Source organism: Acinetobacter sp. 25-47-130 (assembly GCF_056779705.1).
Window position 1 is genome coordinate 115,343 of the sequence record NZ_JBWYII010000006.1, and the last position, 43,042, is coordinate 158,384.

A 43,042-nucleotide genomic window follows, 5' to 3' on the forward strand; every position below is an offset into this window, starting at 1 on the left:
TCATTAATTTTTCGCCCAACACCAACTGTGGCAGACCATTGATCTTTATCATAATCGATAATATTTTGTCGTTGACCTGATAATAATTGGGTAATACTTCCAAATTTATCAATATCTATACCATAGCCACCCCATTCGACCCATCGTACATTCGCAAAAGCAACTGTATTGGCCATAATGCCAGTTTGGAAATCTAAATTAACGGATTGAGGTGTGGAGATTTTAGTTTTTTCTGAATCAGAATTAAGTAGTTTGTTTCGTAAACTATTTGCTGCTAATGCTTGAGCTTTATCTTCTGCAGAAATAGGCAGAGAACTTACCACTTGCTCAAATGTAAGTGTTCCGTTTGCTAATGCCACTAGTCCATCAATTGTTGCAACTTGATTGTTAATTACACCAACGACTAAATTTGAATTTTCAGTAGTGTCAAGCTCATGATCAATTTCAGATCTATAAGTCAAAGACACTTTTAATGCAATTTCTGGTATTTGAAAAGCTGCTCCTGCTAACCAACCGTAGCCTTCATCACGTTTAAAAGTTGAATTATAACCAATACTAGATAGTGTTAAGTTGCCTCTCACATCTTGATACACACCGCCTGCATAAAAGTTCCATTGTTCATTAGGTTGAAAGCCGAAAAGAGCAGTAATGTTATTTGAATTAACTTTTACATTAGTGCCTGCAAGTGGCCGATTACCTAAGGCTCCATCATCAGGAATCATACCATCTGTATAAGTTGCAGATGCCCCAAATGGCTGATCGTATAGAATACCGAAAGAGAAATTTTCGTTAAGTTGTAATTTCAAAGCTGCGCTTGGAAAATAATAATCATCACCCATATCACTAATTGGACCCAATTGATTTTTTCCAGATACATCAGGGTCAATAATGGAGATACCAGCTTCAAAGTAGTTATTGGGTTGTAAAAATGCTCCTATCGATTGACCTGAGCGATCCATTGCGGCTGCATAAGCCCCAGAAATCGGTAATAAAGCAAATAATACAGATGCACTGATGGTTTTTAATTTCATGTTATCTATCCTTAGATAATGTGAATTTTTAATTTAATAGAATTTTTTTAGTTATTTCCTTAAGAGCTGATAGATAAACGATTTATGCTAAAATGTTTATTTTTTACTCTACAAACAACATATCATAAAGGTAATGAGATGCAACAAAAATTTGACTGAAATGACATTATTTTTTTTATTTTGGGTCAATTTGTTGATAAGTGTATTAATCTCAGAAAATGGTGCGCCCTGCGGGACTCGAACCCACGCCGGTCACTTAGGAGGCAACTGCTCTATCCAGTTAAGCTAAGGACGCATACTAATCTGATCAAAAAATTTTTGAAAAAAAGTTATTGCTTAGCAATAACTTTTTTAATGCGTCTTACTATTTTCGGTAAAGTAATTTAAATAATACCAACATCAGGATAATCCAGATCGGAATCATGATCACAGCACCGCTTAAGCCCTGAGTCCACATGATGTAAAGCACGACAATAATAAACCCAAGAACCAAATAGTTACTGGCTGGTGACCATAGAGCAGGAAATTTTGAAGTGGTATTTGACACTTTCATCGCTTGTTTAAATTTCAAGTGAGTCAACGCAATCATCGCCCAGTTAAGTACTAGAGCACCAACAACAATATAAATTAAATTACTTAAAGCATCTTCAGGTGCAAAATAGTTTAATAAAACACATCCGAAAATTAACACTGCTGACAACAATACCGCAGGAACAGGTACACCTTGTTTATTGGTTTTTTCAAAAATTTTAGGGGCATTCCCTTGTTTTGCTAAACCAAAAAGCATACGGCTATTCGCGTACATTCCACTGTTATATACTGATAGCGCAGCAGTCAAAATAATAAAGTTGAGCAGGTGAGCAGCCCAATCAATACCCAGTTGACTGAAGATCATTACGAATGGACTTTTATCTAGACCACCAAGTTGCAGTTGATTCCATGGAACTAAAGAAAGAAGAATTGTAAGCGACCCAACATAGAAAATCAGAATACGGAAAACAACTTGATTAATTGCTTTAGGAATCGTTTTCTCTGGATTTTCAGCCTCAGCTGCCGCCATACCAATCAGTTCAATACCACCAAAGGCGAACATCAGGAATGCCAACATGAAGAATAAACCTTCGAATCCATGAGGGAAGAAACCACCGTGAGTCCAAAGATTACTGAATGATGCAGTAGAGTCAGATCCTGCTGTAAACAACAAGAATAGACCGAAGATAATCATCGACACGACAGCTGCTACTTTAATAATAGACAGCCAAAACTCTGATTCTCCATAAAATTTAACATTACAGAGGTTAACTAAGGTAATGATAATAAAGAAGAAAAGAACTGATGACCAAGCAGGAATGTGAGGCCACCAATAGTTAATATATTTTGCAACAGCTGTTAATTCGGTCATCGCGACCAAAATATAAAGAATCCAATAGTTCCAACCTGCTAGGAATCCAGGAAACTTACCCCAATATTTATTTGCAAAATGACTAAATGATCCTGCAACAGGTTCATGAACAATCATTTCGCCTAATTGGCGCATAATTAAAAAAGCAATTAAACCACCAATTGCATAACCCAAAATAATAGATGGGCCGGCAGATTGGATCACGTGTGCGGAACCTAAAAATAAGCCTGTACCAATTGCACCACCCATAGCGATTAATTGGATATGACGATTCTTTAAGCCACGCTGAAGTTGTGAAGACTTGTTATTCAAAGTATTCAGCCCGACGATTGAAATAAGTTACAAGATTGTAATAGATCAAATTGCATTAGCCTAGTACGTCAGCGTTCATGAATGTTTTTTATGATTTAAATAAAATAAAATTATTATAGAAAAATGATTTAATTATTTTTTAATCAATCATTTAATTTTATTAGAATTTGTTTTTGTGAGAGTGAATTAAATTTAATCTATCGTAATTGATGGAAATTCATACCATAGTGTTAAGTGCTCATGTTCACATAAAAAATCATTTATACTGTATTGAACTAAAAATCACGATTGATAACAAATATTAAAAGAGAAGGAATGAGCTATGAGTTCAACACCACAAATTAAAATTCCAGCCACTTATATGCGTGGAGGAACGAGTAAAGGTGTTTTCTTTAACTTAAATGATTTACCCAAAGAAGCTCAAGTTCCAGGTAAAGCAAGAGATCAGATCTTATTACGTGTGATAGGAAGCCCTGATCCTTATGGCAAACAAATCGATGGAATGGGTGGTGCTTCATCTAGTACCAGTAAGACAGTCATTCTCTCTAAAAGCGCTCAACCTGATCATGATGTAGATTATCTTTTTGGACAGGTTGCAATTGATCGACCATTCGTCGACTGGAGTGGTAATTGTGGCAATCTTACGGCTGCTGTAGGCTCATTTGCGATTTCAAATGGTCTCGTGAGTGCAGAAAAGATTCCAGAGAATGGGATTTGTACGGTAAAGATTTGGCAGGTCAATATTCAGAAAACGATTATTGCGCATGTCCCAATCACAAATGGTCAGGTTCAGGAAACAGGTGATTTCGAGCTTGATGGGGTAACATTTCCAGCTGCTGAGGTGCAAATAGAGTTTTTAGATCCCGCAGATGATGGAGAGGATGGGGCTGCCATGTTTCCCACAGGAAATGTGGTTGATGAGCTGGAAGTCCCAGATATTGGTCGCTTTCAGGTGACGCTGATTAATGCGGGTATTCCAACTATTTTTATGTGTGCTTCAGACTTAGGGTATGAAGGAACTGAACTTCAGGATCATATCAATAATGATGTCGAGGCCTTGGCCAAGTTTGAAAAAATTCGTGCTTATGGTGCTGTAAAGATGGGTATTATTCAGCATATTGATGAAGCGGTTCAACGTCAGCATACACCTAAAATTGCATTTGTATCTGCGCCTAAAAATTACATCTCATCTAGCGGAAAAGCAGTACACGCTGATGAGATCGACTTGACGGTTCGTGCTTTATCTATGGGTAAACTACACCATGCCATGATGGGAACCGCAGCTGTAGCGATTGGAACCGCTGCTGCAATTCCTGGAACATTAGTCAATTTAGCCTCAGGTGGTGGTGAAAAAAAATCAGTCAGATTTGGGCATCCTTCTGGAACACTCAGAGTGGGCGCTGAAGCGGAGAAAATTAATGAGCAATGGACTGTAAAAAAGGCCATTATGAGTCGCAGTGCTCGAGTACTCATGGAAGGATGGGTGCGAATTCCTGGCGATACGTTTTAAAATAAAAAAACCACTTTCGAGTGGTTTTTTTACGCGCATAAAATATGTGATAAGTATACTAAATTAGCCTGAAAGCATTACTAACAGTACGATTCACTCATAAATAATTGAGACTATGACAATTTTGACATGTTATATTAAGGAAATAAGTCAACGTGATTATATTCACCGAATTCATAAAATTAAGTTGCTGAATAGCCTTCGCTCCACGAATAATTAAAATGAGAAAGACCAATGAAGAAGGATAATAATTTTGAGCAGGATACGCCCAAGATTGATCAAGAGTTTCTAAACCAAATTCATGCTACAAATAAATTAGATTTGGTATCTGTGATTGCCAAAATCCCTGTGCCTGTGGCGCTAGTTCAGCATGATGGTGTATTTATTAGTGCAAATCAATTATTTGCTGATATCTATGAGAGTGATGCACTCTATTTACTCGGAAAGAAATTAGGTTTCGTATCAACGACGGTTTACCAATTATTTCAAGATGCGCTGCAATTGTTTCGAAATGATTCACGTTTATACAAAATTGAAAATGAGTTCTATTCAAAAGGGCATTTTTTTCAAATTTATTTTAGTGCTTTAAGAGATAAATCATCCTCTTTGGATTGCGTGTTGATCGTATGTGCAGATATAACAAAATTGAAAAGACGTGAACGTGTCTTGATCCAAAATAATAAAAGGTTGTTTGAAGAGCTATATTTGGACCCTGTGACTGGGATGAGCAATAAGCTGGCATTTGAACAGTTTTTAAAAGATCGCTTCCTTATTCAAGAGCGGAAAAATTATTCTTTTATCAAGTTTGAAGTCGAAAATTTTAAAAAGTTTAATCAGCTCAATAGTTATACCATTGGTGATGAAATTTTGAGTCGTATTGGATCTCTGATTAAAGAGGAGTTGAATCAAGATTTAGCAGAAGTCTATCGTTTGAATTCTGCAAGTTTTATCTTGGTGATTCAAGAATCGACTCCTTGGAAAATTCTCACCATTGCTGAACGCCTAAAACAAACATTGGTCCGTGAAAAAATTTATTTCGATCCTCAAGAGGATGAGGTACTCACGTGTGCGATTGGGATTTTTCATCCTAATTGCCAGAAAATGTACTCAGAAAAGCAAATATTAGAAACCTTAGATCGTGCGGTTGACATTGCACATGTATTGGGTCGAAACTCGATTCATGTGTTGGATGAATAGTCACTCTTCATTTAAATCTATCACTAAATAAAACAAATCAGCATTGTGTTTTGTAGCAATCACAATTGGTTGTAGAATAAGGACAATTTTATATATACCGACTTGAAACGGTATAACTTGAGGTTCAAAGACGGCAGTGACAGTACATATCTCTGTGAATAGTGAAGTATTACAACGTGCTCAACAGCAAATCCAACAGGATCTGAAAATTGCCCTAGATGCATTTTTCATTCCAGAGCCTTTGAAAAGTGCTGTAAATCATGCAGTCATGTTAGGTGGAAAACGGGTTCGTCCAGCTTTAGCGTATGCAACAGCAGAATTAAGTGAAGATCATAAAAATTTTGCTGCTGTGCGACGTGCAGCAGTTGCAGTCGAGTTAATTCATTGCTATTCACTTGCTCATGACGACTTACCATGTATGGATAATGATTTGTTGCGTCGTGGTCAACCAACTTGCCATGTTGCATATGGTGAAGATACAGCACTACTTGCGGGAGATATCTTGCAGTCGATGGCATTTGAGGTTTTAGGAAGTCGACTTTTTGATACACAAGTGACTGTAGATCCTTCTATTGTGTTGAAGCAAATGCAGATATTGGCGACATCATCTTCTAAGATGGTTTGTGGTCAAGTCCTAGATTTGCAAGCGGAAGGCAAGAAAATTGATCAGGAAGCATTGGAAAATATTCATCGTAATAAAACTGGTGCACTGATTCAGGCCGCAATCATGATGTCAGCAGTGACAGTGATGGACGGTGTAGATGCAGGAATACCGAAATTGCGTGAATTTGGTCAAGCATTAGGTTTAGCATTTCAAGTACAAGATGATATTTTAGATATAGTTTCGGATACTGAAACGCTTGGAAAGACCGCTGGAAAAGATGAACTTGTAGAAAAATCAACATACCCAGCTTTATTGGGTTTAGATGCTGCAAAAGAATATGCAAATAAGCTTCATCAGCAAGCCATTAGTGCTTTAGATTATTTTGGTGATTCAGCATCTGAACTTAAACAAATTTCAGCTTTTTTACTTGCTCGAAAGAGTTAAAAAAAGAGGACAGAAAGTCCTCTTTTTCATTTGTTATTTTGTCGCTTTATATAATCGGTCTGCTTCGTCAAATCGGTCTGTAACATCAGAATTTGGTTGCTTACCTAATAAACTCACAACAATGATTGCGATGAGAGAGCAAATAAAGCCAGGAATGATTTCATAGATTCCAGTATCAGCCCAAATATTTTTCCATACAATAACGGTCACTGCACCAATGATCATCCCCGCCAAAGCGCCATTTAATGTCATGCGTTTCCAGAATAAAGACAGAATAATGAGCGGGCCAAATGCTGCCCCAAAGCCTGCCCAAGCGTAGGCAACTAGACCAAGTACTTTAGATTCAGGGTTTGACGCTAAAACAATCGCAAGTAAAGCTATCAGTAGCACCATCAAGCGACCCACCCAAACCAGTTCTTTTTGAGAAGCAGTTTTACGGATGAAAGATTTATAAAAATCTTCGGTTAAAGTGCTTGAACATACAAGAAGTTGACAACTCAATGTACTCATTACCGCAGCCAAAATTGCAGCTAATACAATGCCGGCGATCCATGGGTTAAATAGAACTTTCGTTAACTCCATAAATACAGTTTCAGGGTTAGCATTCACAATATTAGCGAACTGTGGATTTTGCTGAAAATAAGCAATACCGACATATCCAGCAGCCACTGCACCACCAAGGCACAGAATCATCCAAGTCATACCAATACGACGAGCATTAGGAATCGATTTAACTGAATCAGCAGCCATAAAACGTACGAGAATATGAGGTTGTCCGAAATAGCCTAAACCCCAAGCCAGTAATGAAATAATTGCGACGGTACTTAAATTACCCATTAAACTGCTTGCTTCTGGTCGCGCTGCTTCAAGTGCTAAATTCACTTGAGATAAATCTGAAAAAGTCAGTAAAGCCACGATGGGGGTAAGCAATAAGGCAAAAATCATTAATCCCGCTTGGATGGTGTCTGTCCAAGAAACAGCCAAGAACCCACCAATAAAAACGTAACTGATCGTTGCAATTGCACTAATCCAAAGGGCAGTGCTGTAAGAAAGATCAAACATACTTTCAAATAATCGAGCGCCTGCCACCATGCCTGAAGCACAATAAATGGCAAAGAAGATTAAAATGACAAATGCAGAAACGATTCGTAGAATTTTTTTCTGATCATTAAAACGATTGGAAAAGTAATCTGGGAGTGTAAGGGCATTGTGTTGAACTTCAGTATGAACTCTGAGACGTCCTGCCACTAACAGCCAGTTGAGCCATGCACCAATAATTAAACCAATTGCAATCCACATTTCTGATAGACCAGAAAGATAAATAGCACCTGGCAAACCCATAAGTAACCAGCCACTCATGTCAGAAGCACCAGCTGAAAGGGCTGTTACAAAACTTCCCAAGCGTCGTCCACCCAAAATATAATCTGAAAAGTTCGTGGTCGCTCGATACGCGATTAAACCAATCACGACCATGGCGACAATATAGAACAAGAAAGTGATTAAGGTGGGATCAAAGGTGCTCATACAATTTCCATGATGCAGTTAGACGATAGATTGTTTTCATGCAATCTTTCAGGATGCGAAATTTAACCATAAATTTAAAATAAATGCTGAAGAATTGAATCTTGAGTCATATCAATAACAAAGGCAGCCGAAGCTGCCTTTTTAAATTTTGAAGAGTGTTTGAGCGATTTAAGGATTATTACGACCCATTACCCCACGAATCGTATTCATGATGTCAGCAGGCAATACCACAGTTTTAGCATTATTAGATTTAGCCATATCCTGCATTGCTTTTACATATTGTTCACCAAGTAGATAAGCGACAGGAATTTCTTTGTCGCCTACAGCATTGGTAACCATGTTAATGGCTTTTTCTGAAGCTTCAGCGAGTACAACTTGAGCCTCAGCATCACGACGTGATGCTTCAAGACGACCTTCAGCTTCCAGAATCGCAGCTTGTTTCTCACCATCAGCACGTGTCACTGTCGCACGACGCTGACGTTCAGCTGCGGCTTGTGCTTCCATTGCGGATTGCATCGTACCTGATGGTTGAATATCTTGGATTTCAACCGTTTTAAGCGTAATTCCCCAATCTGAAATATCATCAGAAATTGCTGCTTTCAGCTTCGCTTTAATATGATCACGTGAAGATAAAGCATCATCCAAGTCCATTTCACCGACGATTGAACGTAAAGAAGTTTGGACAAGGTTTTGGATCGCCCAAGTATAGTTTTCGATACCGTAGACTGCTTTTTCTGGTGTAGTAATGTTGATATAGGCAACAGCGTTCATTAAAAGAACTGCGTTATCTCTTGTAATTACTTCCTGAGATGGAATATCGAGAACGATATCTTTTGTCGTGACTTTATATGCGACTTCATCAACATAAGGAATCACAAAGTTTAGACCTGGACTTAAGGTTGTATGGTATTTACCCAGACGTTGTACGATCCATTTATAGCCTTGAGGAACAATACGAACCCCTTTAAAAATAGTGATCCCGACGAATGCCAAAAATGCGATGGCAATAATTGAACCAGACATTTCTACTCCTTTAAGAATTATTGTTTATAACGGTGAATTGAGGTTATTGTGCGCTTGAACGACCAGCTCATTACCTAAAATATCTGTAACTCTGACACGATCACCGACCTGAACAGGGCTCAGTGTTCTGCAATTCCATTCGTCAGAGCCGAGAACTGGAAGCTGAAAACGAACTTTGACCAATTCAGGTTCATGACCAATTTGAATCACCATCCCAACTTGTCCGATTGTCGCTTCACGTGAGAGACCCGCTTTAGTCTTATCAACGGAAAGTGGTTTAATAAATTTAAACCAAACCACCGTACATGAAATCGATAGTACAACCCATAAAATAATTTGAGTTGGAAGCCCCATAGAAGGAAATAGCCACACGAGTATGCTAATAATGACTGCAGCTATACCAAACCACAGTGCAGCAAAGGCCGGTAAAATGAGCTCAGACAGGATGAGCAAAATACCTAATACAAACCAATGCCAAGGTTCAATCAATAAGTCCATACATCTACTCTAATCGTTATCTTGTTATAGACGAAAACATCTATATCAAGATAACAGACTAGGGCAGAGAAGCCTATAAAAAATGCTTAAAAGCGAGCTGTTGGTGCAGGTTTGAAAGCAGCAGGAGATTTTTTGAAATTGGCAATTGCGGTATCTATTGATTTAATTTTCAGTTGCGCTGCTTTCTCACCTTCAAGTATTGCCTCATTGCTGGCTTTCAAATCCAAAGTTCCTAAATGGCCAACTTTTGGCTGAATCACGACTGTAGCTGCATTGAGTTCAGTATTGATACTTTGTTGACCCATAATATTAATCGTTTGATCCAACAGTCCCCACATGCTCATCGGCTTATTACCTGTAGGGCGTGCAGAAATATCAACTGCTATCACAATATCTGCACCCATATTTTTGGCAGTTTGAACTGGAATTGGACTCACGAGTCCACCATCAACATATTTGGTTTTGCCAATCGTTGTTGGAACAAAGACGTTAGGGATACTACATGACGCTCTTACGGCTTGACCTGTATTACCTTTGACGAAATCAGCGCGTTTACCATTATCTAAACGTGTGGCAACTGCAGCAAATCGAATCGGGAATAGTTCAATCGGTTTGTTCCCAACCTGTCGATTGACATAATCTTGGAGCTTTTGACCGAGGACCACACCCTGTCGATTTAAAGTTAAATCACGAATATCGGACTCTTTCAGCTGAAGTGCAATTTGCTGTAGTTGATAGGGAGATTTGCCTGAAGCATAAATACTACCGACAAAACTTCCAGCACTTGTACCCGTAACAATTTTGGGTTTTATACCATGAGATTCTAAAACCTTTAATACACCAATATGCGCAAAACCTTTTGCACCACCACCGCCTAGAGCAATGGCGATCACTGGCTCGCGTGCTTGAATTTGAGTGGATTGTGTAGGATTTTTTACAGTAGAGTTACAGCCTGATAGCGCCAATAAACTCAGGCCAATGAAGCTGATTTTGGGAAGATTGAGGAGCAATGACATAGACATTAATCTGCTAAAAAGTGTCAAAATTTTAGGCATATCTCAACAGATTGCTGTCTATTTTTCTAGCATTTTTACAAAAGTTCTTTAAAGGGTAATGCTAAACGATTCATATTTTTAGGAGAAATTTTTCCACGATAATATTCTAATATTTTGTGCAGATCAGATTCATAGTCTCCCGTCATTTCGAGGCTTCCTAAACATCGAATGATTTTATGATCATAATCAAATGCAAACATTACCACTGGTATATTTGCACCTAAGGCAATGTGATAAAAACCGCTGCGAATGTTTTTAGCACTTTTTCGTGTACCTTCAGGTGCCATTGCCACCCAAATTCTATCTCGTTTATGAATAGCTTGAACAATTTGTTGAGTCAAGCCTTGGGGGGTATCGCGTTTTACCGGAATCACCCCGATCCATTTGAGTAAATGTTTGAGTGGAGATTTGAACAGACTATCTTTTCCAAAGATTGTGACTTCAATGCCAATGCCAAGCATCGCGAGAAAGGCATACAGTCCATCATAATTTGATGTATGGGGGGACACAATTGCGACAGCTTTGGGAAAATTTGGAAATTCTCCTTCAAAAGACCAGCCTTGTCGAAGATAAAGCTGTTTGAACGCTGCTCGACTCAACTTTGAACCGCGTTGAGGAACTTGTGATGGTAATTTTGGAAATCTATTGTTCATTGTGCGTTGTATAATTGCTTTTTAAACTTATTATAAAGACCTTGTGTATGAGATACATTGGCAGAATAAGAATCAAGTGACAAGGACATCTCAATACGGATTGATTAAGAAAACATCAGTTGCAGGATACCTCTTTCATGTCACCAAATACCAAAATGTATGTGCTTTTATTTTCACTCTATTGGGCGCAAGGATTGCCAGTAGGATTTATGACACATGCTTTGCCCGTGATTCTGCGTGCTGAAGGTGTTTCCTTAACGCATATTGGTGGATTTGGATTGCTGATGGCTCCGTGGGCACTCAAAGTTTTATGGGCTCCATTGGTTGATCGCCATCATTTGTTCAATCAAGGGCATTACCGCAGTTGGATTATACCCACTCAGTTACTCACAATTATCACATTGATTATCTTATCATTTATCCCCATTCAATCACTGAATCAACCTCAATATCTCTTTGGATTTTTCGTGGCATTGTTGATGATGAATAGTATCGGAGCGACTCAAGATATAGCAACCGATGGCTTAGCTGTGAATATTCTAAAAGGTGAACAACAGCATTTAGGCAATATGTTCCAAGTGATTGGTTCAAGGTTGGGCTTTATTGTGGGAGGCGGTGCGATATTGTGGGTATTAGATGCATTGACTTGGCAAACCACTTTTTTATGCTTGGCTATTTTGGTGGCATTTAATACGCTACCCGTATTATTGTATCCTGAGCCTCAACATACTTCACAAAGCATCAATAATCATCAAGATGATGATTCATCATCTAAAACTCAAAGTTTCGTGAAAGCTTTAAGTCATTACTTAAAATATTTTTTTCAAAATCGAGAACTCAGACTTTGGTTTTTTGTATTGTGTAGCATTAAAGTGACGGATGGATTGTCTGGACCTATTCTTAAACCATTGTTGGTCGATTTAGGACTATCTAAGACGCAAATTGGTGTCAATGTGACCATGCTTGGAGCATTTGCTGCTTTGATCGGAGCAGGTATTGCAGGTTGGCTACTTAGGTTTTATTCGCGTCAAAGTGCTTTAATTACTTTTTCACTGCTTAAATTATTGAGTCTCATTGGATTTGCATGGTTATCGCATTATGAGGCTCGACCTTCTGAATTGAACGTCGTGTGGATCTATATCATCAATGCTTTAGAAGATATGTTCGCTGCGATGTTATTGTTGATTATTCTAACCTTGGTGATGCAATACAGTCGGAAAGAATTTGCAGGAACAGATTTTACTTTCCAAGTCGCATTGATGGCTTCTATTGCGGGAGCACTGTATACCTTGAGTGGCATATTAGGCGATTGGCTTGGTTATACCTCATATCTCATTTTGATCTGTATATTAGGATTATTTTTGTTCATACCAATTTTAGTATGGAGTCGGTATACAGTTCAAAATAAACATCAATGGAATTAGTCTGTAATCTATCTTTTATTCATTTTCATGCTTAGGATGAAATAAAAAGGAATAATCGAGATTGCGGAGAGTTGATAGCATGGGCAAATGAATACACTCCTCTAAGCACTATGAAAATTCAAGCTGTTATTTTTGATTTGGACAATACACTGACACACCGAGATTTAAGTGTTCAAACTTTTAGTCGGGCATTATTTAATACTTATAAACAGCAAATCGATCAATCTGCCTCGTCTGCGCAAGCTGAGATTCTCGAAACGATTCGATATATTGATCATGGTGGCTATCCCATCCGAGAAAGAATGACTGCACCTACCATTGGTGGTTCCGTCGCTCATGCATTACTCAATCAGTTGAAATGGAAAAAAGCACCAGAATTAGATGAATTAAGTGACTATTGGTTTAATCAATTTGGACTAAACGCAGTCATGATGCCAAATGCTATTCAGACGCTTGATCAGCTTAGAAGCGAGGGATTTAAGTTGGCAATCATTTCGAATGGAGGACATTTCACTCGACACAAAATTATCGAAGGTTTAGGAATCGCGCATTATTTTGATGTAATCATGAGTTCTGAGAAGGCAGGTGTGTCAAAGCCTCAAGCAGAAATATTTCATATGACTTGTCAACAATTAGGAATTGCACCTGACCATTGTCTTTATGTTGGTGATCATCCAGTGAATGATTATTGGGCTGCTACTCAGGCTGGATTAGATGGACTATATTTGGCGGGGTTCCACCAATCCTTAGCTGAACATCAACCGCCCTTAAATAAAACAATTCAGACTTTGCCTGAAATTTTAGCGTATATAAAACAAGTCAATGCATGATGTAAATGATGAATTTTTGAGACGATCAGCTTGATGCAGTGTAATATAAAATGATCAGTTCAAAATGCATGCAATAAACTACTGTGGTTGATTGAGCGTATTAGGGCTGAGCGATCTGCACTCGATTAGGCTCATCATTTATGTACAGCATTGTTTTATCCTTAGTGCCGCTGATAGGACTCATATTAATTGGATATTTTCTTAAACAGAAATCATATTTAACAGACGAGTTTTGGGCGGGTGCAGAGAAACTTAACTATTTTGTGTTTTTTCCTGCCATGCTTTTTGGTAATTTGGCTCAAGCTGATATTCATATGGAGATGGTGAGTAAAATTTTAGTCATTTTACTCGTGGTCTTTCCAATTGCTTGTGCGGTTTTATATATTTTAAAAAGAATTTTTCAGACCCCAACACGAAGATTTGGAGTCTATGTTCAAAGTAATGTACGTTTTAATACCTATATTGGTTTAGCAGTTGTTGCTTCGCTTTTTCCAGCAGAAGGTATGACGATTTTTGCATTACTGTTGGCGATCAGTATTCCTGTTGTGAATATCATCTCGGTATTGGCACTGACCGATGATGAAAATATGAATTTTCGCGCAGTGATTATATCGTTACTCAAAAATCCTTTAATTTTAGGTTGTCTGGTTGGGGTGCTCTACAATGTATCCGGGCTGCCATTATGGAAAGGTGCAGAGTCATTAATTTACCAACTTGCGATATGTAGCTTACCTATGGGACTAATGTGTGTCGGTGCTGCATTGCAATTTGTGGCTCTTAAAAAAGAATCATTACCTCTAATGATCAACACGCTATCGCGTTTATGTTTAATGCCGATTTTGGCTTGGCTGGTCTGTAAAATGCTGGGCTTCAATGCTTTAGAGACGCAAATCTTTATTTTATATTTTGCATTACCAACGGCTTCAGCTGCTTATATTCTGACAAAAGTATTGGGTGGTGACAGTCAATTAATGGCTGGCATAATTAGTCTGCAAATTATCGGTGCTGCAATCACACTACCCATCGTTTTGACTTTAATATTGCATTAAAACTCAGAAGTATAATTCCAAATATTTAGAATCATTTGAAAGCTTATCGATTCAATTTGAATTAGATTATGTATTTGTGTTGAATTATGAGAAAATGCAAGATTAAGTTGAATTGAAGTACTCCCATGACACACCACAATGCTGAATCTTTAAGTGATATCGAAATTTTAGATATTTTACAGTCTATGAAATCTGACGAACTTAATGTTGAGGCGAATAAACTGATTCGTAGTGGTGGTAAAGAGGGGCGTCAGGAAGCACATAAAAAAGCCTTGGTTGCATTACATCAATCTTTTGAAGAAAAGTTTGTTGAAGCAGTGACACTTGCTTTAGGTTTAAATGAAGCACAAGCAAAAAAAATTAAATATAAAAAAGACAGAATTCGTATTCTTAAAGCGCGTGGTATTGATTATCTTGAGATTGATGGTGCTGAAACAGCACAAGTTTTATCGCAGGTTGCACAGGCGATTACACGCGAAGAAGCAATCGTAACGCGTGATCTACACAATATTTTTCCGTTTTGGAAAGAAGGCTGGCCAATGGTTCAGTTAGATAATGCGTATGCTATTTTAGCTGAAGATATCGATATTCATTATCAAGCAACTTTAGATAAACTTTTAGAAATCTATGGTCGCTAATACTTTATTATTCAAGTTAAACGAAGAATTGAAAACGTAGTTTAGCGAACCAAGTGACTGAAAACCGATTTAAGCAAAGGCTTAAATCGGTTTTTTTACTTTTATCAGTAGCTTATATTTTGAAAGCAGAATAAAAAATCTTAACAGACTCAAATATGTATGCTGAGATTGTTAGACATTTCAAGAGTTCTATGCATTGTTGGTCTGTTATTATTAAGCAATATTAAAAAATAAGGATAACTATAATGATGGGTCTTTCAATTGGTCATATCGCACTATTTGCCATAATTATTTTGGTCATTTTCGGTACAGCTAAATTAAAGAATTTTGGCAAAGATGTCGGCGGCGCTGTAAAAGATTTTAAAGATGCTGTTCGCGAAGATAAAAAAGACACTCATCAATAATCTTTTTTAAACAATATTCAAAGCAATATTGTGGTGTTTTAACCTATGTTTGATGTTGGGTTTGGAGAACTACTCTTTCTTGGACTGATTGTAATTGTGGTCTTGGGTCCTGATCGTTTACCCGATGCGATTCGTTTTGCGCTTCGAAGCTTGAAAAAAATAAGTGAAATAAAATCCGATATTAAACAGAAAGTAGATCTAGAACTTGAGCTTCATCAACTTCGTGAAGAATTAAAAGACGAAATTCAGAATGTTAAACAGCTTGAAACTCAAATGCAGGAATATTTCGCGCATCTAGATGATCAAATTGATCAGAAACAAAAACAATATTTCCCCAATACAAAAGTTTTATGTTCCAGCACCTTATAAAACAGATTTTCTAATGACTCATTTAGCGCATTGGTCGTGTGTTGATATACATGTAATGGGAGTGAGATATGTCTGAAACTTCCGACCTAAAAAAAACACTGAGTCATTTTTCTGATTATTTTGAAGAATTTAGGCGAAATTTAATTCATGTCGTTATCGGCTTTTTAGTTATTTTTGTTGGATTAGTGCCATTCGCGAACAAAATTTATAACGCGATCGCACTGCCTCTACAAGCTAAATTACCTGCAAATGCGCATATGATTGCGACAGATATTACCAGTACATTTGTAGCACCCATTAAGTTGGTATTTTTTGTCACGCTGATCATCCTTTTTCCTTTTATTTTTTATAAATTATATGTTTTTTTAAAACATGCGCTTTATCTGAAAGAACGTAAAATTTTCTTTTTCTTTTTTCCCTCAAGTATTGTGTTGTTTTACTCGGGCATTGCACTGGGATACTTTTTTATTCTGCCCGCTGTATTGGGATTCTTTATTGGAGTTTCGCCAGATAGTGTGACCCCTATGACAGATATTCAACAATACTTATTGTTTTGTATTAAGTTTTTCTTCGTCTTAGGGCTGATTTTTCAAGTGCCATTGGTCATTATGATCACGGTGTATTTTGGATTAGTAGACATTGAGACCATCCAAAAAAATAGACCTTACATTTTTATCTTTTGTTTTTTTATTGCCATGTTTGTAACGCCGCCAGACATATTATCAATGGCGATTGGGGGCACAATGATCTATCTATTATTTGAAATTGGGCTGTTATTTTCAAGAATATTGAGTCAATCGAATTATTAAAATTAATGTTAAATAAATCACAAAATAATTAAATAGTGTCATACAGTTTTCATTATAGATACACAATTCATTCTGTATATTAAAAAGTGCTTAACAAAAGTTAGGTGTATCTAACATAAATTCTTTATAACGAGGTTTTAATCATGAGCTTAGTAGAATTAAAGCAAGAAGAAATCAATGAAGTATCTGGTGCTGGAACATTGATTGGTGACTCAATCATCCACGGTGTGAACTTATTCAATCAAACACTTAATTCAAAACTGATTTCATCAGTTGGTGTTGTATTTAGTGCAGTAGGTTTAGGGCTAGTACACCAAGCTGCTGATACTACTGGTTTAGTGGCATCAAAAACATTAATTGGTCTTGGTCGTGCACTTGGTGGCGATGTAGCTGAAACTCCAAACCATTACGAAAAAGAAAAGGCAGAAGGTCAATATAAACTTCTTCCGACTTTAAATGGCGTTCGTGCTTGGCTTTCATAAGTTTTAAATAAAGTGTTAAAGGCAGACTGGTCATGAGTACTGGTCTGCTTTCAGTAACAGAAATAATAAAGCTAAACTTTTGGTGGCTATAACAATGCAGAATTCATCAGAACAAATAGATCACGATAAAAGAAACTTTCTAAAAACAATGGGTAGCTTAGCTGCTGTTGGTGCTGTTTCAGCATGGCTTCCAACACAAAAGGCAGAAGCTTGGTTTTTTCCTTTACAAGAAAGATTAGTAAATTTCCCAACTGAAATCTCAATTTTTAAACAGAAATATGAAAATTGGTCTGGGGAATCTCGTTATGAAAATGCATGGACAGCATCACCGAGAAATCAAGAACAAGTTTTAAAAGCCATTAACTGGGCATATCAAAATGGCTATAAAGTCAGACCCAAAGGGATGTCACATAATTGGTCACCTTTATTGTTGGATGATCAAGACAAGATTACTAAAATTTTATTGATTGATATGCCAACGCATATCAACAAAGTCAGTATTGATGCAAAAGGTATTGTGACTGCCGAAGCAGGCATTCAAATGGAAGCATTGTTAACCGCAATGGAATACCGTAATCGTGGATTTGTAGCAGTGCCCGCACCTGGAGATTTAACTTTGGGTGGTGTGTTGGCCATTGATGGTCATGGCACAGGTGTACCTGCCGTAGGGGAAATAAAACAAGAAGGTCAAACTTATGGTTCGATCAGTAATTTAGTGGTATCGATCACTGCTGCTGTTTTCGACCAACGAGAAGGTCGATATGTTGCGAAAACCTTCCTGCGAAATGATCCAGAAATTCGTGCATTTTTAGTTCATATAGGTCGTGCATTTATTTTATCTGCACAATTACAAACGTCAAAAAATCAATATATTCGTTGTGAAAGCTATACCGACATTCATATCAATGAGCTATTCGCTCAAGATAAGCATGCTGGACGTACCTTCTCTCATTTTCTGGATAAATCTGGTCGTGCAGAAGCAATTTGGTTTCCATTCACCGATTATCCTTGGTTAAAAGTTTGGACTGTTACTCCGTATCGTCCTTTGACTGCTCGACAGACAGTCAAACCATTCAATTATTGGTTCTCAGATAATTTGATCAAACCTATTACTGATTTGATTCATAAAATCATCGTCAATAAAAGTACTTATCTCACGCCAACCTTCGGTTTTACTCAGTATGAAATCTCTAAACTAGGTTTAAATGGTACGCCATTATCTGGAATCACGACGATTTTGACTGGTGGTTTGGCTTCCACTCAAACTTATGATTTATGGGGAACGTCAAAAAACGTTTTACTGTATGTCAAACCAACAACTTTGCGTGTTACGGCAAATGGCTATGCTGTCATTACCAGTCGTGCAAACGTTCAACGGGTTATTGCTGATTTTTGTGATTATTTCGGCATTAAGATGAAGCAATATCAAAAAATGGGTCGTTTCCCAATGAATGGACCTGTTGAAATTCGAGTTACGGGCTTGGATCATCCAGAAGATTCAATTGTTCACGGCGCTCAAACAGCAGCATTATCAGCCATTAAACCTTGTCCTGATCATCCTGAATGGGACTGTGCCGTTTGGTTTGATATTTTAACCTTGCCAGGTACGCCATTCTCAGCGCAATTTTACACAGAAGTTGAGGAGTGGATGTCACAACGTTATCAAGGTGATTCTTTGATGCGACCAGAATGGTCTAAAGGGTGGGGCTATACCAATCAAAAAGCTTGGGATAGTTCAACTTATATCGATTACGAAATTCCACGCGTCCATGCTCAGGGTCAATCTAATCATTTAACCATTCAGTCGAGTAGTCATATTTTAAAGCAATATGATCCTCATGCTTTGTTCACAGCACCTTTAGTCAATCGAGTTTTGAAATAAAACAAGATGAACGCTTCGTTTTTAATCTATTGAAATCAGTATCCAACTGAGTTTATTCAAAGCAGATTTAGCTGAGCGAAGTGTGGGATAGAACAGGAGACAACACAGATCATGACTATTTTATTGAAAACTTTTGGTTTGTGTTTGTCTCTTTTAAGCACGCTGTTGAAATGTAGTCAACTTGATGAAAATTCAATATAAAAACCCGTACTTGAAAAATTAATTACAAATATATATGACAAATAAGCTGTTTAGAGACAAAGCGATTGATGCACAAAAGTCAAAGTGGATTGGTGAAGTCATTTTGATTCGACCATTTTCATTTACGGTACTCACGATTGTTGTCGCCATTTTTACTGTTTTATTAGTGAGTTTTATTTTTTTTGGAAGCTATACGAAGAGGACGAGTGTTAAAGGATTATTGATTCCTAATACAGGTTTAATCCGAGTTTATAGTGCTGAAGGGGGTACAGTCAGTGAAAAATTCGTCAAAGAAGGTCAATTAGTGGAGAAAGGGACACCATTAATTACATTAAAAATGACGCGTTATAATAGTACAGGTAACTATAATGAGTCTGTACAAAAACAAATTGAGTTAAAAAAACAAAGTTTAGATACTGAAAAAAATAAACTAAAAGACTTACATTTAAATAATGTTCAACAATTAAATGCAGAAATTCAATCTATACGTTTAGATTTAATAAAATTAGATGGCTTAATTGCCGAGCAACGCCAACGTCTAGCACTTGCACAAGAAAATGCACATCGTTATCGAGATTTAAAAGATAAAGAATATATTTCGATTGAAGAATATCAACTGAAGCAAGATAACTATATCAGCCTAAAAGTTGCATTACAGAGTTATGAGCGTGAAAAAAATACTAAACAAGCTGAATTAGAAAATAAATTATTGGCTCAGCAAGGACTAGCATCGAAGTTGGAAAGTGAGCTGACTTTGGTCGATCGTCAATTAGCTTCGAATCAGCAAGAATTTTTAGAAAATAAAGCGCGGGATAGTTTGCTATTACAAGCCAATGCGACAGGAAAAATAGCATCGATTAATGCAGAGGTTGGTCAGTTTATTTCTCCTAATATTCCTGTTATGAATATTGTTCCGACGCCTTCTTATTTAGAAGCACATCTTTTTGTACCCAGTTCAGCAATTGGATTTATAAGGACTGGTCAAACCGTAAAACTTCGTTTTCAAGCCTATCCTTACCAAAAATTTGGTCAAGGTGAAGGTGTGATTCATTCAATCTCAGCGACGACGATGAACCCACAAGAACTGACCAATTTAGGCGAGTTAAGTCAGGGTGTAACATTTAACCAAAGTGAACCTGTGTATTTAGTCAAAGTCAAATTAGAACAACAGTTTGTAAAAGCCTATGGTGAAAGTAAGCCTCTTAAAGTGGGCATGGCCTTTGATGCAGATATCATGCAAGAAAAAAGAAAACTATATGAATGGGTACTCGAACCGTTATATAGCATCACGGGCAAGATATAAGAAGAAATAACATGCAGATATTAGACAAAATTTCTCTTGGATTTGGACGGAAAATTCCAACCATTTTACAGACGGAAGCGACAGAATGTGGATTAGCCTGTATTGCGATGATTGCGCATTATTATGGCTATGAGTCTGATTTATTAACGTTAAGACGTCGTTTTTCAGTTTCTCAAAAGGGTTCAAATCTCAATCAGCTGATCAAAATTAGTAATCAGTTGAAAATGGTAACACGCCCATTAAAGCTGGATTTAGAAGATTTAGATCAGCTTAAAACCCCATGTATTTTACATTGGGATTTCAACCACTTTGTGGTGTTGCAAGAAGTCAGTGCCAATAAAGTCACGATTTTAGATCCAGCATTTGGTAAACGTGTACTGACACTCAATGAGGTATCTGAACATTTTACGGGTGTTGCATTAGAGCTTTGGCCAGATACTGAATTTGAAAAAAAAGAAGATAAAAATCAGATTCAGCTTAAAGGTCTAATTGGTCATGTTCGTGGTTTATGGAAATCTCTCGGGCAAATTTTGATCTTGGCTTTAGCCTTAGAAGTTTTTTCATTAATTAGCCCATTCTTTATGCAATGGGTGATCGACCATGTGATCGTATCTGCAGATCGGGATCTCTTAACGATACTGGCTATTGGCTTTGGCATGTTAATGTTACTTCAGCAGTTTATCGGGCTACTTCGTTCTTGGATCATGATGTATATGAGCACACATTTAAGTGTGCAGTGGCAAGCCAACGTCTTTAATCACATGATTAATGTTCCTGTCTCTTATTTTGAAAGACGATCACTCGGTGACATTGTTTCACGATTTGGATCAATTGGAAACATTCAAACCACGCTCACCACAACGTTCTTAGCTGCGATTCTTGATGGATTAATGACTGTATTTACGTTGATTTTAATGTTTGTATACAGTCCGAAGTTAGCTTGGATTGCAATTTTTACTATGGGCTTATACGCCTTAATCCGATGGATTTGGTATGCACCTTTGAAACGAGCGACTGAAGCGCAGATTATTCATGCAGCGAAGCAAAGCAGCCATTTTATGGAAACTGTGCGTGGAGCTAAAACCATAAAACTGTTCCAACGACAAGATGTTCGCCGTTCGACTTGGTTAAATCTTATGGTCAATCAAGTCAATGCTGGATTAACGACCCAAAAGCTGGGGTTGGGATTCTCATTGGCAAATGGAGTGCTATTTGGGATTCAGAACATTCTAATTATTTGGTTAGGTGCCACATTGGTATTGGAGGGTAATTTTACAGTTGGTGTGCTGATGGCATTTATGGCGTATAAAGGCCAATTTGATAGTCGGGTTGCAGGACTAATCGATAAGTTTATCGAAGTTAAAATGCTTCAAATTGATGTAGAGCGTTTATCCGATATTGTGTTAACAGAACAAGAAAAATTATACGGTGATGCTGAAATCACAAATGTAGATCAGGTTGATAATGCAATTGAAGTCGAAAATCTGCACTTTAAATATTCAGAAAATGACCCTTATGTACTCAAGGGGATTAGTTTTAAGATTCCCCAAAATCAATCTGTCGCCATTGTCGGGGAAACAGGTTGCGGTAAGACCACATTGCTACATGTTCTGTTAGGCGTATTTAAGCAGAATGAAGGTGAAGTCAAAATCATGGGGCGTGACTTTGAACAATTAGGATTAAACGCTGTGCGAGATCAAGTCGCGACAGTGTTACAAGATGACATTCTATTTGCTGGTTCAATCGCAGAAAACATTTGCTTTTTTGATTCAAATCCAGATATGCAATGGGTACAACAATGTGCAGCCTATGCCGCAATTCATGATGACATTAGCCGTATGCCAATGGGATATCAAACCTTAGTGGGGGATATTGGTAATATGTTGTCAGGAGGACAAAAACAACGAATTTTATTGGCTCGTGCTATCTATAAAAAACCAAAGATTTTATTTATGGATGAGGCGACCAGTAGTTTAGACGTATTAAAAGAACAAGAGGTCAATGCAAATCTCAAGCATTTGAATATTACCAAATTGATTATTGCACATCGTCCAGAAACGATTTCATCCGCTGAGCGGATTATCGCTTTACAAGATGGCGTGATTGTCCGTGATATGTTGACCAAGGATTTGCAACCTAAATGAAAATTACATACATCGCTTTCATTGTTGTTGCAGGGTCTCTATTCGGACATAGTTCGTTGGCTTATGCAGAGAGTTGGTTGTCAAAACTGACTCCAAATCTAAAAAAACAGCGCGAGACTTTATGGTTTGATGAGCTCACAGCTCAGCGTAATGCCCGCGAGAATGAGACAAAACGTAAGCAAATAGAACAACAACTCAATCAAAGTGTGTCACTTGATCTTCAAAATCATAAAAAGTTAAGTCAACCTCAACATTGTTTATCTCAAAATAGTCTCAAGAATGAACAGCAAATAGAGCTCCTTGATGCCATTGAACGTGCAGTTTGTCGTAATCCTGAGACAAAAAGTGCTTGGGTACAAATGCGTATTCAAGCTGCTCAGCTTAAAATCTCTAAAGCAAATTATTATCCTCAAGTGAATAGCACCTTGAATTACGATTGGTCACGTGATGATAATCAAGTAAAAGATCGTCCTGTTTTGAGTTATGACACTGACTTACGCCGTTACGGACTTGGAATAAGAGCCAATTGGCTACTTTATGATTTTGGTAGTCGATTTTATCAAGCAGAAGAAGCCGAAAAATTATTAGCGATGTCTTTGGCACAGCATGATGTTGCTTTGCAAAATATGATCATCAAAACGATTTCGACTTATTATCAAATTATTCAGGCTGAGTTAAAGTTAAATAATATTAATGAGTTGGTTGTACTTGCAGAAAAAAACTATGAAATTGCAAATGCTCGATATCGTGCGGGTGTTGGTATCAAATCAGATGCATTACAAATGTCCGCAAATTTGGCGAAAGTAAAGTCAGATCAAACTAAATTTTCAGGTGATTTAAAAATAGCAAAAGGACTTTTAGCATCATTAATGGGTGAGCCTGCATACCAAAATTTCAAAATTAATAATCAATTAAAAATTCCAAAAGAGCTAGATCTTAAACCGATTGAAATCCTCATTCAGGATGCTGAAAAAATGCATCCAAAGTTTAAAGCTGCACAATATGATTCACTCGCAGCTGAAAATAAAATTAAGGCAATACAGCGGTCTAGATATCCATCTGTTAGTTTTAACGGCATTTATGATCAGCAAAAACAAACGAGTGACAGTTATGGCAGTGATCGCCAATCTCTACAAGCAGGTGTGCAAGTCAATTTCCCATTGTTTGATGGTTATAATCGAAAAAATCAAATTGTCGTTGCTCAAGAAAACTTAAAATTAAAGCAATTAGAGCAAGAAAGATTGAAGCTTGAAATTAATGCTGAAATCTGGAAAAGCTATAATGAGCTAAATGCAATCCATGACAATATTAAGGCGCTAACGATATTGAATCAAAGTGCTTCAGAAGCCTATGAAGTCGCCCAAGGACGTTATAAAGCGGGTGTAGGAAATTTACTCGAAGTGCTTAATGCTCAGAATGTATTGAATGAAGCAAAAATGAATTATTCCACCTTGTTGACAGAGTTTTTAGTGGTGAGGTATCAACTTCTATCTAACATGGGGAACTTGAATATTTGGAATGAGACTCAAGCTCAATAAGCCTTTATAAATAAGAGATTGGAGTGATCAAAAAATCACTCCGAAACTAGAGCTACGATTAAATAGCAGAATAGAATGGGAACATCCCAAATATTAATCCACTTGCAAGCATCACTAAGCACGTAATAATCGCCCATTTAATGGTAAATTTTTGGTGTTGACCAAACTCAATCCCAGCAAGCCCGCAGAGTAAAAAGGTAGATGGAACTAAGGGTGAGAGCAGATGAACGGGTTGACCAACAATCGATGCACGAGCCATTTCCACAGGAGAGATGCCATAATGTGCTGCAGCTTCAGATAAGATGGGCAGAACACCATAGTAAAAAGCATCATTTGACATAAAGAACGTTAAAGGCATGCTTAAAACGGCTGTGATTGGTGCCAAATATGGACCCATACTATCTGGAATAATCGCTACTAACTCTTTTGACATGGCATCGACCATACCCGTGCCAGTGAGTAAACCTGTAAAAATACCAGCGGCAAAAATAATACCAACGACATTTAAAGCACTACCAGCATGATGAGCGACTAAGCTTTTTTGCATATCAATATCACGATAGTTCACGACTAAAGCAATACACAATGCAATCATAAATAAAATAGGCATAGGCAAAATACCCATGACTAGGCTGGCCATCAGTGCAAGAGTTAATAATCCATTAAACCATCTCAAATGCGCTCGATTTGCCTCTGGGTTTGATGAAATTTGAATATTGTCGCCATGGCTAATATCCAATTCCATGATGCCTAATCTTTTTCGCTCCATTCGGCCATACATGGTTCCTAAAAAGTACAACCAACCAATGGCGAACAGCATCGGTAAAATCATAGGAACAAACACATCGCTAGGATCTACATGGAGTGCACTTGCCGCACGTGCAGTAGGTCCACCCCATGGCGTTAAATTCATGATTCCACTGGCTAACATCATGAGACAGGCCATAATTAAAGGGCTCATGCCTAATCGCTTGTAAAGCGGTAACATGGCAGCAACACAGATCATATAAGTGGTAGAGCCATCACCATCTAAAGACACGATCAATGTTAAGGTAATCGTACCTAATACTATTTTGAGGGGATCACCTTTTACCAATCTGAGAATAAATTTCACTGATGGATCGAATAAACCTGTATCAATCATGATGGCAAAATACAAGATAGCAAATAGCAACATGACGCCGGTAGGTGCTAACCTTTTAACACCATCTAACATCATTTCACCAAGTTCATTAAGTTGAATATGGTTCAAACTATCTACAAAAAAACCTAATCCATATGCAATTAGCGCAAAAAGAACGGGAATAAGCGTGAGTGCGACGAGGGGAGTCATACGTCTAGACATAATGAGGTACATAAAGCACAAAATCATGCCCAAACCAAGCAAGGTCAACATGGATCTATCCTTAGATTAGCGTTTTAATCAATATTGTTTCTATTACAGTATTTGTTATCTTCGAAAACGCCGACCATCTTAGAGAAATTTATGATTAAACTAAATATTGTTTAGAAAATATTAAAATAACCATAATTTTTATAAAAAATAGTATTTAAAATTCATAAGTTTAAAATTTATATTTTGTGATTGGAGACATTAAACATGATTTTTAAGTGTGATAGTTGTAATAAAAATTGAGTATAAATTCTAATTTCAATAATTTTTGAAGGCGAAAAATCTCAAGTTTAATTAGATAAACTGAATAAAAAAATCCACCTGAGTGGTGGATAGTGTCTTATTCAACAGTTGATTCTAATTCTGCTTTTTCATCAAGTAATCTGGTCACGAGTAGTTGGTCAATTTTAAAATGGTCAACATCGACCACCTCGAATTTATAACCATTAAATACCACACTATCAGCAGGACGTGGAATCTTACGAAGTTTAAACATCATAAACCCAGCTAAAGTTTCATAGTTTTCATCATCAGGCATTTCATCAATTTCTAATGCATGCTTGACATCTTCAATAGGTGTACTGCCTTCAATCAGCCAAGAATGATCATCCCGCTTGATAATTTGAAGATCTTCATCCGTTGGCGTAACCCAGTCACCCATCACGGTAATCATAATATCAGATAGGGTAATAACACCAACCACCAAGGCATATTCATTGATCACAACGGCAAACTTTTCTTTACTAGATCTGAAGCGATCAAGTAATTCTGACAGTGTAAGTGTATCTGGAATCGTTAATACATTACGGATAGTGGATTCATTCAACTGATTAAATTTTTGATTATTTAAAATACGAATCAAGATATCTTTAGCATCAACATAGCCAATCACTTGATCAATATTTTCATTGCAGACTAGATATTTTGAATAGGGAAATTCAGCCAGTTTTTGACGAATACTTTCTTCTGATTCATTGATGGTAAAGAAAACTACGTTTTCACGTGTAGTCATGCTCGAAGGAACATTTCGTTCTTCAAGTTCAAATACATTTTCAATAAAGTGATGTTCTTGTTTTTGTAAGACACCTGCTTGTGCTCCTGCATCCATTACCGCGGAAATATCATCAAAAGTAATATTATCATCACGAGTAGTATTTACTTTGAATAAACGGAATAAGAGGTTGGCAATTGCATTGATAAACCAAGCTAATGGACGACAAACAGTAATGAATACCTGAATAGGATTAATTAAAGAGACAGCGATTTTTTCAGGTGCAATCATTGCCAATCGTTTAGGCATAAGATCAGCAAATAAAATAAACAGTGATGTCACTAAAGTAAATGACAATGCAAAACCAATTGATTGTGACCAAGGACCATCATAGAAACGATCGACCAAAATCACAAAATAAGGTCTAAATGCAGCTTCACCTAAAATCCCTCCCAAAATTGCAATAGCATTTAAGCCGATTTGCGAGGCAGCAAAGAAATCAGCTGAATTCTCTTGGAGCGTAAGCACTTTTTGTGCACGATCATCACCAGACTCAGCCAAAATTTTCAGTTTCACTTTACGTGATCCTGCAAGTGCGATTTCACTTAATGATAAGAATCCAGCTCCAGCAATCAAAATCATAATGATCACGAAATTCTGAAAGAGGCTCACACGAACACCTTTGTTTTTAAATTATTTATGAGGAAAGTTTTATCACAAAAAACATAGAGGTAGTGAATTTTTACACTACCTCAATATCATAGTTATTGAATAAAAATTTTTAAAGTATTGATTTAAATCAGCTCTACTCAATCAAAATTGTGAGAAGTGGGTATTGTTATTTGAAAGAAATTCACGATTTTCTTCCTCAGTCATTTGACGAGCAACATATAAAATCAACTGACGTAACCAACGATGAGCAGGATGATGATGTAATAGAGGGCACCACGCCATTTTGAGTTCAAATTCAGGAATGTAAAATGGAGGGTCTTTGAGCATCAAGTTTTGACTTTTAGCTTGTAGGCGAGCGATTTTCGTCGGTAATGTCGCAATGAGATCGACATTAGACGCTAATAAACCTGGCATTTGATAATGACGTGTAAATACCGAAATTTTGCGTTTTTGACCAATACGTTCTAAAGCTTGATCAATCCAACCTAAACCAGCTTGTTTTTCTGGGTTAACACCAAATCCTACCCCCATCCCAGTTTTAGAAACCCAGATATGTTGCGCATCTAGATAACTTTTTAGATTCAAATTATTTACGGCAGGATGCTTATTATTCAGTAAGCATGAAAAGCTGTCACGCCACACCAGAACCTGATGAAAACTTTGTGGTATTTCGTTGAAACGGTTGATGGCAAGATCAACTTTACCTTGTTCCATATCACGATAGGATACATCACTCGGTGTTAGAAAATCTAAAACAACATTTGGTGCTTCTGAACGCAGAGCCTTAACTAAGCGAGGCACAAGTGTAGCTTCAGCATAATCTGAAGTCATGATGCGGAAAACACGATTTGACGTATAAGGTCTAAATTCTGTTCGTGGTTCTAAGATCATAGATAGATCAGAAAGGGCATCACGAATACGAGGCTGTAGTTCTAAAGCCCTTTCTGTAGGAGTCATTCCTTCAGAAGAGCGAATTAAAAGCGGATCATTAAATAAGTTACGAAGACGACGTAAAATATTACTCATTGCAGGTTGAGTAACACCCAATTGTTCTGCTGCACGTGTAACATTCTTCTCTCGCAAAAGAACATCTAAGTAAATTAAGAGATTGAGATCAACCCGCTCAAGATTCATAAAAAAAATACCGAAAATAAATTTTTGAAATCGTGAGGAATTATGCCATAAGCGCTTAGGTTTGTGTGTTTTTATGCTGATTTTTTCAGCAGAATTTAACATATATTCATCAAATTTACGTTTTTTTTGTCATAAGACAGACCCTATACATTTATTTAAGAAATATGGCTTTAGTTGTTTTTGAAATTACCATGCTATGTTCTAAATTGTTTTTAGGTTTATCTCAATTTAAATGCTTTATTGGTAATTCCATCAATATGGTTCACAGTTTAAAAAATATTCATTTAAAACTAACAGTTTAATAACGATGCTCTGTCAGAAAAGTCAATTGAAGGTTAAAATCTAAAGATGTTTGAAGAAAAATTAAACGTAATTGTGAGCTTGATACTTAAGTCTAATGAATAAGAATCACTCAAATTGTGTTAAAAGTGTACAAATGTTTATTTTATAAATTTTATTAAAATCAATAATTTATAGAATGGTATTTCATTTATATTACGACTTTAATCTACATATTTTTTAAATAAATACTGAGAATTAAACGAAAATATTGGATTAATTTCTAGAGTCAATCTAAGCTAAGTCCATAGCAACGAAGCGCTCTAAATCTGAACAATTAATACCGAGTAGATTTAGTCCTTCGATTGATAAATCCTAAAATTATATACAGGGTAAAATATCATGACTACATACCAAACAGCGATTGATGCAATCCGCGAATTAAAAGCAAAATTCGGCAACACTTGGGCAGACATCAGTCCTGAAGATGCTGCACGTATGCAACTTCAAAACCGTTTCAAAACTGGTTTAGATATTGCGAAATACACAGCTGCGATTATGCGTCGTGATATGGCTGCTTATGATGCTGATTCTAGCAAATATACTCAATCTTTGGGTTGCTGGCATGGTTTCATCGCACAACAAAAAATGATTGCGAACAAAAAATACTTCGGTACTACTGAACGCCGTTACATCTACCTTTCTGGTTGGATGGTTGCTGCACTTCGTTCTGAGTTTGGTCCACTTCCTGACCAATCTATGCACGAAAAAACTTCAGTTCCTGCATTGATCGAAGAAATCTACACATTCTTACGTCAAGCAGACGCAAAAGAATTAAACGACTTATTCCGTGCACTTAAAAAAGCGCAAGAAGCGGGTGACACTGCTAAAGCTGCTGAAATCACTTCACAAATCGACAACTTCCAAACTCACGTTGTGCCAATTATTGCTGACATCGACGCTGGTTTCGGTAACGAAGAAGCAACTTACTTACTTGCGAAGAAAATGATCGAAGCGGGTGCATGTGCACTTCAAATCGAAAACCAAGTTTCTGACGCGAAACAATGTGGTCACCAAGCAGGTAAAGTAACTGTTCCACACGAAGACTTCATTGCGAAAATCCATGCACTTCGCTATGCATTCTTAGAAATGGGTCTTGACGACGGTATCATCGTTGCACGTACTGACTCTGAAGGCGCTGACTTGACTCAAAAAATCCCAGTGGTTAAAGAGCCAGGCGATATCGCTTCTCAATACATCAGCTACTTAGACACTACTGAAATTGATATTTCAGAAGCGCAAGAAGACGAAATCCTAATCAAACGTGATGGTAAATTACACCGTCCTAAGCGTTTAGCTTCTGGTCTATATCAATTCCGTGAAGGTACTCAAATTGACCGTGTTGTACTTGACTGTGTAACAAGTTTACAGAACGGTGCTGACCTTCTTTGGATCGAAACTGCAACGCCAAACGTTGAAGAAATCGCTCACATGGTGAACCGTGTACGTGAAGTTGTGCCAAATGCAAAACTTGTTTATAACAACTCACCATCATTCAACTGGACGTTAAACTTCCGTCAACAAGCTTACGACCGTTGGGTTGCTGAAGGTAAAGACGTATCTGCTTACGACCGTGCTAAGTTAATGAGCGCTGAGTATGACAATACTGAATTAGCTGCTGATGCTGATGCGAAGATCCGTACGTTCCAAGCTGATGCTTCTCGTGAAGCAGGTGTATTCCATCACTTGATTACACTTCCGACTTACCACACTGCTGCGCTTTCTACACATGAGCTTGCAGAAGGTTACTTCGGTTCTGAAGGTATGTTGGCTTATGTTGCTGGTGTACAACGTAAAGAAATCCGTGGTGGTATCGCTTGTGTTAAACATCAAGCAATGGCTGGTTCAGACATCGGTGATGACCATAAAGAAATCTTCGCTGGCGACAACGCGCTTAAAGCGGGTGACGATGCGAAAAATACAATGAACCAATTCTCTGCATAAGCACTGAACTAATTCAAAAAAACCCTGCGTAAGCAGGGTTTTTTTATTGTTAATGAAATTATTTAACTAAATACATGAGCCAATTTAATTGATGTATAGATAGAAAAACAGCGGTAGTAAAACCTAATACATATTTTGAATAAAAGTAATGCCAAAGCTGTTACAATCCCGAAAATTTACATTTGTATATTTATATGTTTGAAAAATTTGCTGAACAGAGTTTAAATGCATTAGGTTGGGAAATTGATAACCATTGGCCCTTAGATTTAGACCAATGTGTCATGATTGCTGCACCACACACCAGTAACTGGGATGCTTTATACGCGCGATTAGCGCTCAAAGCTTTAGGTGTAAATGTCAGAATTACAATTAAAGACAGCTATATGAAGTTTCCATTTGGTCCTTTTGTCCGGGCTATGGGAGGGATCGGAATTAATCGCCGACCGAAGAAAGAGGGAGAGGAAAGACCAAGCATGGTGCAATTAATGGCAGATCTTTTTAAAGATCATCCAAAATTGGTCATGTTGGTGACGCCAGAGGGAACAAGGTCAAAACAAGAAAAATGGAAAACGGGTTTTTACCATGTAGCAATTACAGCGAATGTCCCAATCGCTTTAGCATATATGGATTACAGTCAAAAAAAATGCGGTGTAGGTAAAATTATTTATCCTACTGGAGATATAGAAGTGGATATGGCAGAAATTATGGAATTTTATTCAAAGATTTCAGCTAAATTCCCCGAAAAATTTAGTGTTGACCAACGATATTCACACAACAGTTAATATATGGAGAAGGCAGAACAATCTGCCTTTTTTAATACAAGAAAATTGCGTTTAGGGTTAAAATAAAGCCTGAAAAAAACAATAAAGTTAAGACAATCGATTTAAATTTTTGCTCAGATATTTGATAAAAAATTTTTGCACCAATGATCGTAGGTAGGCTAACTGCAAAGATCAAAATCCACAAATAAGACAAGTGATTCACGTTAATGGTCTGGTTAAATAAATAGATGATCAAAGTAAACAGTTGGATGGCAAAATTAAAATGTCGAAGAATGTTGCGTTGCTCATGTTTAGGAAGTTGTTTAAGCATCACCCAAGCCGAGGGAATTGCACCACAGAATCCACCGAGCCCACCTAAAATTCCACCCAAAAAACTAATCAAGCCGTCCATCCTGAGTCTGGTATCTTTTAAACAATGTAGTTGCGGATTAAAGAACATGAGTGGGCACCAAATTAATAAAAATATCCCAAGTAGTAATTTGAACGTGTCTGCATTGATATAATGAAGCAAAAAAGTACCCAAAGGTACTCCAATTAAGCCAGCGATAATATAGACCCAAACGATAGAAGGCTTTATAAAGGTTCTTGGTTCTTTATACATTGAAATGATATGACACCATAGTGATGCACAAACGACCAAGGGGGCGGTGATCTGAGGCGGTAGAATCCATACCCAAAAAGACATCGCAATAAGAGCGAAGGCAAAACCTGTGAGTCCTTGAATAAATCCAGCAAAAATTGCGCCTAAAATAAAGATACATAACGTCATAAGGTGACTGCATCAATTGCTAAAGCAGGAGTAAAAGAAAAATGCATGAGATCGTCGGATAAGGAAAACTGATCAATCCTAAAATAATATTTGTTATCTTAAAAATAATAAGAACAGCAATAGCTAGCAGTAAAGCGAATAAAAGCCCTGAAAATCAGGGCTTTTATTATTAATTGGAGTTAGGTTTTAGGTTTTGTGTTAGACCGTTGATGTCCCCACCCTGAATACCAAGTTCACTCATTAAGCTGTCAATAAGAGGTGCTTGCGAACGATATCTAAGTGCGCTATTCACCACTTGATCTGAAAGTGCAACGGATTGTGATTGATCTGCTTGATCAGCTGAAGTTGTGGCTCCAGTAATGCCACCAAGACCATTCACTTGTAATATCTTGATATCATCAATATTTTCCATTGGTTTAACACTTTCACGGATGATTTCAGGCAAATACTTCAAAAGTGCCAAACGAATTTGCATCTCAACTTGTTCACTTGACAAAATATTATTTGCTTCATTGACTGCGCGTGTCCCTTCAGCATCGACTTGGTATTGTTTTTCTAAAGCTTGAGCCAAAAGAATTTTAGCATCAGCTTCACCTTTAGCTTTCAAGCGGACTTTTTCAGCTTCTGCTTCAGCCGCAGTACGAACAGCTTCAGCCTCATCTACAGCAGCTTGTTTTGATGCCTCGGCAGCCACAGTAATTGAAATAGCATCAGTTTCTGCAGCCTGTTTTGCAGCAACAAGTTCAACCGCTTTAATACGCTCAGCTCGCTGTGTTTCACGAACAGTCACAACTTCTTCCTCAGCTTTCACTGCTTGCGCACGAGCTTGGTCAGCAAGTGCTTTGGCTTCAGATTCAGCACGAGATTTCTCGGCAATCGCGATTGCGCGATCTTGTTCCGCAAGTTCAATGGTTTTCTTTTGTTCTACTTGCGCTTGTTCAATAATTTGTGCTTTTTGAATATTTTGATTTTCGACATCACGTGCAGCTGAAATACGTTTTAATTCAATTTCACGTTCTGCAGCGATTTGGGCTTCTTCTGCCTCACGCTTTTTGGCAGCTTCTTGCGTTGCAATTTCAGCAAGTTGTTCAGCTTTTCGAATCGAAATTTCACGCTCTTGTTGCATCTTTGCGTATTCTTCTTCACGCAGGATTTGAAGGCGTGCTTGTTCAGCCTCTAAATTTTTCGCTTTAATGGCTAAGTCAGCATCTTGTTCAATATCGTTACGTTTTTTTCGTCGATCTTCAATAGTTTCTGTTAATTTTGTTAAACCTTCTGCATCAAATGCATTTTGTGGGTTAAAAAATTTAAAGCTGGTCTGATCAAGTCCTGTTAAAGATACAGTTTCGAGTTCTAAACCATTTTTGAACAGATCTTCTGAAACTACTTGTTGAACTTTCTGAACGAAGTCGACACGTTTTTCATGTAACTCTTCCATAGCCATTTCTGCTGCTACTGCACGCAGGGAATCTACAAATTTACCTTCAACCAAATCTTTTAATTCATTTGGTGACATGGTTTTTTGACCCAAAGTTTGTGCTGCGGTAGCAATCGATTCAGCTGTTGGCTTAACACGAACATAGAACTCAGCCATCACATCTACACGCATTCGATCACGCGTAATCAAGGCTTGATCAGCTGCACGTTTAACTTCTAAACGAAGGGTATTCATATTGACAGGAATGACTTCATGTAAAACAGGAAGTACAATTGCACCACCTCCTAGTATAACTTTTTCCCCACCAAATCCAGTTCTGACAAATGAAACTTCCTTGCTAGAGCGTTTATATAGTCGTGCAATAATGGTTCCGATGACAACCAGTGCAATGAGAATAAGTCCTGCAATTATAATAATTTGATAAAAACTTGAACTAAACATTTTTTTCTCTAAGTTGATTTATTGTGAAATTGCTTGAAAGCCTTTGAGACTACGTTGTGTAAGTAAGACTTGCTGACCTTGTACGAATATTTCGTCAGCTTCAGGTTCGACTAAAATGTAATGTGTTTTACCAAAGCGATCTTTGAGTTTTGCTTGCGCAGGATAGTGCAGTCGAGCAGTGCCTAAAATGATTTCTGCTCGAAGTCCAATTAAATCGTCGCTATGAATTGCTGTGGTTTCATCTTTAGGGATGATCTTTACTATCCATCTTGAGAATAGCCGTACGAATGGCATACAGACCACAAGTACCAGTGGAGTAATGAGCCAGACTGTTAAAAATGATCCAAATACATGATGGATGATAGATTGGGCTAAGAAGCCAACAATTGAAAAGGTCGTGAGAAAGATGATCAGCCAAATTAATACAGGAATACGTCCAAGATAAAGCCAATCTAAAAATTGCATCCAAATACTAGATTGATGGTCAACGATCATTTCAGGAGAAGAATCTAATGAACTAGGTAGAAATTGCTCTAAAAATCCTTGACTACTGAGACCTGTTATTAATAGAAAGACTTCAAGAATGCCTATAAAAAACATCAAGCAGATACTAATACTGAAGAATAGGTTCGACGGATTTATAAATATGTCCCACATGGGTAGTCTCTTATAGATATTAGAATTTTTATCAAATTTTAATCAAAATAATAAAATAAAGTGACGTAATTATCAATTATATAATATTGATTTCATTTTGAATGGATTCAACATAAAAAAATACGCAGTGATTGGGGGGATCACTGCGCAGAACAACGAATCTGCTTACACAGTTTCGGTTAAGGAGAAATGTTATGAATTTTGGGGGTATTCATAACAGTAATTAAATGATATTCAATTTCATTTAGCAACTCATTGGTAGTCGGGTTAAAACGTGTAAGATTACGTTAATAAGTTTGATTGAAGGTTAATTTTAAATAGGCTAATAAATAGCCATAAAAAAAGCCGCAATGTGATGCGGCTTTAAGTGTGCTTATTTTTTAGGGATTAAAATTTAAAAACACCTAATCCAGCTTTAACTTCATCTAATGTTGCTTGCGTAATATCACGACATTTGTCAGTACCAGTTTTTAAGATATCCATAATATAATCAGGATCCTTAGCAAGCTCCATACGACGTTCACGAATAGGCGTGATCAACTCTTTTAGAACACCTTCAAGGCGTTTTTTGACTGTACCATCACCTAAACCACCACGACGATAGTGATCTTTAAGCTCTGCTACTTCTTCTGGTTTTGGATCGAAAGCATCTAAATAAGTAAATACAACATTACCTTCCACCTGACCTGGATCTTCAATACGAAGATGATTAGGATCTGTATACATAGCATTTACCGCTTTTTTAATGTCTTTATCAGAAGCATCTAAAACAATTGTATTGCCCAATGATTTAGACATTTTAGCTTTACCATCAAATCCTGGTAATCGACCAACATTCGATAGCAGTGCCTTACATTCAGGCAAAAGCTCTTGACCAATCTGACGATTTAAACGACGAACAATTTCATTTGTTTGTTCAATCATTGGAATTTGGTCTTCACCCACGGGCACAATCGATGCTTTAAAAGCAGTGATATCAGCTGCTTGAGCAACTGGATAGCATAAGAATCCAGCTGGGATGTCACGCTCGAACCCACGCATTTGTATTTCAGACTTAATCGTAGGATTTCGTTCTAGTCTTGAAACTGTGACAAAGTTTAAATAAAGCATGGTCAGCTCATTCAAAGCTGGCAAGCTTGATTGAACGCAAATTGTTGTTTTTGTCGGGTCGATCCCAACAGCGAGATAGTCAGTTGCAACTTCAATAATATTACGTCTAACTTTTTCGAAGTTATCAGCATTGTCTGTAAAAGCTTGTGCATCAGCCAATAATAGATGTTGGTGATGGGAATCTTGCAAACCTACTCGTGAACGTAAAGAACCGACAAAGTGGCCTAAATGAAGTTGTCCAGTTGGACGGTCACCTGTCAAAATAACAGGGCGATTATCTTGATTACTCATTTTCTATACCAAAGTCATCAACACTAGGGCTGAATTTTTAAAATTTCGCAATATTGTACGGCATTATTTTTTTTTATGTCAGCATAAAGCATCGAAAGAATCGAATTAAAAACACCTTATTTGAGATACTTTTAATAATGTTGATACAGAATAAATTGAAATAGAAGAATAAAATTCCAAAAAACAAAGAAGGATAACAATAATGGCAAATAGTTTATTGGTGCTATTAGATGATATAGCCACCATTCTTGATGATGTTGCGCTGATGAGTAAAATGGCTGCAAAAAAAACGGCCGGTGTATTGGGTGATGACTTAGCACTCAATGCTCAACAAGTTAGTGGTGTGAAAGCCGACCGTGAATTGCCTGTCGTTTGGTCTGTTGCAAAAGGCTCATTTGTTAATAAATTAATTTTGGTTCCATTAGCATTATTAATTAGTGTGATTGCACCTTGGCTTATAAATCCTTTATTGATGTTAGGTGGATTATTTTTATGTTATGAAGGTGTAGAAAAAGTAATTCACTCATTACACCATAAAAAAGCTAAAACATCTGAACAGGCCGAAAAAGAACTCGAAAACTTAAATGTAGATCTAGCAACTTTTGAGAAAGATAAAATCAAAGGCGCGATACGAACAGACTTTATTTTATCTGCTGAAATTATCGTGATTTCATTGGGTACAGTTGCAGCAGCTACTTTTGGAATTAAGGTTGCAGTCTTGTCAGTCATCGCAATTTTAATGACGATTGGTGTTTATGGTTTGGTTGCTATGATTGTTAAAATTGATGATTTGGGATTTTATCTCGTCAAACAAACGTCTGCATTGAAACAAAGAATTGGTCAGGGCTTACTTGCTTTTGCGCCTAAACTTATGAAGACACTAACCATTGTCGGAACAATCGCGATGTTCTTGGTTGGTGGCGGTATTATTAATCATACCATTCCATTATTTCATCACTTTACTGAAGATTCAGTCGATTATATTGAACATATTCCAAATGTAGGCAGTATCATCGGTGCTTTAACCCCGACGCTCTTAAACTTTGTCATAGGTTTTATTGCAGGACTTATTGTTTTGGTCGTTGTTTCAGGAATACAAAAACTATGGAACGCTAGAGAAGTTTAGAGTTTGATGAAATAACGTATTATATGAAGTTATATGATTAAAAAAGGGCTGAGATTATGCGTTGGAAAGGCCGGAGAGTAAGTAGTAATTTAGAAGATCGCCGTGGAGGCGGTGGGGGTAAAGCTGGTGGAATTAGTATTCTCGGTTTAGTTGTTGCATTTGTTGCTTGGAAATTTTTTGGGGTTGATCCACAACAAGCCTATCAGGCAACTAAACAAGTGACTTCTAACAATCAGCAACAAGCGATAGGGATTGAAAACCCAACACCCGAGCAACAAGAAACAGCGGCATTTGTTGGTACGGTACTCGCTGATACTGAAGATACATGGACCACCGTTTTTCAAAAACAGGGAATGCAATACCAAGCACCGAAACTAGTGATGTTTAGTGGTGTAGTCAATTCAGGCTGTGGTACAGCCCAGTCAGCGATGGGGCCATTTTATTGTCCTGCAGACGAAAAAATCTATATTGATACTGATTTTTTTAAAGATATGCGTCAGCAAATGGGTATATCGGGTGAACGAAATCAATCAGAATTATCTACACAAAATGCTGCTGGTGACTTTGCACAAGCTTATGTGATTGCGCATGAAGTCGGACATCATATTCAAAATCTTTTAGGTATTTCAACTCAAGTCCAACAAGCTAGACAACGAGCTACTGAAGCTCAAGGGAACCAATTATCAGTCCGTTTGGAATTGCAAGCTGATTGTCTAGCTGGTGTGTGGGCAAAAGATACACATCAACGAACTCAATTCTTGGAGCAAGGTGATGTTGAAGAGGCAATGGATGCGGCGCATAAGATTGGTGATGATTATCTTCAGAAAAAGGCTAGAGGACATGTGGTTCCTGATAGCTTTACCCACGGCACAAGCCAACAAAGAATGTATTGGTTCGATCGTGGCATGAAAACAGGTGATGTGAACCAATGTGATACATTCAATACCTCAATCTAAATCTACCAAGCAGAATCGATTGATTTTTTTGCAAAGTTAATACATGTAGCCTGCTAATGGAATAATTTATTAGGAAGGCTACACATCTTTAAAAAAAAGGGATTGCGAGTAAACATTCTTTATATAAAATAAATAAATGACTATAGTTTTTTCATTTAAAATTTATATGATCTCATTTAAATAAAACATATCATAGAGTGCAAAATGGGCAACTTTTTTTTTCTCCAAGTATTTACAGTGGTTTTTGCCCTCTCAATTGCCACCACCATATTCAATAAACGAATTCTAGGTTTTCCCCAAGCGATAGGGGTGCCAATTGTTTCAGCAATTTTTGTCTTTATTCTGCAATGGGCTGCCAATTTATTAGGGGATAATCGTTTTATCACCATTAATTTGGCAAATATTGAAGAAGCAGTCCGTCATATTGATTTTTATGATTTTCTCGTAAATGGTGTTATTTGCTTCATTCTTACATCGTCGGCATTGAAATTTAAAGTGTCTGATCTAAAAGTGTATTGGAAGCCAATTAGTATTCTTGCCACTATTGCTTTGGTTTTGTGTGCAGCATTGTTTGGTGGATTATTATTTGGATTTCAATATTTGATTGGTAACCCTGTACCAATACTCGTACTTTTATTACTCGGTTCTGCTTTAGGGGCTACAGATCCAATCGGAATCAAAGGGGTACTCAGTTCTGTACGTGCACCACATCATTTAATGGTGAAATTGGAGGGTGAATCACTGTTCAATGATGCAATGTGTATCGCTGTATTTATGACATTGTTGAATGTGCTTGAAGGCGAGCATTTTAGTCTGTTGCTGACACTACAAACACTCCTTTATGAAATTGTGGTAGCTGTAATTATTGGTTTGGTATTTGGTTGGGGGATTTTACGATTGCTTCGCGGGAAGCATGAAATGGAATCATTAATCCTAACGACAGCTTTACTGGCTTGTGGTTCATATTTGGTTGCTTTATTTGCTCATGCATCAGCACCAATCGCATGTGTGATTGGTGGACTTATTGTTGGTAATAAATGGAAAGAAATTTTACAAAATCGTGAAATCCAAGAAGTAAATCACTTTTGGCATACAGTTGAAGGTATCATTAATTCTTTTTTATTTACTTTAATTGGTTTAGAGCTGTTTATTCTTGATCTTAATGCCAGCATGATACTTGGCGGTATTATCGCATTTGTAATTTTACATATTTCACGTTTTGCTGCGAACTTTCTGGCTTTTGCATTCTTCCCATCGTTTCGTAAGAAAAGCTATAACGGTAGCCTAGCAATTTTATCATGGGGGGGAGTAAGAGGGGGGATTTCATTGGCTCTAATTCTTGCGGTTGCTAATGTCCCAGAGTTAAGGCAATACAGTAGTATCTTGATTGGTTATACTTTTATTGTTGTTTTATTATCGGGCGTAGTATGTGGTTTAGGTTTGCCAGCAGTCATGAATGCTTTCTATTACAACCCTAATGAGGAAAAAGAGGGCTTAAAGGGAATATATCAGCGATTATGTAATAAGCTTAATCGTAAAGGATTTAAATATATTGTTGGTGAAGATAGTAAAGGTAATGAGATTATTACGATTTATAATCCTGAAGTGATATTAGATCGGACTTCTGATGATGGTGTGGCAATCGTCCATCATCCCGCTAAAGCTGAAGAGGTGAAGAAGTTAGAAAATCCAGAAAATTTCTAAAAAAATTATATTTAATTGAAGCAAGCATGATAGTGCTTGCTCTTTTTTTTATGAATTAAGCATGATCAATCCAGAAGATAACAGTGATATTGTTTAAATATTTTATTCAGTTACGCAGAATTTTAACGATGAAATATAAAATTAAAATGTGAAAATTACATCATATTTAAAGCAAATTTTATTTCTTAACTTACTAAAAAGTAAGTATTAATTTTCAATATAAAATGAAAAGTATACTAGTTTACTAACATTAAAATGTTAGGTGAGCAAGTTACCGTATGTAGTTAAGCTAAATATAGCAGAAATTATGATAATTAAGCCTTTGAAATTTGGTAACCTGAAATATCCTAAAAGTAAGTAAAAATATTAATTCTTATGTCATAAGTATTTGTAAATAAAAGATATATTTTGATTGTGGATGAGCGGTTACAAAAAGCTGATAAAAGACGCAAAATCTATTCGCATTAAATCTTAAAAATGTGATATAAATCTCACTTATAGATAATAGTGTCTATCTTTTTTGTATCTTAGATGTAGAAAGATCGATAAAAATAAAATTTATAAGTGAGAATTTACCATGGCTAATATCTCCGTAATATCTAAAGAGAGTCATCAGGTATTAGAGAATGTCAACTCTAGTCAAGTGGGGCTTAACGAAAACTCTGTAGTTGTCGTTCAAGTATCTAAAGATGATGTAGCTTCAATCACTCGTGATAATAATAATGCTCTAATCAATTTGCGTAATGGTGAAGTGATTGTGATTGAAAACTATTTCAATCCTTCATTTGCTGATAACAGCCTCGTATTCCAAGATGAAAGTGGTCAACTTTATTGGGTTAAATTTACCAATGAAGATGGCTCAATTGCAGAAACAATTCTGTATTACCCAATCGAAGAAATCGAACCTCTTCTTTATTCCGATGATTTTATCGGTGGTATTCTCCCTTGGTTAATTGGTGCTGGTGCAGCTGGTGCAATTGCAGCAGTCGCAGATAATGGTTCTGACTCTAATCCTACGCCTCAGCCAAAGCCAAGTGCATTATTAAATGCACCAATCGTCATTGATGATGTGCCAGAGCATATCGGTGAAGTTGCTGATGGTGGTGTAACAAATGATGCTCGTCCAGAAATCAAAGGTTCTGGAGCTCAACCTGGTGCAATCATCAAAATCTATAATGGCGATGAACTAATTGGTGAGACGGTTGCATTGTCTAATGGTGATTGGAGTTTTACACCTGATCAAGATTTAAAAGATGGTATCTATGAGCTTTCTGTCACACAAACTGTAAGTGGTCAAGAAAGTGATAAATCACCGATTAAGACAATCACGCTTGATACTGTCCCACCATCAGACATCACTATTGATGAAATTGGAAATAAGGGTGAAACAAACTCAGAAACACCTAAATTATCAGGTGAAGGTGAGCCAGAATCTAATGTTGAAATAGAAATTAAAGATAAAGATGGGAACGTGGTTGATAAAGAAACTGTTCCTGTTGATAAAGATGGTAAATGGGAATATACACCTGAGAAAAACCTTGATGAAGGTAAATACGAAGTTATCGTAACGCCTATTGATAAATCAGGAAATAAAGGTGAAGAAGAAAAACAAGAATTCAATGTTGACTTAACTCCTCCAGACATAGACATCGATCCAATCCCTACTGATCCTGAACCTGAAGGTTGGGATACAGCAACGAATCAATCAACTTTTGCAATCGCTGCAATCGCAAATACTCTTTCGGAATCGGAGAATAATCCAGTGACTACAACTAAAAATCAAACTCCTACATTTACGGGAACCACTAAAGATAGTGAGAGCGTAAAAGTAGTGATTCGCGATAGTTCAGGTAAGATTATCGCAGAAGGTCCTGCTACAGTGACCAACGGTAAATGGCAGTTTAAATCACCTGTAACATTAGCTGAAGGTGACTATAAACTAGAAGCAACAGCATATGACGCGGCTGGTAATAGTAAAGTCGCTACTTCAAGCTTTACTGTGGATATTACTCCACCTAAAGTAACGATTGAAGAGTTACCACTTACGAACATTGATGCGCCTACCTTTAAAGGTAAAACTGAAGATGGTGCAACACAAGTACGTGTTGAAATCAAGGATGCGGCTGGCAAGGTTGTTCAATCTGCAGTTGTGAATGTTGCAGCTGATGGTAGTTGGACATATAAGCCATCTAAAGCGTTACCAGATGGTACATATAGTGTCGAGGCTTCAGCTCGTGATGCGGTAGGAAATGTAAGTCAACCTGCTAAAACTACGGTTGAAGTTGATACGATCGATCCAGAAATTACAATCGATCCTATAGAAGATACTAGTGACACAACTCCTGAAATTAATGGTAAGACTGAACCAGGCGCAACAGTAAAAGTTGAAATCTTAGACAAAGATGGCAACCCTGTAGCAACAGGTGATGCGACTGTAGATCCTGAAGGTAACTGGTCGTATACACCGACTGAAGCACTACCAGAAGGTGAATATACAGTTAAAGCTAAAGCGAAAGATAAAGCTGGTAACGTTGGTGAAGCGACATCTAATGGCTCATTTAAAGTTGATACAACTGCACCATCTGATACCGATGTAACGATTGATCCAATTGCGGATACAAACGATACAACACCAGAAATCACAGGTACAACTGAACCAGGAACAACAGTAAATGTCGTTGTTAAAGACAAAGACGGTCAAGTTGTTGCAGAAGGTCCAGCAACAGTTACAGGTGACACATGGACATATACACCATCAGTTGAATTAGCAGATGGCGAATATGACGTAGTTGCAAAAGCGACAGATAAAGCAGGTAACACAGGTGAATCTCAGCCAGAGAGCTTCGAGGTTGACACAGTAGCACCTGAATTAACCATCGATGAGCTTAAGCCAACAAACGATACTACACCAACAATCTCAGGTAAGACTGAGCCAGGTGCAACAGTAAAAGTTGAAATCTTAGACAAAG

34 protein-coding genes, 1 tRNA gene and 1 pseudogene (1 of these 36 only partly in view) are annotated in these 43,042 nt (G+C 37.2%); 21 read left to right on the forward strand and 15 right to left on the reverse strand.

Annotation, left to right across the window (positions count from 1 at the left end; genetic code table 11):
- The 3 genes from AC1M83_RS09230 to AC1M83_RS09240 form a co-directional block, all read right to left on the reverse strand.
- A protein-coding gene (locus AC1M83_RS09230; RefSeq protein WP_179998572.1) for an OmpP1/FadL family transporter crosses the window boundary here: on the reverse strand, positions 1–1,031 show its 5' portion. 256 nt of this gene lie to the left of the window's left edge; 1,031 of the gene's 1,287 nt are visible here — the first part of the coding sequence; it begins with the start codon at positions 1,029–1,031; its stop codon lies off the left edge, out of view.
- 219 nt (positions 1,032–1,250) lie between these two features.
- A tRNA-Arg gene (locus AC1M83_RS09235) sits at positions 1,251–1,326 on the reverse strand.
- 69 nt (positions 1,327–1,395) lie between these two features.
- Complete coding sequence (locus tag AC1M83_RS09240) at positions 1,396–2,745, reverse strand: amino acid permease (RefSeq protein ID WP_481589109.1); 1,350 nt, start codon at positions 2,743–2,745, stop codon at positions 1,396–1,398.
- Positions 2,746–3,067: 322 nt separating this feature from the next.
- On the opposite strand from AC1M83_RS09240, the gene prpF reads away from it, so the two are divergent.
- From prpF to AC1M83_RS09255, 3 genes are all read left to right on the forward strand, one after another.
- Complete coding sequence (gene prpF / locus AC1M83_RS09245; RefSeq protein ID WP_481590501.1) at positions 3,068–4,255, forward strand: 2-methylaconitate cis-trans isomerase PrpF; 1,188 nt, start codon at positions 3,068–3,070, stop codon at positions 4,253–4,255.
- Positions 4,256–4,489: 234 nt separating this feature from the next.
- Positions 4,490–5,452, forward strand: a complete 963-nt coding sequence (locus AC1M83_RS09250; protein WP_481590502.1) for a GGDEF domain-containing protein — start codon at positions 4,490–4,492, stop codon at positions 5,450–5,452.
- A 136-nt stretch (positions 5,453–5,588) separates the two neighbouring features.
- Entirely contained in the window at positions 5,589–6,500 is a 912-nt protein-coding gene (locus AC1M83_RS09255) for a polyprenyl synthetase family protein (protein ID WP_092767007.1), read from the forward strand.
- Between the two features lie 33 nt (positions 6,501–6,533).
- Here the strand turns inward: AC1M83_RS09255 and putP are convergent, their stop codons facing one another.
- The 5 genes from putP to AC1M83_RS09280 all read right to left on the reverse strand — a co-directional run bounded on the left by putP (position 6,534) and on the right by AC1M83_RS09280 (position 11,253).
- Complete coding sequence (gene putP / locus AC1M83_RS09260; protein ID WP_092767008.1) at positions 6,534–8,024, reverse strand: sodium/proline symporter PutP; 1,491 nt, start codon at positions 8,022–8,024, stop codon at positions 6,534–6,536.
- A 168-nt stretch (positions 8,025–8,192) separates the two neighbouring features.
- A complete protein-coding gene (locus tag AC1M83_RS09265; RefSeq protein ID WP_035268029.1) occupies positions 8,193–9,047 on the reverse strand; it encodes an SPFH domain-containing protein in 855 nt (284 codons plus the stop codon).
- Between the two features lie 24 nt (positions 9,048–9,071).
- The gene (locus AC1M83_RS09270; protein ID WP_180028098.1) at positions 9,072–9,545 is read right to left on the reverse strand and encodes an NfeD family protein; all 474 of its coding nucleotides are present in this window, start codon (positions 9,543–9,545) and stop codon (positions 9,072–9,074) included.
- Positions 9,546–9,631: 86 nt separating this feature from the next.
- Complete coding sequence (locus AC1M83_RS09275; protein ID WP_481590515.1) at positions 9,632–10,561, reverse strand: patatin-like phospholipase family protein; 930 nt, start codon at positions 10,559–10,561, stop codon at positions 9,632–9,634.
- Between the two features lie 74 nt (positions 10,562–10,635).
- Positions 10,636–11,253, reverse strand: coding sequence for a lysophospholipid acyltransferase family protein (locus AC1M83_RS09280; protein ID WP_481590503.1), 618 nt, complete (start codon positions 11,251–11,253; stop codon positions 10,636–10,638).
- Positions 11,254–11,390: 137 nt separating this feature from the next.
- On the opposite strand from AC1M83_RS09280, the gene AC1M83_RS09285 reads away from it, so the two are divergent.
- The 12 genes and pseudogenes from AC1M83_RS09285 to AC1M83_RS09340 all read left to right on the forward strand — a co-directional run bounded on the left by AC1M83_RS09285 (position 11,391) and on the right by AC1M83_RS09340 (position 24,326).
- On the forward strand, positions 11,391–12,677 hold the full coding sequence (locus AC1M83_RS09285; RefSeq protein ID WP_481590504.1) for an MFS transporter: 1,287 nt from the start codon (positions 11,391–11,393) through the stop codon (positions 12,675–12,677).
- A gap of 110 nt (positions 12,678–12,787) precedes the next feature.
- Positions 12,788–13,507, forward strand: coding sequence for an HAD family hydrolase (locus tag AC1M83_RS09290; protein ID WP_481589115.1), 720 nt, complete (start codon positions 12,788–12,790; stop codon positions 13,505–13,507).
- A gap of 140 nt (positions 13,508–13,647) precedes the next feature.
- Positions 13,648–14,556 (forward strand): AEC family transporter, encoded by a 909-nt coding sequence (locus AC1M83_RS09295; protein ID WP_481590505.1) that lies wholly within the window; start codon positions 13,648–13,650, stop codon positions 14,554–14,556.
- A gap of 125 nt (positions 14,557–14,681) precedes the next feature.
- A complete protein-coding gene (locus tag AC1M83_RS09300; protein ID WP_180028102.1) occupies positions 14,682–15,194 on the forward strand; it encodes a hypothetical protein in 513 nt (170 codons plus the stop codon).
- A 248-nt stretch (positions 15,195–15,442) separates the two neighbouring features.
- Positions 15,443–15,577: pseudogene (tatA, locus tag AC1M83_RS09305) on the forward strand (twin-arginine translocase TatA/TatE family subunit); the annotation flags it as partial.
- Between the two features lie 66 nt (positions 15,578–15,643).
- Entirely contained in the window at positions 15,644–15,967 is a 324-nt protein-coding gene (gene tatB, locus AC1M83_RS09310) for a Sec-independent protein translocase protein TatB (protein WP_481590506.1), read from the forward strand.
- 68 nt (positions 15,968–16,035) lie between these two features.
- Positions 16,036–16,776 carry a twin-arginine translocase subunit TatC gene (gene tatC, locus AC1M83_RS09315; RefSeq protein ID WP_481590507.1) on the forward strand — a complete coding sequence of 247 codons (741 nt, stop codon included), beginning with the start codon at positions 16,036–16,038 and terminating at the stop codon, positions 16,774–16,776.
- 143 nt (positions 16,777–16,919) lie between these two features.
- Positions 16,920–17,258: a hypothetical protein gene (locus tag AC1M83_RS09320; RefSeq protein WP_035268003.1), complete on the forward strand. Its 339-nt coding sequence runs from the start codon at positions 16,920–16,922 to the stop codon at positions 17,256–17,258.
- Between the two features lie 94 nt (positions 17,259–17,352).
- Positions 17,353–19,140 carry a cholesterol oxidase substrate-binding domain-containing protein gene (locus AC1M83_RS09325; protein ID WP_481589117.1) on the forward strand — a complete coding sequence of 596 codons (1,788 nt, stop codon included), beginning with the start codon at positions 17,353–17,355 and terminating at the stop codon, positions 19,138–19,140.
- Positions 19,141–19,375: 235 nt separating this feature from the next.
- Complete coding sequence (locus AC1M83_RS09330; protein ID WP_481589118.1) at positions 19,376–20,644, forward strand: HlyD family secretion protein; 1,269 nt, start codon at positions 19,376–19,378, stop codon at positions 20,642–20,644.
- A gap of 11 nt (positions 20,645–20,655) precedes the next feature.
- Entirely contained in the window at positions 20,656–22,788 is a 2,133-nt protein-coding gene (locus AC1M83_RS09335) for a peptidase domain-containing ABC transporter (RefSeq protein WP_180028106.1), read from the forward strand.
- Positions 22,785–24,326 carry a TolC family protein gene (locus AC1M83_RS09340; protein WP_481590508.1) on the forward strand — a complete coding sequence of 514 codons (1,542 nt, stop codon included), beginning with the start codon at positions 22,785–22,787 and terminating at the stop codon, positions 24,324–24,326. Before AC1M83_RS09335 ends, AC1M83_RS09340 begins: the two co-directional genes overlap by 4 nt.
- A gap of 58 nt (positions 24,327–24,384) precedes the next feature.
- Here the strand turns inward: AC1M83_RS09340 and AC1M83_RS09345 are convergent, their stop codons facing one another.
- The 3 genes from AC1M83_RS09345 to AC1M83_RS09355 form a co-directional block, all read right to left on the reverse strand.
- Complete coding sequence (locus AC1M83_RS09345; RefSeq protein ID WP_481590509.1) at positions 24,385–25,722, reverse strand: CitMHS family transporter; 1,338 nt, start codon at positions 25,720–25,722, stop codon at positions 24,385–24,387.
- A gap of 337 nt (positions 25,723–26,059) precedes the next feature.
- Positions 26,060–27,382, reverse strand: coding sequence for a polyamine export protein PaeA (gene paeA / locus AC1M83_RS09350; protein WP_035267989.1), 1,323 nt, complete (start codon positions 27,380–27,382; stop codon positions 26,060–26,062).
- Between the two features lie 141 nt (positions 27,383–27,523).
- The gene (locus AC1M83_RS09355; RefSeq protein WP_035268043.1) at positions 27,524–28,516 is read right to left on the reverse strand and encodes a LysR family transcriptional regulator; all 993 of its coding nucleotides are present in this window, start codon (positions 28,514–28,516) and stop codon (positions 27,524–27,526) included.
- 681 nt (positions 28,517–29,197) lie between these two features.
- Here AC1M83_RS09355 and AC1M83_RS09360 point away from each other — a divergent pair.
- Entirely contained in the window at positions 29,198–30,799 is a 1,602-nt protein-coding gene (locus tag AC1M83_RS09360) for an isocitrate lyase (protein ID WP_035267987.1), read from the forward strand.
- A gap of 194 nt (positions 30,800–30,993) precedes the next feature.
- Positions 30,994–31,581: a 1-acyl-sn-glycerol-3-phosphate acyltransferase gene (locus AC1M83_RS09365; protein WP_180028109.1), complete on the forward strand. Its 588-nt coding sequence runs from the start codon at positions 30,994–30,996 to the stop codon at positions 31,579–31,581.
- Positions 31,582–31,612: 31 nt separating this feature from the next.
- On the opposite strand, the gene AC1M83_RS09370 is transcribed toward AC1M83_RS09365, so the two are convergent.
- The 4 genes from AC1M83_RS09370 to trpS form a co-directional block, all read right to left on the reverse strand.
- A complete protein-coding gene (locus tag AC1M83_RS09370; protein ID WP_481590510.1) occupies positions 31,613–32,350 on the reverse strand; it encodes a sulfite exporter TauE/SafE family protein in 738 nt (245 codons plus the stop codon).
- Between the two features lie 169 nt (positions 32,351–32,519).
- The gene (locus AC1M83_RS09375) at positions 32,520–34,229 is read right to left on the reverse strand and encodes a flotillin family protein (protein ID WP_481590511.1); all 1,710 of its coding nucleotides are present in this window, start codon (positions 34,227–34,229) and stop codon (positions 32,520–32,522) included.
- Between the two features lie 18 nt (positions 34,230–34,247).
- Complete coding sequence (locus AC1M83_RS09380; protein ID WP_481590512.1) at positions 34,248–34,886, reverse strand: YqiJ family protein; 639 nt, start codon at positions 34,884–34,886, stop codon at positions 34,248–34,250.
- A 387-nt stretch (positions 34,887–35,273) separates the two neighbouring features.
- Complete coding sequence (gene trpS / locus AC1M83_RS09385) at positions 35,274–36,287, reverse strand: tryptophan--tRNA ligase (protein WP_481588074.1); 1,014 nt, start codon at positions 36,285–36,287, stop codon at positions 35,274–35,276.
- A 202-nt stretch (positions 36,288–36,489) separates the two neighbouring features.
- Here trpS and AC1M83_RS09390 point away from each other — a divergent pair, with 202 nt between their 5' ends.
- The 4 genes from AC1M83_RS09390 to AC1M83_RS09405 all read left to right on the forward strand — a co-directional run.
- Entirely contained in the window at positions 36,490–37,413 is a 924-nt protein-coding gene (locus tag AC1M83_RS09390; RefSeq protein WP_481589124.1) for a DUF808 domain-containing protein, read from the forward strand.
- A 56-nt stretch (positions 37,414–37,469) separates the two neighbouring features.
- A complete protein-coding gene (gene ypfJ, locus AC1M83_RS09395; RefSeq protein ID WP_481589125.1) occupies positions 37,470–38,369 on the forward strand; it encodes a KPN_02809 family neutral zinc metallopeptidase in 900 nt (299 codons plus the stop codon).
- Between the two features lie 204 nt (positions 38,370–38,573).
- Positions 38,574–40,073 carry a cation:proton antiporter gene (locus tag AC1M83_RS09400; RefSeq protein ID WP_179998547.1) on the forward strand — a complete coding sequence of 500 codons (1,500 nt, stop codon included), beginning with the start codon at positions 38,574–38,576 and terminating at the stop codon, positions 40,071–40,073.
- A 577-nt stretch (positions 40,074–40,650) separates the two neighbouring features.
- The coding region (locus AC1M83_RS09405; RefSeq protein WP_481590513.1) for an Ig-like domain-containing protein at positions 40,651–43,042 on the forward strand (2,392 nt) is incomplete at its 3' end.

Excerpts from the sequence above, each read along its gene's own strand:
- prpF (WP_481590501.1), top strand. The coding sequence starts at position 3,068 with ATGAGTTCAACACCACAAATTAAAATTCCAGCCACTTATATGCGTGGA.
- AC1M83_RS09250 (WP_481590502.1), top strand. The coding sequence starts at position 4,490 with ATGAAGAAGGATAATAATTTTGAGCAGGATACGCCCAAGATTGATCAA.
- putP (WP_092767008.1), bottom strand. The coding sequence starts at position 8,024 with ATGAGCACCTTTGATCCCACCTTAATCACTTTCTTGTTCTATATTGTC.
- AC1M83_RS09265 (WP_035268029.1), bottom strand. The coding sequence starts at position 9,047 with ATGTCTGGTTCAATTATTGCCATCGCATTTTTGGCATTCGTCGGGATC.
- AC1M83_RS09270 (WP_180028098.1), bottom strand. The coding sequence starts at position 9,545 with ATGGACTTATTGATTGAACCTTGGCATTGGTTTGTATTAGGTATTTTG.
- AC1M83_RS09275 (WP_481590515.1), bottom strand. The coding sequence starts at position 10,561 with ATGTCATTGCTCCTCAATCTTCCCAAAATCAGCTTCATTGGCCTGAGT.
- AC1M83_RS09280 (WP_481590503.1), bottom strand. The coding sequence starts at position 11,253 with ATGAACAATAGATTTCCAAAATTACCATCACAAGTTCCTCAACGCGGT.
- AC1M83_RS09285 (WP_481590504.1), top strand. The coding sequence starts at position 11,391 with ATGTCACCAAATACCAAAATGTATGTGCTTTTATTTTCACTCTATTGG.
- AC1M83_RS09290 (WP_481589115.1), top strand. The coding sequence starts at position 12,788 with ATGAAAATTCAAGCTGTTATTTTTGATTTGGACAATACACTGACACAC.
- AC1M83_RS09295 (WP_481590505.1), top strand. The coding sequence starts at position 13,648 with ATGTACAGCATTGTTTTATCCTTAGTGCCGCTGATAGGACTCATATTA.
- AC1M83_RS09300 (WP_180028102.1), top strand. The coding sequence starts at position 14,682 with ATGACACACCACAATGCTGAATCTTTAAGTGATATCGAAATTTTAGAT.
- tatB (WP_481590506.1), top strand. The coding sequence starts at position 15,644 with ATGTTTGATGTTGGGTTTGGAGAACTACTCTTTCTTGGACTGATTGTA.
- tatC (WP_481590507.1), top strand. The coding sequence starts at position 16,036 with ATGTCTGAAACTTCCGACCTAAAAAAAACACTGAGTCATTTTTCTGAT.
- AC1M83_RS09320 (WP_035268003.1), top strand. The coding sequence starts at position 16,920 with ATGAGCTTAGTAGAATTAAAGCAAGAAGAAATCAATGAAGTATCTGGT.
- AC1M83_RS09325 (WP_481589117.1), top strand. The coding sequence starts at position 17,353 with ATGCAGAATTCATCAGAACAAATAGATCACGATAAAAGAAACTTTCTA.
- AC1M83_RS09330 (WP_481589118.1), top strand. The coding sequence starts at position 19,376 with ATGACAAATAAGCTGTTTAGAGACAAAGCGATTGATGCACAAAAGTCA.
- AC1M83_RS09335 (WP_180028106.1), top strand. The coding sequence starts at position 20,656 with ATGCAGATATTAGACAAAATTTCTCTTGGATTTGGACGGAAAATTCCA.
- AC1M83_RS09340 (WP_481590508.1), top strand. The coding sequence starts at position 22,785 with ATGAAAATTACATACATCGCTTTCATTGTTGTTGCAGGGTCTCTATTC.
- AC1M83_RS09345 (WP_481590509.1), bottom strand. The coding sequence starts at position 25,722 with ATGTTGACCTTGCTTGGTTTGGGCATGATTTTGTGCTTTATGTACCTC.
- AC1M83_RS09355 (WP_035268043.1), bottom strand. The coding sequence starts at position 28,516 with ATGAATCTTGAGCGGGTTGATCTCAATCTCTTAATTTACTTAGATGTT.
- AC1M83_RS09360 (WP_035267987.1), top strand. The coding sequence starts at position 29,198 with ATGACTACATACCAAACAGCGATTGATGCAATCCGCGAATTAAAAGCA.
- AC1M83_RS09365 (WP_180028109.1), top strand. The coding sequence starts at position 30,994 with ATGTTTGAAAAATTTGCTGAACAGAGTTTAAATGCATTAGGTTGGGAA.
- AC1M83_RS09370 (WP_481590510.1), bottom strand. The coding sequence starts at position 32,350 with ATGACGTTATGTATCTTTATTTTAGGCGCAATTTTTGCTGGATTTATT.
- AC1M83_RS09375 (WP_481590511.1), bottom strand. The coding sequence starts at position 34,229 with ATGTTTAGTTCAAGTTTTTATCAAATTATTATAATTGCAGGACTTATT.
- AC1M83_RS09380 (WP_481590512.1), bottom strand. The coding sequence starts at position 34,886 with ATGTGGGACATATTTATAAATCCGTCGAACCTATTCTTCAGTATTAGT.
- trpS (WP_481588074.1), bottom strand. The coding sequence starts at position 36,287 with ATGAGTAATCAAGATAATCGCCCTGTTATTTTGACAGGTGACCGTCCA.
- AC1M83_RS09390 (WP_481589124.1), top strand. The coding sequence starts at position 36,490 with ATGGCAAATAGTTTATTGGTGCTATTAGATGATATAGCCACCATTCTT.
- ypfJ (WP_481589125.1), top strand. The coding sequence starts at position 37,470 with ATGCGTTGGAAAGGCCGGAGAGTAAGTAGTAATTTAGAAGATCGCCGT.
- AC1M83_RS09400 (WP_179998547.1), top strand. The coding sequence starts at position 38,574 with ATGGGCAACTTTTTTTTTCTCCAAGTATTTACAGTGGTTTTTGCCCTC.